This is a genomic window from Hymenobacter piscis (assembly GCF_018760735.1).
Taxonomy (GTDB): Bacteria; Bacteroidota; Bacteroidia; order Cytophagales; family Hymenobacteraceae; genus Hymenobacter; species Hymenobacter piscis.
Window position 1 is genome coordinate 1 of the sequence record NZ_JAHHZN010000005.1, and the last position, 54254, is coordinate 54254.

The window sequence follows — 54254 nt, forward strand, 5'->3', positions numbered from 1 at the left end:
GCACAGATAATGGTGGCTTTAGCCCGGGTGTTCACCTCTTCCCATTCCGAACAGAGTCGTTAAGCCCCGGAGCGCCTATGGTACTGCCTTCACCGGTGGGAGAGTCGGTCGCCGCCAACCTTATCTAACGAATCGCCCCGCAGCGTCCTGACAAGCCAGGATGCGCGGGGCGATTCCCGTTTAGGGCCCACCCGCCCAATGCCCCCTTGCGTGGCCCTCACCAAGGGCAAGCAGGCGGACATTTCACTTGTTGCACAACGAAACACCTTAATTGATAAACGAAAAGCCCGTTCCTGGATAGGAACGGGCTTTTCGCGTAGGATCAAACCGGCTGTATCTACTGAAGTGGGGTCGAGCCGATATCCGTTACCTGATCGTTGGTGACGGTAACACCGGTGCGTGTGGCCGGCTTATAGCTGGCTTGGTTGACCGGGGCCGTCGTGGTGGGGTAGAACTCCACGCGGTATACGCCCGAAGGAACAGAACTGAATTGAAATGCTCCCGAGGCATCGGCGCTGGTGCTGAACGTGTCGGCGGGCGTGATGGAGGAGTGGATAGCCAGAATCTGGGGCAGTGCGGCAGCCGGTGCTACTGTTCCGCGTAGCCCACCCTTAATGTCCTGAGCTAGTATCCGGATAACGGGTTTGAGCAGGTACCGCTCCTTCTTGTCGTTACCCGGCTTCCAGTTGCCACGCTCTACGATGGAACGAGCCACGTCGAAATCCAGCAGGAACTGGTAAGTACTACCGTCCTGCACCAACGACTCTTTGCTAAGCTTGAGTTTAACGCCGGAACTCTGCCCGCTGGGAGTCTTCAGGTCGTAGCGCTGACCGTCGCGGCCCACCACGTAGCTGTCGGAACCCAGCAACAGCCGAATTTCCTTCAGGGTACCCGGATCGAAGTCGCTGCTCACCAGCAGAGCCGAGCGGCCATTCACGTAATCGAGCACGTTGATGGGCTGGGCCTGGAAAGGTAGTAGCTGCCAGCCATCCGGATTGCGTTCCTCTTTAAGATGAATTTCGACCTGACGTACAATCCAGCACTACGGCTGCAAGGTTGCCAGGCGCATCCTGCAGGCGCACCTATATCTTCGCATCCGAGGTGTTGTTGTCATTGCTGCACGAGGCCAGGGCCAGGGGAAGTGCTACGAGCGCACTAAGCGCAGTTCGGGTTGACAGCATAAGAGAGTAGTTGTGGTGTAAAAACAAAAAGCGGCTGCCCCGGACTTACGCCGGAACAACCGCTTCGGTGGCGCAATAAACCGGCCGAAAATTGCACTTCTGCCGCAATATTGCCAAAAGGGTTAATTGCTCGTTTTCGTGGTATCAACTGGGGGCTTGGGAGTTGAGGGGGCGGGCTGGGCCGGCGTGGCTTTGGGTTTACCGAAGAGGCTGTTTAGCCCCTTCTTGGCCTGTTCCTTCAGCTTGGCTTCGGCTTCTAGGCGCTTCTTCTCAACCTCCTGCTGGGCGCGGGCCTGCAACTCTTCCTGTTTTTGGGCTGCCAGCTGCTTGAGGCTATCCTGGGCCAACTGGCCTTTGGCGGCCAGTTTGAGCTTGGAATCGTTGAGCTTACTTTGTACCACGCTCGTGACGAGGCTCTTGGCCACGTCCTTGGCTTGGTCTTTCACACTGCCGCTGCTGAGCTTCACCTGCGGGTTGGTGATGGTGCCCCCAATGGTCAGGCCCAGGGTCACGCGCTCGGTGCCCTTGATGTCCTGCACGCCGGTGAGGCGGGTAAGCTGCCCGTTGAGGGCGTTGCCAACCTTACCGGTGGGCACATCCAGGGCCGTGACGTATTCCAAGCCCCCGCTGCTGATGTTGTTGGAGCCGCCCACCGTCATCTTGATCTGGCCCACGTTCAGGTCGAAGGGCTTTACCACAAAGTTGCCGTTGATGATTTCGGCCGCCACATCCTTGTTATTTACCGCGAAGCTTTTCAGCTCCTGGAGTTGGGTGAGGCTGCTGATTTTAGTCAGAATGGGCGAACTGGTCACGGCCGCCCGGATGATATCAAACACGCCCTTGCCGGTGAGTGTGCTGTAGTTGGGCAGCATATTTGGGCCCATTTCGCCGGCCACGTTGAAGCTGGTAGAGAAGATGCCTTCCAGGTTGGCCGCCAGCGGAACCAAGGTTTTCACCGAGTTAAAGGCCGCGAAGGCGTTCTGAAAATTCAGGTTCTTGATGTTGAGCCCGAAATCGAACTTGGGGTGGGCCAGGTTCTGGCTGCTGTAGGAGCCGTTGGTGGCGAAGCTGCCGCCCAGCGTATTAAACGTGAGGCCACGCAGCGTAGCGGTTTGGTTGCGCACCACCACGGTGCCTTTCACGTCGCTGAGCTTGAGGTTGTCGTAAATCACCTGCCCCACGTTGGTGTTCATCGTCAGGTCGAACTCCTTCGGAATCTGGAGTACGCCGTCGGCCTGGGTGGCCGTGGCGGGGGCTTTGGTGGCGGCCGTAGCGCCGGCGGTGGGTTTCTCGCTCACCTCATCCACCATCCACTCGTTCACGTTGAAGCGGTTCGAATTTACCGTGAGGGTGCCACGCAGGGGCTGGCCGGGCACGAACATATAGCCCATGTAGTTGCTGATGGTGCCGGCTGCGGCAATATCCGAGGAGCCCACGAAGCCCTTCATGTCGCGGAGCACAATCTGGTCGTTGTTGAACGTGGCCGTGGCGGTGGTCACCTTCATGCCCTGGGGCAGGTCGGGGCTCTGGTACGTGATGTTGCGCGCGTTTACCGTGCCCGAGGCAACCACCGTTTGGTAGCGGCCGGCTTCGATGTCGGCCATATTGCCCTTGGCGGCAATGTTCCCGTTGAGGCGGCCGGTTACCGTCATGCCTTCCAGCGGGAAAATCTTGGTGAGCTTGGTCAGATCCACGGTGCCCTTCACGTCGGTGTCAAAGGCCAGCTTATCCACGCCCTGGGTGGCCACGCGGCCCTCCAGCGGCTCCCCGTCGAGCAGCATCCGGAACTGCGGAATGTTCACGCGGGTGTCGTTGAGCTGGCCCGTGGGGTTCGTGACGGTGCCGTTGAGGGTCAGGTTCTCGATGGGAGCCGGGAACTGCTTGCTCTTCACGTAGCCGTTGGTCAGGTTCATCCGGGCCTGAATCACGGGCATGCGGGTGGCCGAGTACACGCCTTTGGCGGTAGCATCCACGAACAGCTTGCCGCGCAGCAGCAGATCCTGCACCGGATACACCTTCATCATCTCGGCCAGGTCCACGTTGGCTTTCACGCGGCCGTCCACGTTCATGGGCTCCAGGCCGTCGATGGCCACGTTGCCATCAATCGGGTTTTTGCCCAAGTCAAGGTGGAACTGCTTCACGTTTACCTTCACGTTGTTGGTAAAGCCCGAGGGGTTATCCACCACCATATCCACGTTGATGTTGCGGGCCTGATCGGGTAGGGATGGGTACTTGAAGCTGCCGTCCTTGATTTGCAGGTTCAGGCCGTAGCCAGGCATCTGCACGTTGTTCTGTACTCCCTTGTAGTAACCCTCAAAGGCGACCTTACCTGTGGCCTTGATGTCCTTGAACTGCGCGTTGTACGCGCCGGGCACTAAGCTCAGGATGTTCTTGAAGTCGGTTTCGAGGGCCTTGAAAGTGAGGTCGTAGGTGATGTCGGTGGCGTTGGGCAGGCCGATAGTGCCCTGGAAGCTGGCCGGAAAATCGTTCAGCTTCACCTGGTTGTCCTTGAAGGTGAAGAGCATCTTCTCCAGGTTCATGGCCAGGGTCACGTCGGCGTCGAGGCGCTTGTTGGTCACGTACTCGGTGCCGTCGTAGCTGAGCGAGGCGCTTTCGGCCGTGGTCTGGCTCACCATGTCGAAGATGTTCTGTTCGAAGTCGCCGGAGCCGGAGTGATTCACGCCCTTCAGCTCCATGCCAAACGGAATGCTGCGGTCCTCGTAGCGCAGGTGGCCGTTGTTGATTTTCCAGCCCTGAATGGCCAGACGCACGGCCGTGGTATCCTGGCCCTTGGCGGCGGCTGCCGAGTCGGAAATATACACGTCCCAGTTGGCGCGCCCGCTTTTGAGCACCTTAATGTGGAAGTCGGGCTCCTCGAGCTCGATGTTCTTGATTTTAATCTGGTCGCCGCTGATGACGCTCATCAGGTTCAGGCCCACGCGTACTTCGGGCAGGTAGGCCAGCGTATCGCGGGAAAACGAATCCTGCCCGATGATGCGCAGCTGGTTGAGGCGCAGGGCCAGGTCGGGAAAGGTGCTCAGCAACGTTACGTCCACGTTGGCCGGGTCGTACTCCACGTTGGCCCGAACGCGCTGGGCCAGCTGCTGGTCGAATGCAGCCCGGATTTTATCTTTGAACAGAAACGGGGCCAGGGCCAGGCCTGCCAGCAGCACTACCAGGAAAATCCCCAGGCCAATCAGAAACTTGCGCATAACGGAAAACGGGAAAAGAGACGAAACGGAGCTGCACCGGAAAACGTGTGGCAGTCAGCGGACTAAATTACAAAGCAAAAGTAGCGGGAAACGCTGGGCGGTACCCACCGGCAGAGTAGCCGCACGGGGACCAAGGTTGCGTAGGAAAAGCCCAGGCGGCGAATGATAACGAAAATCAGGCAGGAAAATGCCACTTTAGAGGCCCGCCAGCCCAGACCGTGTACCAAAGCGCGGGGCCGGTACGTTAGCCCACCACGTATGCAGCGTTCAGGATTTCAGCAGGCATTAACGGTTCCGTTCCGCCCCCGGTGGTGGGCAGTGGCCGGCTTGTGCCTGGCCGCCGCTGGCAGCGCTGCGGCCCAGGATCTGTACTTCGCGCAGCCCTACGCCACCCGGATGCAAACCAATCCCGCCTACGCGGGCCTGCTCGACGACTATAGTATCACGCTCACCTACCGCAATCAGTTCCCCACCCTGGCCGGCACGTTCCAAACCAGCCAACTCGCGGCCGACTACCGCTTCCGCAACCAGCACAGCGCCGCCGGCCTGCTCCTGGACTATGACCGGACGGGTGGTTTGGGCTACACTCGCCTGCAGGTCGGCGGCGTATATGCCTATCACCTGCGCCTGAACGAGCAACTGAGCCTGAGCGGGGGCGCTTCGCTGAGCTACGGCCGGCAACGGGTCAGCTACGGCAATCTGGTCTTCGGCGACCAACTCTCCGATGACGGCGTGGTGCAGAATTTCAGCCTGGAGGTGGCCGATTTCCAGCCCGTGCACTACGTTACGGCCGGCGTGGGCGGACTATTATATACGGAGCAGTTCTGGCTGGGCGTGGCGGGCCAGCACCTCAACCAGCCCAACCTGGGCTTCGTGACTCAGACCCGGCTGCCCCTGCGCCTGAATCTGCAAACGGGCTACAAGCTCTATTTCGTGCGGGTGAATAATACGCGCGAGCAGCGCGAAGTCAGCCTGATGCCGGTGGCCGGCTACACCCGGCAGGGCGGTTCCCAGCGGGCGGAAGCGGGGTTGTACTTTACGGCGACGCCGCTTACCTTGGGGGCCGTGTACCGGGGCGTGCCGCTGCCTGGAGCGCCCCGGCCCCAGCAGGTACTCACGGCCATTGCCGGCGTCAGTGTAGGCAGCTTCCGGCTGGGGTATAGCTACGATATCAGCCTGAGTCAGTTTAGCGCCGATTTGGGCGGCGCGCACGAACTTTCGCTGACCCTGCGCGAGTTCGATTCGGTAGAAGCCGCCTGGCGCCGGCTGAAACGCCGGAATTACCCGTCAATTCCTTGCCCAGCCTTCTAATTTTTTGTATTATTGCAGCCGACTTGCCTTGTCTAAACGCTTTTCTAACAGGTAGTTTCAACTTGATCATGAATTTTTCCAAGTACTTGCGCTTTGCTGTAGTGGGAGCCTGCGCACTGGCCGCCTGTAAAGGCGGGCCGCCCACAGCTACCAAGCCCGGTAAGTACAGCTCGACCACGGGCATTGAGTACAACACCGAGGAAGGCATGAAGGTGTCTGATTATCAGGGTATCCCCGATGGTCCCGGTCTGGTATTTATCGAAGGCGGCCGTACCGTCCTGGGCTCGGCCGAGGAAGATATTGCCATGACCCACGATAACATCGAGCGGACCGTGACGCTGGCATCCTTCTACATGGACGAGGCCGAGGTGGCCAACATCCACTGGCTGGAATACCTCCACTACGTGCGCAAGGACTCGGCCGAAGAGTTCTACATGTCGGCCCTGCCCGATACCACGGTGTGGGCCCGTGAGCTGTCGTTCAACGACCCTTACGTGGATTACTACCTGCGTTACCCCGGCTTCCGCTACTTCCCCGTAGTGGGCGTGAGCTGGCTGCAGGCTAACGACTTCTGCACCTGGCGTACCGCCAAGGTAAACGAGCGTCTGGCTGGCGAGGGTGACGACGGCGGCGACGCCCCCAAGAAAAAAGGCGGCCTCTTCGGTCGGAAGAACAAGGGCGGCGACGCGGCCGAAGGAACTTCCGATGATGGTGGCGGCACCAAAATCGCCATTGAGAACGGCAACACGCTGCCCAACTACCGCCTGCCCACCGAGGCGGAGTGGGAGTACGCCGCGCAGGCCCTCATCGGCACCCAGGAAACCGGCAACGAAAACCAGGAGAACAAGCGGATTTATCCGTGGGATGGTCGTCAGGTGCGCAACCCCTATGGGGGCAAGCAGGGCCAGTTCCTGGCTAACTTCAAGCGCGGCCGTGGTGACTACGCTGGTATTGCCGGCTCGCTCAACGATGGCGCCATGATTACGGAGTACATCTACTCCTACCCACCAAACGATTACGGCCTCTACAACATGTCGGGCAACGTGAACGAGTGGGTGCAGGACATCTACCGTCCGCTTTCCTACGAGGACGTGGAAGATCTGAACCCCTTCCGTCGTAACGGCTTCCTCGACCCCTCGGAGAAGTACGACAAGAAAGGCTACCAGTCGCTCATCGATGACCACGTGCGCGTGTACAAAGGCGGCTCCTGGCGCGACGTAGCCTACTGGCTCTCGCCCGGTACGCGTCGCTTCATGGCCGAAGATTCGGCTACGGCAACCATCGGTTTCCGCTGCGCCATGATTAATGCCGGTTCTAACCGTTAATCACGGATTACCGTTAATTGACTTGATTACGCTGATTCGTTCAGCATATCTTCAGCGAAAAAACAGCCACCTTTTGCGGGGTGGCTGTTTTTTTATGCCGTGGCACCAACTTGCCCTTTGGTAACCGACCTCATTTACCGGTCGGCGGTGGCGATGGTGACGATGCTGACCTCCCGGGCACCGGCGGCGAGCAGCACAACAGCGCAGGCTTCCAGCGTGGCGCCGGTTGTCAGTACGTCGTCCACAACCAGCACGTGTCGGCCGTTGAGGAGGTCAGGTTGGGCCACCTCAAAAACGGTTGCCACGTTTTGCCAGCGTTGCAGGCGGTTTTTGCGGGTCTGGGAATCGGTGTAGGCAACGCGGCGCAGGGCGGCGGGCTCCCAGGGGCACTGCAGGCCCACGCTCAGGCCCGCCGCGAAGCTGTCGGCCTGGTTGTAGCCGCGCTTGGCGAGCTTGCGGGCGTGCAGCGGCACGGGCACGAGGAGGTCGAAGTTCGAGTAGCCGGCTTCGGCCAACTCCTGCCCGTACCAGCGGCCCAGCACCCGGCCCACGTCCTGCTGGCCGCGGTATTTGAGCTGGTGGAGCAGGTGCTGTACCCGGCCGTGTTTCTGAAAGCGCAGGTAACTCAGGGCGTGGGTCACGGGCACTTTCCCCCAGAAGCGGCGGCTGAGCGGGTTATCGGTTGGCGGCAGCTGGTGATAATCGGTGTAGGGAAGCTGGGCGCGGCAGTCGGTGCAGATGTGGTCTTCGCCCCGGGCCAGGGGCTGCTGGCAGGCCAGGCAGACGCGCGGAAATACGAGGCTGGCAAAATCGGAGAAGATAGCGGGCAGCGGCATCGGCTAGATTGAATCGGCGCGGGCGGCGCCCTGATAAACTTCTCCCTAATTTTAGGGTATATTTTCTAAATGTGCGGGAATGTGGCGAATGTGAAGAATGGGCCGGATAGCCGCTTAGCGGTAACTTCGCGGCCGACGAAAGCACCCTGCTCTGTTCCCCGCACATTCCTTCACATTCACGCACATTCCATACATGAGCCTCATTACCGAATTCAACGACTACCGCCAGCAGATGAACGAAAAAATCCTGGCGGCCGATAACAAGGTCATCAAGCGGTTTTTCAACCTCGATACCAACACCTACCAGGAAGGCGCGCTCAACGTGAAAACCAAGGAAATTGTGGGCTTAGCCTGCTCCATGGTGCTGCGCTGCGACGACTGCATCAAGTACCACCTGGGCAAATGCTACGAGGAGGGCGTGAACGAAGAGGAGATTTACGAGGTGTTTGCCATTGCTAACCTCATCGGGGGCAGCATCGTGATTCCGCACTTCCGGCGGGCCGTGGAATACTGGGAGGCCCTCAAGGCCGAAGCCGCCGCCCCGGCCCCCGAGCATTCCCACGACGCGTAACCATGCTCGATCCGCAGGAAACTGAAGCCCAGTTCGAACACCGCTGGTGGGAGCTGATGACCGAAATGCGCGTGCGCTTCGGCAAAAAGCCCGACCTGAATGCCCTGCTACTCCTTATTGGAGTGCAGGAGCTGGGCCAGGGCGCTGGTCCGTTTACCAAGGAGCAGAAGCAGGACCTGATGCACATTGCCACCTGCCGCCTGTTCAGCATCTCGGGCTACTACGAGCTGGAGCGCGTGGATCAGGAAGGCTGGCCCCACTACCGCCTGTTGCAGCAGTTGCCCTTCTCCAACCTCAAGGAACAGGAGCGCATGCTTAAGTGGCACGTGCTGGAATATTTCGACGAGCAGAACGCCGAGGAGTAGCGCCACCAGCAGTACTGAGCGTCATGCTGAGCGCAGCGCAGCGAAGTCGAAGCATCTTTACCGCTTCGTTGCGATTGTACTGACTAGTCAGAGGTAGAGATGCTTCGGCTGCGCTCAGCATGACGCGTCTGCTCCTTTATTACTACCAATGAACATCATCTCCTACAACCTCAACGGCCTGCGCTCGGCCCTGAGCAAGGGTCTGGCCGATTGGGTGCAGATGGCCCAGCCCGATGTACTGTGTGTGCAGGAAATCAAGGCCGGCCGGGAGCCGCTCGACGTGTCGGCGCTGACGGCGCTGGGCTACCACGCCTACCTGCATCCGGCCCAAAAACCGGGCTACAGCGGGGTGGCCATCTTCTCGAAGGAAAAGCCCCTGGCCGTCACGGAAGGCTGCGGGCAGGACCTCTACGACATCGAAGGGCGGGTGCTGCGCCTGGATTTTGCCCATTGCTCGGTGCTGAATACCTACATGCCTTCGGGCACCAGCGGACCGGAGCGGCAGGCCTTCAAAGTGGAGTGGCTGCACTTCTTCCGCCGCTACGTGCAGGCGCTCCGGGCCGCCGGAGGGCCGCCGCTGGTTATTGCCGGCGACTTCAACTGCTGCCAGACGGAAGTGGATCTGCACAATCCCAAGGCCAACCAGAAAAGCCCCGGCTTCACGCCCGAGGAGCGGCAGTGGTTCCGGGAGTTTCTGGCCGATGGCTTCACCGATTCCTTCCGCCACCTCCATCCCGAAACGCCCCACCGCTACTCCTGGTGGACCTACCGGGCCGGGGCCCGCGCCCGCAACGTGGGCTGGCGCCTCGACCACCTGCTGGTAGACAACCGCCTGGTTCCCCACATCCGCCACGCCGACCTGCTGCACGACGTCGTGCACTCCGACCACTGCCCGGCCCAGGTGGAGCTGACGTTTTAGTTATCAGTTGTTGGTTGTCAGTTGTTAGCAAACAGCGTCATCCTGACGAAGGAAGGATCTTATCACGCTAAAACGGTTCGTTGTAACGCTTACCGTACTGCCGTGATAAAGTCCTTCCTTCGTCAGGATGACGTTCTGTTTGCTAACAACTGACAACCAACAACTGATAACCAACAACTACGCACTCAATAGCATATCCGCTACCTCGCGGCCGGAGGCCAGGGCGGCGTTGAGGGAAGGGTAGGCAGCGTAGTCGCCGCAGCGGTAGAGGTGGGGAGTGAGCTTGAGCGACTGGCGGGCGGGCTGACCGGCGGGGTATTCGGGCAGGGCGTGCGGGAGATCGTAGGTACGCAGGTGGCGCCAGGTGGCCGCTTCCGCCCCGAACCAGGCCACCAGTTCCTGCTGGAGGCGGGCCGTGAGGTCGGCTTCCGACAGGCCATGCTCGCCGTGAGTGCTCACCGAAACCAGCCGCTGTCCGGCCGGCGCGTATTCCGGGGCCACATCGGAAGGGAAGGCCACGTTGTGGGCCAGACCGGTGAGCGAGGCATTCAGGCGCAGCAGCTTATCGGGGCGCCCGGCAAGGGCCGGGGCAGCAAAATAGGTACAGGTGGTGCGGCGCCAGCGCAGGGCCGGCGCTGCCCCGGCGGCCGGCAGCAGGCGGGCGGCAGCCTCCCCATCCACGGCCACCACTACCGCGGCGGCCTCAACGGTTGTCCCGTTGGCGAGGCGGACGGTGGTGCCGTTGAGGTGGGTGACGGGCGCGTGCAGGCGTACGGCGCCGGCGGGCAGGCGGGTGGCCAGCTGCTCGGCAATCTGCTGCATACCCAGGGCCGGTACTGCGGCTTCGCCCTCCACAAACTGCTTGAACACGAACTCAAAGAAGTTGGCCGCCGTGCTCAGGCTGCGGTCCAGGAACACGCCCCCGAAAAACGGCCGGAAGAAGTTCTGAATCATCGACTCACTCCAGCCGTAGTGGCGCAGAAAGTCGAGGGTAGTTTGTCCGGTAGTGGAGTTACGGCTCAGCAGCTGCCCGCTGGTGTAGTTGCGCACGTGCCGCACGAGGCTCAGAATCCGTAGCTTATCGGAGAAGGTGCCAATAGGGGAGGCAAGGGCCGAAAAGGCTGCCGTGGGCTTTTGCAACGGGTTTTGCAGGGTCGTCTGCTGCCCGTCGGGGAGGCGGATAACGGCGCCTGAGCGGAACGCCTGGAGCCGGAGGGCGCCGTAGTCGATAAGACGCTCCACTTCGGGGTAGCGGGTGAGCAGCACCTGGAAGCCCCGGTCGAGGCGGAAGCCGTCGGGGGTGAGGTCGGTGCGCACGCGGCCGCCCACGGCGTCGGAGGCTTCGAGGACCAGCACGGAGCGGCCGGCCCGGTGCAGGTAGTTGGCGCAGGCCAGCCCGGCCATGCCGGCCCCGATTATGACGACGGGAAGTTGAGCGGAAGAGTCAGGTGCTATCATAGTCAAGGCAAACTCAAAACGCGGCCGGAAGGTTGGCCGCCGGGCAATGGTGGCACGGACTTTAGTCTGTGCCACATTCGCATGTCGGCCCCTAAAACAGCGGCTTGCGGGGCTTCATCACTTTGCGCGTTTTCATGGTCCAGAGCCTGGCTACGCCGTAGCGCTTCAGGTTCACGCGCCACACGCCCATCGGCTGGCCCAGCTGATAGCCGGTAGCCTGATCCCGGGGAAATTTCTGTTGGATGAGCTGGTAATCGGCCGCCGAAATATCCATGCCCACGGTGCCGTGGCAGCGCAGGCAGAGCTGGTCGGTGAGCACGAGGGGGCGCTGGTAGGTGAATTCGTTCTGCTCGGTGCGGGCCACCTGGCGAGTAGTATCGGCGGCGTTGAGGTCGGCGGCACTGAGCCGGGCCAGGTGCACGGGATTGCGGGGGCGGGCGCTGAACCGGTTGAGGGAGGCCTGCAGGGTTTTAGCCAGCGAATCGGTGGCGGGCAGGGCCTCGGGGTGGCAGTAGGGCAGGGCCGCGGCCACGCCGCCCTCGGCCAGCTTGCGGGTCAGCACCTGGCGCAGTTCCCGCTCGGCGGTACGGGTGAGCGAGTCGCCGGCCCAGGCGGCGGCCCGCAGCAACTGCTGGGGCATGATGCGCTTCACTTCCCAGTTGGCCGATTCCACGGCCAGTTCCTTGGTATTGCTGAGGTGCTCCACCTGATCGGGACGGCAGGCGGGTAACAGCAGCAGGAGCAGGGCGGCGCGGAGCAGAGGACGCATGGCGGTAGAATGAGGTATCGGTGGATAGTTGTCGGTTGTCAGACCAGAAGCTGCACCGGTTGTACGGCTTCCCCGCCTATAGCGGCTGACAACGGTCAACCAACAACTGACAACTCGTTTACTCCCACAAATATGCCCGCAAAGCGTCGTATTCCGGCGCCAGCAGGGTGCTTTGTTTGGGCTGACGCATGAGGTCGGCCAGCTCGGCGGGTACGGGCACGGGCTGGCCGGTAGCATCTTCCACGGCCGCAGGAAACTTCACGGGGTGGGCCGTTTCGAGCAGCAGGCCCCGCTGCGCCGGGTGGTGACGCAGGTAGTCCGCCAGTGCGAAGTAGGCCACGGCCCCGTGCGGGTCGAGGACGTAGCCCGTTTCCCGGAACACCCGGGCAATGGTAGCCGTGGTGTCGGCGTCCGAAACGGTATAGCCGCTCAGCAGCTCGCGCAGCACCGGGTACTGGTGCCCGAACAGCTCCAGCATGCGGCCGAAGTTGCTCGGGTCGCCCACGTCCATGGCGTTGGAAAGGGTGGCCACGGCCGGCTGGGCGGCGTACTGGCCCGACTGCAGGTAGCGGGGCACGGCGTCGTTCTGGTTGCAGGCGGCCACGAAGTGGGCCACCGGCAGCCCCGAGGCATAGGCCAGCAGCCCGGCGCACAGGTTGCCGAAGTTGCCGCTGGGCACGGCCACCACCGGCGGCTGCGCGTGGGGCCACTGGGCCAGCGCCGCCACGTAGTACACCTGCTGGGGCAGCCAGCGGGCCACGTTGATGGAATTGGCCGACGTAAGCTGCCGCCGCTGCCGCAGCGCCTCGTCGCGGAAGGCCTGCTTCACCAGCCGCTGGCAGTCGTCGAAGTTGCCGCGCACCTCCAGGGCCCGGATGTTCTGGCCCAGGGCCGTGAGCTGCTGCTCCTGCACCGGACTCACCCGGCCCTGCGGATACAGAATGACCACCTCCACGCCCGGCACGCCCAGAAACCCGCTGGCCACGGCCCCGCCGGTGTCGCCGGAGGTAGCCACCAGCACCGTAACGGGCCGGGTTTCGTGGCGGGAAAAGTAGCCCAGGCAGCGACTCATGAACCGCGCCCCCACATCTTTGAACGCCAGCGTAGGCCCGTGAAACAGCTCCAGCGCGCTGATGCGGTCCGTTACGGGCACCACCGGTAGCGGGAAGTCCACGGTTTCGGCGCAGATGCGGGCCAGCTCCGGCTCCGGAATAGACGTGCCCACGTAGGGCCGCAGCACCGTCAGGGCTATTTCGGCCGACGTCAGGTGGGGTAGCTGGGCCAGGAAGTCGGCCGGGAAGCGCGGAATGGTTTCGGGGAAGTACAGGCCCCCGTCCGGGGCCTGCCCCGCCACGGCTGCCGTCCGAAAATCAACGGGCTCCGATTGGCGGTTGAGGCTATAGTAGTGCATAGTGGTTGAGTTGTGAAGGCCGATGTAGAGACGCGACACTTCGCGTCTGCTCATTGCTGATGTTGGTTGGTTGGCGCAAGTCCGGGTTGTTCAACGATGAGACGCGAAGTGTCGCGTCTCTACATCAGGCGGGCAGAATCCGGCAGCCGGTTGTATTGATGGTCGTTTGGTACACGAAATGGGCCAGGCCCAGCTGCTCGTAGTTGGTGCGCATTACCTCGGCCACGGCTTGGGCGGTGGCTTCGTGCTGGCTGAGCATGAACAGGGAGGGGCCCGAGCCGGAAATGCCGCCGCCCAGCGCCCCGGCGGCGCGGCTGCCGCTTTTCACCTGCTCAAACCCCGGAATTAGAATGCTGCGCACGGGCTCCACAATCACGTCTTCCAGGGCCCGGCCAATGAGGGCGTAATCGTGCTTGAGCAGGCCGGCCACCAGCGCGCCCACGTTGCCCCACTGCCGCACGGCGTCGCGCAGGGGCACCTGTTGCTTGAGAATCTGGCGAGCGTCGGAGGTTTTCACTTCAATCTGGGGGTGCACCACCGTTACGAACAGGGGCGGAGCATCCAGCGGCACCACGTCGGGGGCGGGCGTGGTGGAGCGGATGAGCGTGACGCCGCCGTAGATGGCCGGGGCAATGTTGTCGGCGTGGCGCACGCCGGAGGCCACTTCCTCGCCGTACATGGCAAATTCCACCAGCTCGGCCTTGGTGAATCGGCCAGCCAGCAGGTGGTTCAGCCCCACCACGGCCCCCGCCGCGCTGGCCGCGCTACTCCCGATGCCGCTGCCCGGCCGGATGTGCTTGCGGATGCGCACCTGCACGCCGGCCACCTCGGGCACCGTCCGCAGCATGGCCAGCAGGGCCGCGCCCGCCACGTTGCGGGTCGGCTCGGTGGGCAGGCCAAAGTCGTCGTCATTGCGGATGTGTACGCCCGGCTCGTCGGTCAGGCGCAGGTGCATTTCGTCGTTGGGCTCGTGCAGGGCGAACCCCAGCACATCAAACCCGCACACCACATTGGCCACGGTAGCCGGCGCGAGGATGGTGACAGTATCGTTGGAAAAGGACATCGGGGAAAGAAGCAGGGGACGGAGGAAATCAGGATTAACAAGAACGGGTCATGCTGAGCGCAGCGGAGCGAAGTCGAAGCATCTCGCGTGCAATGGTAATCTTGACGTTGAGTTAGTTGTTGCAGTGTCAGCACGCGAGATGCTTCGACTACGGCTCCGCCTTCGCTCAGCATGACACCGTTCTCAATTTACTCAGCTAATGCGCGGCCCGTAGCACGTCGGCAAACACACCGGAGGCGGTTACTTCGGCCCCGGCACCAGCGCCTTTAACGACCAGGGGCTGCTCTACGTAGCGGTTGGTGTAGAAGAGCACGGCGTTGTCCTTGCCCTGCAACGAGTACAGGTCGTGGCCGGGGGCGACGCTTTGCAGGCCCACGCGGGCCTGGCCGTCTTCAAAACTAGCCACGAAGCGGAGCTTCTTGCCCTGGCTGGCCGCCGCGTCGTAGAGGCCTTTGAAGTGGGCTTCGTGGGCGGCGAGCTGCTCGTAGAAGGCCGGCACGTCGCCTTGGAGGCAGGCGGCGGGCAGGAAGGAGTCGTTCTGCACGTCGGGCATTTCCAGCGGGTGGCCGGCTTCCCGGGCCAGAATCAGGATTTTGCGGGCCACGTCCACCCCGGTCAGGTCGAGGCGCGGGTCGGGCTCGGTGTAGCCCTCCTGCTGGGCCTGGCGCACCACCTCGGCAAAGGGCCGGGTGCCGTCGTAGTGGTTGAACACGAAGTTGAGCGTGCCCGACAGCACCGCCTGCATGCGCTGCACCTCGTCGCCGCTGCGCAGCAGGTCGCCCAGCGTGCCGATGATGGGCAGGCCCGCGCCCACGTTGGTTTCAAACAGAAACTGGGTGTTGAACTCCTGGGCCAGGCTTTTGAGGCGGGCGTACCGCGCGTACTCGGCCGAGGCCGCCACCTTGTTGCAGGCCACCACCGCCACCGAGCGGGCCAGCAGCTGCTCGTACACCTGGGCCACGTCGGCGCTGGCCGTCACGTCCACGAACACCGTGTTGCGTAGGTTCAGGGCCAGCAGCTCGTCGGTGAGGCGGGTCAGGTCCAGAGCCGGGCCGGCGGCCAGAGCGGCTTCCCAGTCGGCCAGGTCGAGGCCGTCCTCCTGCAGCACAAACTGCCGGCTGTTGGCCAGACCCACCACCCGCAGGTGCAGGCGCAGCTTCTCACGTAGCCAGGGCTGCTGGCGCTGCAGCTGCTCCAGCAGCTTGCGGCCCACGTTGCCCACGCCCGCCACCACCACGTTCACCTGCCGGGTAGTGGCTTCGAAGAAGGTTTCGTGCAGCACGTTGATGGCCTTGCGCACGTCCTGCTGCCGGATTACCGTCGAAATATTCTTCTCCGATGAGCCCTGGGCAATGGCCCGGATGTTCACCCCGTTCTGGCCCAGCGCCCCAAACAGCCGCCCGCTGATGCCCGGGTGGTTTTTCATCTGCTCACCCACCAGCGCCACCACGGCCAGCTCGTCTTCCCGGTCGAGCGGGTCGAGCAGGCCGCGGCCGATTTCGGCGGCAAACTCCTGGTCGGCGGCCTGCTGGGCCCGGTCGGCATCGGGGGTGCTCACGGCCACGCAAATGGAGTGCTCGGAGGAGCTTTGGGTGATGAGCACCACGTTTACCTGCTCCTGGGCCAGGGCCGCAAACAGCCGCCGCGAAAAGCCCGGCACACCCACCATGCCACTGCCTTCCAGCCGCAGCAACGAAATGGGCCCGATGCTGGAAATGCCTCGCACGAAGGCGTGGTTGGCCGGCGGGGCCACCTCCACCAGCGTGCCGGCGTCGGTAGGGGCGAAGGTGTTCTTGATCCAGAGCGGAATACCGGCCCGCATCACCGGCTGAATGGTGGGCGGGTACAGCACCTTGGCCCCGAAGTGCGAGAGTTCCATGGCCTCCTGGTAGCTGATGCGCGGAATGGGCCGGGCCGCCCGTACCAGCCGCGGGTCGGCCGTCATCATGCCGCTCACGTCGGTCCAGATTTCCAGCGTGGACGCGCCCAGCGCCCCGGCAAAGATGGCCGCCGTGTAGTCGGAGCCGCCGCGGCCCAGGGTGGTGGTGCTGCCATCGGGGGCGGCGGCCACGAAACCGGGGGCCACGTACAGCGGCACCTCGCCCGTCACGGCCGCCTGAATGAGCGGGTTGGTAGTGGCGAAATCCACGGCGGCGTGGCCGTAGCGGGCATCGGTGCGGATAAGCTGGCGGCTGTCCAGCCGCTGGTGGGCCGCCCCCCGGGCCGCCAGTCCCGCCGCCACCAGCCTCGACGACAGCAGCTCCCCGTAGCTCACCAGCCGGTCCAAGGTGCGGGCCGACAGCTCGCCCAGGGCAAAAATTCCGTCGCAGAGGCTTTCCAGCTCGTTGCAGCTGGTTTTCACCTGGCTCAGCACGGCGCTCTGGCCGGCAATGGGCAGCAGACCGCGGGCGGCCTCCAGGTGGCGCTGCTCCAGCTCGCGCAGCAGGGGGCGGTAGGAGTCGTCGTGAGCAGCGGCGCGGCGGCCGGCCGTAATCAGCTGGTCGGTTACGCCGCCCAGGGCCGATACCACCACCACGGTGGGAGCCTGGCGGGCGGCGGCCTGGGCCAGGTCGAGTACCCGTTGGATGTTGTCGGCCGTGGCGACGGAGGAGCCGCCGAATTTCAGTACCTGCATACAAGTGGTTGCGTGATGGGCGTAAAAAAACCCGCTTTCGGCCCGGGGCCTCCTGGGCGGGAGGCGAACCGGCGAAGCGGGCGGCGAATCAGAAGGGTAAGGAGTTCCGCAGCCCGCTTTAGCGGGTTGTGGTAATAGTTGTGCCGGTACCCATCAAAGTGAGGGGCGAAGCGGGGTAAAAAGCAGGAGCAGCACCGGGCCGGACCATATACCTGAAGTGGTTAACGCTGGCCAAAGTAGGAATTATTTGAAACGACCCGCATTCCCGAAAAAGAATTATTTACGATTTCTACCGGGTGATACGAACCTCGAAACGCGTGTAGAGACGCGATACTTCGCGTCTCTTCGTCTGCGCCGTCTTACCGATTGTCGTTCAATGAGGAGACGCGAAGTGTCGCGTCTCTACACCAGTTCTGCCGGTTCCGCACGCATCGTCCCCGTCAGCTGCTTCCGGCTTATTTGCCAACGACTTCGTTTCCGTACCTTTGCACTCCCATACATTTTCTGAAGGCAAGATGCTAGATAAACTGGAGGCCATCCAACGGCGCTTTGAGGACGTGAGCGAGCAGCTTACGCAACCCGAAGCCATGAGCGACATGAAACGCTTCAAGGCCCTCAATAAGGAATACAAGGACCTCGGCAAAATCGTGACCGAGTACAAGGCCTACCAGAACGTGCTGGCCAACATCGAAGGCGCCAAAGAGGTGATTTCGACCGAGAAGGACGAGGATTTCCGCCAGATGGCCAAGGACGAGCTGGAACTGCTCTACCCCGAGCAGGAGCGCCTGGAAGTGTACATCAAGGAGCTGCTCATCCCCAAAGACCCGAATGATAGCAAGGACGTTATCATGGAAATCCGGGCCGGGGCGGGCGGCGACGAGGCGGCCATCTTTGCCGGCGACCTGCAGCGTATGTACATGCGCTACGCCGAAAAGAACAACCTGCGCATGGACCTCATTGATGCCACCGAAGGCACTTCGGGCGGCTACAAGGAGATTATTCTGGCCGTGAAGGGCGAGGACGTGTACGGCAAGCTCAAGTTCGAGTCGGGGGTGCACCGCGTACAGCGGGTGCCGGCCACCGAAACCCAGGGCCGCATTCACACCTCCGTGGCGTCCATCGTGGTGATGCCCGAGGCCGAGGAACTGGACGTGCAGATCGACATGAACGACGTGCGCAAGGACCTGTTCATGTCGTCGGGCCCCGGTGGGCAGTCGGTAAACACCACCTACTCGGCCGTGCGCCTCACCCACTTGCCCACCGGCCTGGTGGCCCAGTGCCAGGACCAGAAGTCGCAGCTCAAGAACTTCGATAAGGCCCTGCAGGTACTTCGCTCGCGCATCTACGAAATTGAGCTGGCCAAAAAGAACGAAGCTGAAGGCGCGGCCCGCAAGAACATGATTGGCGGGGGCGACCGGTCGGATAAAATTCGCACCTACAATTACCCCCAGGGCCGGGTAACCGACCACCGCATTGGCTTCACGGTGTACAACCTGGCCTCGGTGATGGACGGTAACATCGACGAATTTGTGGAGCAGCTGCGCCTGGCCGAAAGCGCCGAGCGTCTGCAGGAAGGTGTGGGGTAATTTTATTTACTCGCTGAGCGTTTGTCATCCTGAGCGCAGCGAAGGACCTTATCACGTTTGGGATTACCCCAAACGAACTCGTAGTAACGTGATAAGGTCCTTCGCTGCGCTCAGGATGACCGTTTTATAGAGCTTCCAATCACTAAAAACCAGTTATGCGCTTTCTGCTCCCGCTGCTGCTCGTTCTCTCGGCCTTGGTCACGGTGCTGCTGCCGGGCTGTGAGCCCAAGGAAGACCTGCTGACCACGGACAGCAGCGCCCGGCTGGAGTTCTCGCTCGACACGGTGAAGTTCGATACCGTGTTCGTGTCGGTGGGCACCGTGAGCAAGCGGCTGTGGGTGTACAACCGCAACGCCCGGGCCGTGCGGGTGTCGGAAATCAGCCTGCAAAGCCAGCCCGGCGTAACGTACAGCCTGCTGGTAAACGGCGACGCCGGCCTGACCCTGCGCGACGTGGAAATCCGGGGCCGGGACAGCCTGCTGGTGCTAGTGCGCGCCACCATCGACCCCACGCCCACCGACACGAAACCGTTTCTGGTGGTGGATGACTTGCGGTTCCGTACTAACGGCAACGACCAGGCCGTGAAAGTGCTCAGCTACGGCCAGAATGCCTACTTCCACAACGCGGAGCGCATCGAGCGTAACACCACTTGGAAGGCCGACAAACCCCACGTGGTGTACAACTCCGTCGTGGTGGACTCGGCCGTGACGCTGACCATTGAGGCCGGAGCCCGGATTTACTCCCACGCGGGCTCGTTTCTGGTGGTGCGCGGCCAGCTGCTGTGCAACCCCACCTACCAGCCCACCGGCGAAATCAAGCCTGACGACCGCAACATTGTGCGCTTCCTGGGCGACCGGCGCGAGGCGTTCTACCGCGAAATTCCGGGCCAGTGGGGCGGGCTGGAGTTCGATGCCAGCAGCCACGACAACGTGGTGCGCTTCACCGAAATCAAGAACAGCGCTTTTGGGCTGCTCATCTTCAACCCCTTCAACCGCCAGCCCCACCCCGGCGTGCGGGTTGAAAACACGGAGTTCCGGAACGTCTCCAGCCTCAACGGCGGCTACTTTCTGGAAGGAGCGGCTCTGTTGGGTATTTCCGGCGACTTTCGGGTGCAGAATACGCTCATAACCAACTGCGAGCAGTACGCCGTATTCGGAGTGCAGGGCAGCCAGCTGCAGCTCGATTACTGCACCATTGCGAATTACACCCAGAGCAACCGCGACAAACCGTCAGTGCTGCTGGCGGCAGCCATTGAAATCAACGGTGAGCAGCAACCCCCGGTCGCGCCGGCACTGACCCTGCGCAACTCCATTGTGTGGGGCAACATGCGCGAGGGAGAGGAGTTGAAGTTTGTGGACGGCGAGCAGTACGCGGCCGCCATCAACATCCGCAACAGCGTGCTCCGCACCAAAGAGTACGAGCGCCCCGGCCCTTTAAATCAGCAGCGCAACGGCAACCTGCTCAACCCGGCGGAAGGTCCCAATTACCTGTTTAAAAGTACACCTGGCCGCTTTCGGGGCAAAGCCCTGGACTTTCAGCTCGATACCCTCTCGCCGGCCAGCAACCAGGCCCTGCCCCTGCCCGCCATCACCACCGACCTGCTCAACCGCCCCCGCAACCCCACCACCCCCGACATCGGCGCCTACGAACGGGTGAATCAGTGAGTGAGTGAGTGAGTGAGTGAGTGAGTGAGTGAGAAGTAGGAAAACAGAACGTCATGCTGAGCGAAGGCGGAGCCGAAGTCGAAGCATCTCGCGTGCTGGCGTTGGAATGGTGACGCAACGAAGCACGCGAGATGCTTCGACTTCGGCTCCGCCTTCGCTCAGCATGACGTTTACTCACTTCCTCGCCTCCTCACTTCCTCGCCTCCTCACTTCCTCGCCTCCTCACCCCATCACCTTCTCACTTCCAAAAAATGCGCTTCTTCCAGAAAAGACTACGGCTGCCGGCGGTGAGCCGGGGTTTTCATCTGATTACCGATCTGCTGGTGGCTGAGCTGCCGGAGCTGGAGCAGCTGCAGGTAGGTACGGCCCAGTTCTTCATTCAACACACCTCCGCCAGCCTGAGCATCAACGAAAACGCCGACCCCACCGTGCGCCACGATTTCGAGCAGTTCTTCCAGCGGCTGGTACCGGAAAACGCGCCCTACTTCCGCCACACCCAGGAAGGTCCCGACGACATGCCGGCCCACCTCAAAGCCAGTCTGCTGGGCCACGCCGTGAGCGTGCCCATCAGCCGGGGAGAGCTGGCGCTGGGCACCTGGCAGGGCATTTACCTGGGTGAGCACCGCACCCACGGGGGACGCCGCTGGGTGTTGGCCACGCTCATGGGGCAATAGGCTCAGCTGACCGGCAACCACCTCTCACTGGGCGCGGGTCGGGCTGGCGCCGCCGACCAAACCCAACCCGTTCGCGTATAGGTAGGCAAATACCCGCTTATGCTCGTTGCCTTTCTGCTTTCCTTTCTTGAAGTAGCCGGTCCCGCGCTACCGTTGGCCGAAGCGCCGGCCCCTACGCGGCCAGCCCCGGCCACCCGGGCACCACGGACCCGCCAGACTTCTCCACGGGGGCAGCGGGCGCCTGGGCCCACGCTCGTGCGCCTGACCAACGATTCGGTGGCCGGACGGCCGTTCGGGCCGGAGCCCACGGTACGGGAACTGCTGACTGCGGGCGGGCGGGTAGTGTCGCGCCGGCCCTGCCGCAACCTCTACGAAGCCAACCAGACCGATACTCTGCTGCTGGTGCGCCACCAGGGCAACGTATTCGAGTTTTACCGCGCGCCGGAAAAGGACCTGCTGCGGGATGCCAGAGTTATTAATTTCCAGACTGCTTACGGCCGCCGCCTGCGTCACCGGCTGGCGGCCGCCCACCGCCCCAAGCCGGGGGCTACGGCCAACGTCCGCATCGGCGACACGGAGCGCATCAATTACGTGTCAGTTATTTACCGAAGCGGTCAGCTCCGCGCCGTACACGTGCAGCCCTACGCCGAGTAAGTCTCTGGTCTCAGCAGATTTCCAGTCCCAGCCTCGGCCCCGCTACAAAAAGCGCCCCGGCAGCAGTTGTTGCCGGGGCGCTTTTAGGAATATGGTGCCACGCTACTGTACTGTGCCCCGCACGGCGTAATGCACCGAATCAAAGAGAATCAGCTTTTGCACGCCCGTGACGCGGTAGGTGGCGAGCAGGCCGTTCTGGTAGTGCATTTCCAGTTGCTTGGCCGAATACACCAGCGGGTTGTCCTGGGCCACAGTAGCGGTGAGCTCCTGCACCTGCGCCCCCTGGCTGAGTACCGAAAGCTGCTCCACAGGATGGTCGGTGCCGGGGCGGCGGCGGTAGGTGCGCCGGAGGGTGCCCCCGGGCAGCGCTACGGAATCAACGGCGTAGAGGCCGCGCAGGGCCGGTTTGTTGATGTCAGCCTGCTGGAAAATCTGGAGTTCCTTGGTCCAGTCCGTTTGCGCTACCCGCGTGGTTTCGAGCTGGCCGTCGCGCAGCAGCACCTGCTTTTCCACCACCGGCCGGCGCTGGTCGAGCCGGCTGCTCTGGGCTTTGAGCAGACCCGGCACATCAAAGTACGCCGTGCGGCGGGCCGCCGGATCGGGGGCCGGCTCGCCGGGGCCACAGGCGGCCAGCAGGCTCAGGGCGGCCAGCCCGCCGAAGGACGCCTTACGCATTCGGGGCGGTGGCGGGCTGGAGCAGGCTCTGGCCGGTCATGGCTCCGGGCTGCGGCACGCCCATAAGCTGAAGCACGGTAGGAGCAATGTCGCCGAGTTTGCCGTCGGTGAGCGTGCCCAGATACGCGTTACTGGCCAGAATGCAGGGCACCAGGTTAGTAGTATGGGCCGTGTTGGGCGTGCCGTCGGGGTTGATCATCATGTCGGCGTTGCCGTGGTCGGCAATGACGAGGCAGGCGTAGTCGGCGGCCAGGGCGGCTTCTATCACGCCCCGGGCGCATTCGTCCACCGCTTCGGCGGCGCGCACGGCCGCCCCGAATACGCCGGTGTGGCCCACCATATCGGCATTGGCAAAGTTGAGGACCACGAAATCGGCCGAGCGCTGCGCAAGTTCCGGTACCAGGGCGTCGCGCAGCTCGTAGGCGCTCATCTCGGGTTGCAGGTCGTAGGTGGCTACCTTGGGCGAGTTGCGCATGATGCGCTTTTCGCCCTCGAACTCCACCTCGCGCCCGCCCGAGAAAAAGAACGTCACGTGCGGATACTTCTCCGTTTCGGCCATCCGGATCTGGGTTTTGCCGTGGGCGGCCAGCACTTCGCCCAGTGTCTGCTCCAGGTTATCCTTCTCAAAAATGGCCCTGACGCCGCTGAAGGTGGCGTCGTAGTTGGTCATGGTAAGGTAGTGCAGGTTCAGCCGGTGCATGTGGAAGGCATGAAAATCCTGCTGGGTCAGGGCCTCGGTTATCTGCCGGCCCCGGTCGGTGCGGAAGTTGAAGCAGATGACCACGTCGCCCTCCTGGATGGTGGCCAGGGGCGTGCCGTCGTCGCCTACTTTCACAATCGGCTTGAGAAACTCATCGGTCACGCCCTCCTTGTAGGAGTCGAGCATGCTCTGAATCAGGTTCTGCGACGGCGTACCCTGGCCGTTTACCAGCAGGTCGTAGGCAATTTTCACCCGTTCCCAGCGGCTGTCGCGGTCCATGGCGTAGTAGCGCCCCACGATGGAAGCAATCTTGCCGCTGGCACCGCGCTGCAGGTGCTGCTCCAGCTCGTTCACGTAGCTCACGCCCCCCTTGGGGTCGGTGTCGCGGCCGTCGGTGAAGGCGTGGATGAACACGTTGTGCACGTCCTGGTCGTGGGCAATGGTGCAGAGTGCCTTCAGGTGCTCGAGGTGGGAGTGCACGCCGCCGTCGGAGAGCAGGCCCATCAGGTGCACGGGTTTGTTATTGAGGCGGGCGTACTCCAGGGCCTGGGTCAGGGCCGGAACGGTGCCCAGCTTCCGCTCCCGGATGGCCTTGTTGACGCGCACCAGATCCTGGTACACCACGCGGCCGGCCCCAATGTTCATGTGGCCGACTTCGGAGTTGCCCATCTGCCCGTCGGGCAGGCCCACGGCTTCGCCGGAGGCGTGCAGGCGGCTGTGCGGAAAGCGCTGAAAGAGAGAATCGACAAACGGCGTGCGTGCCTGATCAATGGCCGATACCTCCTTGTTCTGCGCCAGACCCCAGCCGTCCAGAATTACCAACAATACCTGTTTGTTCATGTGGGCAAAGATAGGCCAGATGGGGCAAAACGCCCGCGTTTTTCCCTAACTTGGCTGCCAGTACCCCGGGCCGATGACCGGCTCTGGCAGCAAGCTACAGCTTGGCACCATTTTAGCACACCGCATGCCGAACTCTTTACGCTAGTATGAAACGTACTTTCTTTTTGGCTTTCGCCCTGGTTTGCAGCCTGCTGCTGTCGGTGGGTGCGCTGGCGCAGGGGGAAGCCTTCGGCCCCGTCCGGACGGCCATCCGCAACAGCAGCTCCCGCGAGCTGGCCCAGTTCTTCGCCCCGGCCGTGGAGCTGAGCTTCGATGGCGATAAGCAGAGCTACAGCGCCACCCAGGCCGAGTTTGTGATGAAGGACTTCTTCGCCAAACATTCGCCCGCTTCCTTCGACTTCATTCACTACGGCGGCAGCAATGAAGGCACGCCCTACGCCGTGGGTAAGTACACCGGTAAAAGCGGTTCTTACCGCATGTTCGTGAAAATGAAACAGGCGGGCGGCAGCCTCAAAATTGCCACCATTGATTTTACGAAGGAAGACTAACCGTCGCCTTCCGAAGCTACCTCAACCAGTACCGCGGCACCTCTCCGCGGTACTTTTTTTGTGCCCTGCGGCCCCGGGGGCGCGCTTTGTGAATAAGAAGCCGGGGAACGGCCCGTTTTTGCTATTTTTGCCCCGTGCAAACGCCCTCCTACCTCACCCCGGAAGCTCTGTCCACCTTCATTCGCACGGCCCTGGCCGAAGATGTCGGCGACGGAGACCATTCGGCGCTGTCGGCCATTCCGGCCGAGGCGCGCAACCGTGCCCACCTGCTCGTGAAGGATGCCGGCGTACTGGCCGGCGTGGAGCTGGCCCGCCACATCTTCCGGTTCGTGGATGCTGACCTGACGGTGGAGGTCCGCCTTGAGGACGGGGCCCGGGTGCAGTACGGCGACGTGGCCTTTGTAGTGGAAGGCCGGGCCCGCAGCATCCTCACGGCCGAGCGCCTGGTGCTCAACTGCATGCAGCGCATGAGCGGCATTGCCACCCGCACGGCCCACCTGGTGAGCCTGCTGGCCGGCACCGAGGCCCGCCTGCTCGATACCCGCAAAACCACCCCCAACTTCCGCCTGCCCGAAAAATGGGCCGTGCTTATCGGGGGCGGCGTAAATCACCGCTACGGCCTCTTCGATATGATTATCCTCAAGGATAACCACGTGGATTATGCCGGGGGCATCCGGCAGGCCATTGAGGCCTCGCAGGCCTACCTGGCGCAAACCGGCCGCCAACTGCCCATTGAAGTGGAAACCCGCACCCTGGCCGAGGTGCAGCAGGTGCTCGATACCGGCGGCGTCAGCCGCATCATGCTCGACAACATGCCGCCCGCCCAGCTGCGCGAGGCCGTGGCCCTGGTAGCCGGCCGCTTCCCGCTGGAAGCCAGCGGCGGCATCACGGAGGAAACCATTGCCGACGTGGCCGCTACCGGCGTCGATTACATTTCCGTCGGGGCCCTGACCCACTCCATCCGGAGCCTCGACCTGAGTCTGAAAGCGTTTTAAATGAGTTGTCAGTTATCAGTTGCCGGTTGTTAGTCATGAAATAAACTGACGACTGGCAACTGATAACTGGCAACTGACAACTGATAACTAATGCAACTTCCCAACCAACGCGGCGGGGGCTACCGGCAGCAGCAGCAAGGTGCTTCGCCCATGGCCATCCGCACCAAAAAACACCAGCTCGACACCGACACCTACACCCGCCTGGCCATGGCCCGGGTATGGCGCCGCGAGTGGTGGTACGCCCTGATTCCCTTCGCGGTGGGCCTGCTGCCGGCTCTCATCTGGCCCTCGTGGTGGTGGCTGGCCTCGGCCCTGGTGCTCACCCTGGTGTACGTGCTCTTCCGCTCGGCCCAGGTGACGGGCGTCACGCAGGTAGAGCAAACCAAGCCACTCTTCGAGAAGCTGGCCTACGAGTTCGACAACAAGCAGATTGTGCTCCGCCGCAACGAAAAGGAAGGCATGCGCCTGACCTGGGACATGATTGGCACCGCCAAGCGCGAAGCCGACGGCTATCTGCTCTCGTTGCAGACGCCCGAGTTGCCGGCCGAGTTGGTGGGCTGGAAGCGCTGGATGGCCAAAACCTTCGACACGCCCATCTTTATTCAGGTGCCCGACCGTATCTTCAACTCCGGGACCGATCAGAAGCTGTTCGATGCCATGCTGCGCCGCAAGAACCTGCTGCCCGGCGGGGCGGCCACGGCCTAGGTGCTCCGGCTCCCGTCTTACCTCTCGTTTACTTCACGAATCACCGTTTTTTCTTCCCATGACCAAGCAACTCGCCCTTTCCGCCCTGGCCCTGGCTACCCTGGCCCTGAACGCGTGCAGCAGCGAACCATCGGACTGGCGTCCCGACAAGAAAGTATCCGTTGATATGGTAGAGCCCGGCAGCCGCTCCTCCGATAGCTTCGATCAGGGCACGGCTGAAGCTGCCCATCAGGCGAAAGGCGGCGCCATTGCCGAGCCCATCAACTCCGGCGTGACCCTCGACGAGACCGACCACAGCCAGGGCGTTTCGGCCGAGGAAGTGCGCACGGCTGATGCCGCTGATGCCGCCCAGACCAACAACGCCGAAGCCATCCGGAGCGTGCGCAAGCCTTCCGACACGACGGCCACCAAGGCGCCTAACGGGCTGAAAAAGTAGGCTATGTCCACTATCTCCTGGAAGCGGGCCGTCCTGGTCCTGCTGCTGCCGGCCCTGGCCGGGCTGGCCAGCTGCGAATCGAAGCCCGCGGCCACTGAAGCCGCCGCCGTTGATGCGGCCGCTCCGGCCGACAGCACCGCCACGCCGGCTGTAACGGCCGCCTACGTGTGCCCCATGGCCTGCGAGGGCAGCGCCAGCGACAAGCCAGGCAAATGCCCCGTGTGCGAAATGGAGCTGGAGCCCAACCCGGCCGCCAAATCTGCTCCCACCCTTTGATTTAAGCGCAAGGGCTCCCATATTTGCAACATTATTGCAGATATGGGAGCCCTTGTTTGCTGTCCGAAACGACCCGGGGCGTGCCAACGCCCTTTTTCGTTTTCTAGCCCGCCCCTATGTCGTCTGTTGCTGAGTGGTTTAGTGCCTGGTTTGATTCGCCGTATTATCATCGGCTGTACCAGAACCGGGATTATGCGGAAGCGCGGGAATTTCTGAGCCGGCTGCTGGCGCATCTGCACCCCAAGCCCACCGACCACCTCCTGGATCTGGCCTGCGGTAAGGGGCGGCACGCGCGCTACCTGAGCGAGCAGGGCTTCCACGTGACGGGCGTCGACCTGTCGGCCCGCAGCATTGCTGCCGCCCGGCAGTTTGCCCACGAGCACCTGCACTTCCACGTGCACGACATGCGGGCGCCGCTGCCCTACGGCCCGTTCGATCTGGTGCTGAATCTGTTTACCAGCTTTGGCTACTTCGAGGAAGAAGCCCAGAACGTGGTGGCGTTGCGCAACGCCGCCGCCGCCCTGCGCCCGGGCGGCAAGCTGGTCATTGATTTTCTCAATACTGACCGCGCCATCCGGGAACTGGTAGCCCACGAAACCAAAACCGTGGATGGCCTCGATTTCCACCTGCACCGCCACCTCCACCACGATTTTATTGTGAAGGAAATTCGCTTTACCGATGAGCAGGGGCAGGAGCAGCACTTCGAGGAGCGCGTACGGGCCCTGGACGCGGCTCGGTTTGCCGAGTACTTCCGCATGGCCGACCTGCGGCTGGCTGAAACGCTGGGCGACTACCACCTGGGCCCCTTCGACCCCGCCACCAGCCCCCGGATGATTTTCGTGCTTAAAAAGTAAATGGCGCGGCGGGCTGAGTTGTAGCGGTGGGCTGGGGAGGCTGCGGGCTGGGGTTGCCCTGGTGCTCCGAGGCCCTCAAGCCGCCGACTCAAACACCGCGCTGCTGGCTCGGGCGCCGCCGGTTTGCCCTTCATTTCTTCACTGTTTGCCCTATGTGGTTTGCCGTTTTTGCCCTTTTTCTGACGGTGTTGGGAGCCGGCTGGCTTACGCGTCTGGTGCCCACGGCCCGCACCGTCTGGATGAAGCCGCTGCTGGCTTTCAGCGGGGCTTACCTGTTTACGCTCACCGTGACGCACCTGCTGCCCGAGGCCCTGCAGATGCTGCCCGGGCACCGGGTGGGCTACTTTGTGCTGGCCGGCTTCTTCGGGCAGATGGTGCTGGAAGTATTTTCCCAGGGCGTGGAGCATGGCCACGTGCACCAGCATACCGAGCACGCCGGCCGGGTGCCCTTTCTGCTCCTGTTCTCCCTGGTGCTGCACTCTTTTCTGGAAGGCAGCATTCTGGTGAAAACCCCGGCCGCCGGCGACGTGAGCCAGAATTTCTACGCCATTCTGACCGGCGTGGCCCTGCACCACATTCCCGCCGCCTTCGCCCTGGTGGCTGCGCTGCTACTGCGCCTGGGCTCTTTCCGCCGGGCCTTGCCCTACCTGCTGCTGTTTGCGGTGGCCGGCCCGGCGGGCATCATCGTCAGCAACTTTGTGGTGCTGGAGCAGCTCCTGACGGGCGGTTTCTACGCCGCTCTGCTGGGCTTGGTGGCGGGTAACTTTCTGCACGTGTCCACCACCATCCTCTTCGAAACCAGCCCCGACCACAGCCTGAACACGCGTAAGCTGCTGGCCACGCTGGCCGGGCTGCTACTGGCGCTGGCCGTGGGATAAGAAGTGCGTGCGTGAGTGATGGGATCAGGCAATAAAAAAGCGGCCCGCTCCAATGAGCGGGCCGCTTTGGCACTGGGCGGGGCCGGAATTACTTCCGCTTACCCGTTACTTTCCGGGGAGCTACTTTGCGCACCGGCTGCTTGGGAGCCTCGGGAGCCTGGGCCGGAATTTCCGGGGCCGGGCCGTATTTCACTTCGGCGGGGTTCGGGTCGCCGGGCAGGTACACGTCGAACTCTACGCGGCGGTTGATGGCGCGGCCGGCGTCGGTGTCGTTGGTGGCAATCGGCTTGGATTCGCCGTAACCGTGCGATACAATACGGTCAGCCGAAACCCCTTTGCGGAGCATATACTCGCGGGCCGAGGCCGCACGATCATCCGACAGACGCAGGTTGTAGGCGTTGTCGCCCTTGCTGTCGGCGTGGGCCGAGATGCCCAGGTAATAGTCCGGGTAGTCGTTCATGATTTTCACCAGCAGGTCCAGAGTGGGGAACGAGGACGGCTTCAGCGCGGCCTTGTTGAACTCGAACTGAATGTACTTGGTGGCTTCCTGCAGGCGTTGCTTTTCTTCCAGCTTCATCTCGGGGCAGCCTTTGTTCGAGGCCGGGCCGGGCCGGTTGGGGCAGCGGTCCTGGAAATCCGGCACGCCGTCGCCGTCGCCGTCCAGCGGGCAGCCATTGGCGTCCACTTTTACGCCGCCGGGCGTGTCAGGGCACTTATCGGCGCTGTCAATCACGCCGTCGTTGTCGGCATCAGGGCAGCCCTGGAGTTCGGCTTTTCCGGGGGTATCGGGGCACTGGTCTTCGCTGTCGCGGATGCCGTCACCGTCGCGGTCGGGGCAGCCTTCAAGGTTAGCCAGTCCTTTTTCGGTGGGGCACTTGTCGAGATAATCCGGAACGCCGTCGCCGTCCCCATCCAGGGGGCAGCCATTCAGGTCTACCGCCACGCCGGCCGGCGTGCCGGGGCACTTGTCCTTCTTGTCAGATACGCCGTCGCCGTCCTCGTCCTTGGCTTTGCCCAGGGCAATGTTCAGACCCACGGTGTGCTGCAGGAACCGGTCGTCGCCTTTATTGTCGTCGCGGGCCGGGTCGCCGTCGATGTTGGCGTTGAGCGGCACGTGCTGGCCGGTCTGCACGAACAGGGTCACGGCATCACCCAAACGGAAGTCGATACCAGCGGCCCCGAACAGGTCGAAGTGGTTCTTGTCCTCGTCGGTGTTAATCGTCTGATTGTTGCGGAAGATGGTGCCCTCGCGGCTGGTGTAGGTGAGGCCGGGGGCCGCCAGCAGGTAGGGCCGGATGGGCGAGTCGTCGTTGAAGAGCTTGAATTTCAGGCCCAGGTTCACGTTCACCACGTTGGTAGCGAAGCGGCTGCCGAAGTAGGGTGCGCCGTTAGGGGCGTCCTTCTTGAACTCCACGTAGTTCCCGCTCAGCTGCACATCCAGCCCTTTGGAAAGGTAGCGGCTGAAGGTGATGCCGGGCGCGTACTTGTTCTCGCTGAAGTCCCAGTAGTCGGAGCCGAAGTTGCCCTTGTACTGCATGGCACTCACATTGAGGCCAATGGCCGTCTTGCGGTCGGCGGTTTGGGCCTGGGAAAGCTGGGGTGCCAGGGTGCAGGCAGTTACCCCCAGCGCCAGCACCCTGGAAAAGGGAATGCGTGGTAGCATACAAAAATGAAAAAGGTGGCAGAGAAAGAATATCCGGCAAAGCAGATGTGGCTATCTATACTGCCTAATGCAAAAAGGGTTGTACCAAACCCCTAGGCAGTATAATTACCCAAGGATTATTTGCAGCTTGTGTGGCCGGTAAAACCTGGTTGGCGAGCTGGTTGGCGGAGAAGTCAGCTGGGTCAGTGAAAGTCGGCATCGCGCAGCGGAGCGGAGCCCCGCAGAAACACCTCCAGCTGCTGCACCCGGGCCCGTTGCCGGCGTACTTCCTGCTGGAGCTGGTCGAGTTGCTGGCGCAGGTGCAGGATCACGGCCAGTTCTTCTTTTCCCAGATCCAGATCGTGGTGCAGCCGGGCGAGGCGGGCGAGGTGGTCGGGGGCCTCGTGCAGGGCATTCGGTACGTCGGGAGCCGCGTGCAGCAGGCCCAGTTCCACAAACTCGCGCACATCGGCCTCACTCAGGCCGTAGCGCGTACCACAATCGTGGAAGGTGATGGTGATGATGGAAGCTTCCATAGAAATGAGCGGGTGCAGGTGACGAAAAAGACGGTTCTGGTGGGCTGAACATCGGTCACCGGCGCAGTGCGGCCAGCTGGCGCAACAGGCTTTTTTCCTCGTCGGTGAGGTTTTGGGGCAGCGTGAGCGAGAGGCGCAGGTACAGGTCGCCGAACTGCCCGGCCTGCCGGTACACCGGGAAGCCTTTGCCGCGCAGGCGCAGGCGGGTGCCGTTCGGAGTTTCGGGCCTGATGGTGATTTTCACGGTGCCCGATAACGTTTCCACGGTTTGCTCGCCGCCCAGCAGGGCCGTATACACATCAACGGGCACGTCCATGGTCAGGTCGTTGCCGGTGCGGGAGTAGCGGGCATCGGGGCGGAGGCGCAGGGTGATGTAGAGCGAGCCGGCGGGGCCGCCGTTGCGACCGGGGCCACCCTGGTCGCGCAGCCGGATTACCTGCCCGTCTTCCACGCCGGGCTGAATGGTGAGGCGCAGGTTTTTGCCGTTCACGGTAAGGGTGCGCGGCCCGCCCTGGTAGGCATCTTCCAGCGAGAGTTCCAGTTCGGCCTGGTAATCCTGCCCGGCGCGGGGCCGCCCGCCGCCCTGGCCGCCCATGCCCCCGAACATGGAGCTGAAAAAGTCAGAGAAATCGGCCCCGCCGAAAGGGTCTTCGCCGCCAAAGCCACCCCCCTGACCACCGCCCTGGGCATACTGCGACCAGTCGAAGCCGCCGCCCGGGTTCTGGCCGCCGCGGCCAGCCTGCTGGTAGCGCTGCCAGTCGGCCCCGAGCTGGTCGTACTTGCGGCGTTTTTCCTCGTCGCTGAGCACTTCGTGGGCCTCGTTGGCCTCCTTGAACTTGCGCTCCGCCTCCGGATTGTCGGGGTTGACATCGGGGTGATACTGGCGGGCCAGCTTGCGGTAAGCCTTCTTGATCTGGTCCTGGCTGGCCGTTTTGTCAACGCCCAGCACCTGGTAGTAGTCTTTGTAATCCACAGTTGTCGTCGGGCGAAAAAGCGGGAGAAAGAACCCGGCCGGCCGGCAAAGCGGGTTCGGGTCATGGGTTTTGAAACGAAACCGGGTCGGGTGGGGTTACTGCGCTGTTCGTCGGCCAAGGCATCCCGGGAAAACCTGTATTTTCAGGCCCCGATTCTCTCCCGACACCCAGTATCTCCCACTTCAATTCCTGTTTGTATGAATGTTCGTTCTACGCTGATGGCCACGTTGCTGCTGGTGGCCGCCTCTGCTCTGCAGGCCCAGGCCCAGACGAAAGCACCCGCGCGCCGGGGCGGTGTGCAACCCAAAGCCCGCATGGTGGCCAAAGGCGTCACGATGAAGGATGGCTACCTGATGAAAGAGGGCAAGGTGCTCGAAACGCGCGACGCGCACACGGGCAACCTGAGCACGGATGTGACGCTGGTGAACGGCACCAAAGTGGCGGCCGACGGCACCGTGACGATGGCCGACGGCACCACTACCACGCTCCAGGAAGGCGATTATATGTCGCTGACGGGCCGCCTGACTACCCGGGCTATGAAGATGGAGCAGGATAGCCTGCGGAACCTGCAGGTGGAAAAACTGAAAGTAAAGCGGAAAAAATAAGGGCCGGCCGTATGGTTCCCTAACACAGCGCCCCCGCCCCGGTAACTCCGGAGCGGGGGCGCTGTGGCGTCTGGCATAATCCAGGTCAGCGGCGCGGGTGCTGGGTGTAATCCTGAAAAATAAGGGCGACTTCGGCCTCGTCCCGGGCTTCCACCACCTCATCCATCACGAACTGAATTTCGGCCTCGGACCACGCCTGGGCTTCGGCCGCCCGAATGAAGGCGCTGAGCTGGGTAAACCGGTCGGCCTCGGCGGGCAGGGTCCACTGAACTTTTTTGCGAATACGCATGGCAGGGAAATGAGGGCAGGAAAGGAAGTTGGGGTAGTCAGAAGTCCCGTTAACGGGGCTGGCGGATAACTTTCAGCTCCACCGGCGCCACGCCGGCGTCGATGATATCAATTTTGCGGGCCGCCTTCTTCGAGAGGTCGATGATGCGGCCCTTGGCGTGCGGCCCCCGGTCGGTGACGACGACTTTGACGGAGCGGTGGTTACGCGGATTGGTGACGCGCACGGTGGTGCCAAAGGGCAGGGTGTTGTGGGCCGCCGTAAGCTTGCCGGGCCGGTAAACGGTGCCGCTGGCCGTCTGGCGGCCATTGAATTTGTCGGCATAGTAAGAGGCTTTGCCGGTTTGGGTGAACGTGCCGCTACCCGCGCAACCGGCCAGCAACGCACCCGTCAGCAGGCCCGCAGGGGCCCCGCCCAGCAGTCGGGGAAGAGAAAAGAACATAGGAAGCAGAAACGATGGCCGGGGCAGAAGGTTGGCGGCGGCAGCCGGGCGGCGGCGCATCAGTTGGGCGCAGATTTGGCGTTCCGGGCCGGAATCCGCAGGGCCGTGAGCCGCTGGAAACTGCCCTGGAACACGTTGAAATCAACCGTGCCCCGGATACCGGGCACGTAGGCCTCGTCAGAGTGCTGCCAGATGAGCCACTTGGTCGGGGGCAGCCGGGGCCGGTCGACCTCGTAATGAGCCAGCCAGAGCGGATATTTATCGAAGTGGCCGGCCAGGTGGCGCTGGTAGAAGCTGTAGTTGGAGTAGAGAATGGGCCGCACGCCGTAGTGCCGCTCCACCAGCCGCAGCCAGGTAGCTACGCCCCGGCGCATCTGGGCCACATCGTGAAACCGGGCGTGCTCCACATCCAGCACGGGCGGCAGGTCGCCGGCGCTCAGGGGCACGGTGCGCGTGAACAGGTTGGCCTGCCGGGTGGCGTCGTAGTTGGGGTGGAAGTAGTGGTAGGCCCCGCGGTAGATGCCGGCAGCGCGGGCCCCGCGCCAGTTGCGCTGGAACCGACTGTCGCGCAGGGTCACACCCTCGGTAGCCTTGATGAAGGCAAACCGCACCCGGTGGCCGGCCACCAAGGGCCAGTCGATGCGCCCCTGGTAGGCCGATACGTCGATGCCGTGCACGGAATACCCGGCCAGCAGGGGTGTTTTTTCGCGGCCCGTGAGGTAGTGGCTACGGAAGCTGGCGTAGGCGCGGCGGGCGTAGCGGTTGACCTGCCGTTGGTAGCGGACGTAGCATACGGCTCCCGTCAGCAGGAACACCAGCAGCGCCAGGGGCAGCAACCGGCGCCATACGGAACGGGAAGCACGGCGGGAACGGGGGGCGGAACGCATGCAGCAGGTTGGTAAGTGCCAAAGGTAACGCCGCTACCCGGCTTGCTGGTGCCCGGGTGGGCCACAAAACGGGGCATCCGGCACGGAATGCCCCCGCTTTTTTGCAAGTTTACAGCCGAAATCCACTTGCCGTATGCCCGACTCTGCCCAGCCCTCCGCTAACGAAGCCCGTGACGAATCGGGCCACCTGATCCGGGAACTGCACGGCATCAAGCTGGCCCAGATTCTGGAGTACCTGGTGGCGGCCTACGGCTGGCCGGAACTGGACCGCCGCATCCGCATCAACTGTTTCGCAGTTGATCCAAGCATCAAATCCAGCCTCACCTTTCTGCGCCGCACGCCCTGGGCCCGCACCAAAGTAGAGCAGCTCTACATCGACACCCGCACCGCCGAAATACTGGGCAAGCGGTGATTGGCTGACCGTTCCCCCACTCAACAGTCCACCCATTCACCTAGCTAACCATCACACCCATGGCGGATGTGCGCGAGAAAACAGAGCCGTGGGCCGTGCTGGTAGGAGCGGGGCTGTTCCTGCTTTTCGAAACGGGCGCCTACTACCTGCTGCGGTTTGCCACCTCGGGCCTGGGCATGGCTGATCAAATGCAGCCTGAGAACACCATTGTGAGCAACTGGGTGAAAACGGTGGTGTTCCTGCTGCTGCATCTCACACTCATCGTGGTGGCGGTGCTGGTGCTCAGCAACCGGCTGCCCCGCCGGTTTCGGGGGCAGCTGATGGGCTGGTTCTACCTGGCCCTGCTGACCGGCTTTGCCCTGCTCTGGCCGCTGTTTGCCTGATGGACGGGGCATAAAAAAGCCACTGCGGCAAGGCAGTGGCGGGTGAAACATGGGCCGGTCGGTCCCGGCGTTATGGGGGTGCAGCGGCTAGCGCTGCCGGATGTCAATTTCGCGGGATTCGCCGTTGGCTGCGTACGGAATGCGCACCAGCAGCTCGTTGCCCTCAAACACGGCATCAATGCGGGCCACATTCAGGCCGGCGGGCAGCTTGAGCGTGCGGGTGAAGAGCGGCGCCGCAGGGCCCTCCTCGGGGGAGTGCCGGAACTCGGCGAAAATGGTAAGCTGGTCCTCGTTGAGCACCACGTGCAGATTTTCGGGCGAAACGGCGGGAGCGGACACGCGGACAATCACGCCTTTCTCACGCTTGTCGATCTGCAGCCGGGCCTGCGCGATGCCTCCCCCCAGCGTATTGAGCAGGTTGAGTTGCGGAGCGATGGTGCGGATGAATTCTTTGCTGATCAGGTTCATGCGATGGGTCCTTTCTAAAGGTAAGGTGTGAGCCATATTTCAAAAGCCATACCAGAACACTTTCCAGACGTCCAGAGTGTTTATTGTGTCATAAAGTCATGATTTAAGAGAGCTTAGTTTCCTGGTTAAGACATAACGTCTGGAATACAGGGCTGGTTAGCCTGGGCGGAAGGTTGTCGGCTGGAAATCCGAAATACTCGTATAGGCGGATATTCGCTCACTTTCTCCCGTTGCTCTTATGGTGCCTAGCTCTTTCCACACTACCCGCACGGCCCGCTACATCAGTCTCGGGGAGCCCGGCACCGATATTCAGCACGTGTGGTTCTGTCTGCACGGCGAGGGGCAGCCCCTGGCCGATTTCGCCGCCCAACTCGTCAACTTCGACACGCCCGAGCGCCTGCTGATTCTGCCCGAAGGGCTTTCCCGCTACGCCCTGCCCGCCGCGGCCGGCGCCACGCCCACTACGGCCGCCACCTGGTTCGCCCCGGATTCTCTGCTGGCCGACCTCTCGGACCTGACTACCTACCTCGATGAGCTGGCGGCCCAGATACTGGCCCAGTGCCCCGAGGGGGTGCCCGTAACGGTGCTCGGCTACGGCCACGGGGCCGCCGCGGCCTGCCGCTGGCTTTCCAGTGGCCGCACCCGCTACGACCGGCTGCTGCTCTACGCGTCCATCTTCCCGCCCACCATTGACCGCCGGGCTACCCTGGTGAGTCTGCCGGAGCGGCCGGTGACGCTGATTTCCACTACCACGGAGGCGTTTACGCCTGAAGCCACCGGCGAGGCCCTGCTCCAGGACATGCAGGATGCCGGCCTCAAAGCCCAGCTCCGGTATGTGTCGGAGGGCCCGCTGACGCTGGCGGCCCTGGGCACGGTGGGCAAATAAGCAGCAAGCAGCTCACCACGGCCGGCAACGGTTCCGCCGCTGCTTGTCCGCCGGCTTCCGGAGTGCAACCCTCTATGGGCGTTTGTTCGCCTTCTTTCCTTCGAATCCCATGTCTGATTTCGACCTGACCCAGCTACCCAGCCGCGCACCCAAGGAGTTCCACAAAGCCAACATCAAGCGTGAGCTCAAGAAGCTGCGTCAGGAGCTGATTGAGCTCCAGAACCGCCTCTACGCCGAAAACCGCCGCAGCGTCCTCATCATTTTGCAGGGCATGGACGCCAGCGGTAAAGACGGCCTGATCCGGCGCGTGTTCAGCGGCATTAATCCGCAGGGGGTGCGGGTGTACTCCTTTAAAGAGCCTACGGAACAGGAGCTGGCCCACGATTTTCTCTGGCGGGTGCACCTGCAGACCCCGGCCAGGGGCATGATGCAGGTGTTCAACCGCTCCCACTACGAGGACGTGCTCATCACCCGCGTGGAGGGAATAATCGACGATAAAACGGCTAAGCACCGCTTCAAATCCATTAACGCCTTCGAGGAGCTGTTGCAGCAGGCCGGCACCACGGTACTCAAATTCTACCTCCACGTTTCGGAAGAGGAGCAGCGGCAGCGGCTGGATGAGCGCGTGACCGATCCGGCCAAGCAGTGGAAATACGAAGCCGGCGACGAGAAGAAAGCCGGCAAGTGGCCCGCCTACCGCGAGGTGTACGAGGACGTATTCCGCCATTGCAGCCCCACCAGCTGCCCCTGGCACATCGTGCCCGCCGACCAGAACTGGTACAAGGCCTACGTAGTAGCCAAAGCCCTCCGCGACGCCCTGGTTGCCCTCAATCCCCGGTATCCTAAGGGTGAAAAGTGATGAGGTGATGGGGTGAGGAGGTGATGGGGTGATGAGGTGAGGAAGGAACGCTCAGCATGATAGGCCTTCCTCACCCCATCACCCCATTACCTCCTCACTTCCTCACTTCCTCACCTCCTCACTTCCTCACCTCCTCACTTCCTCACCTCCTCACTTCCTCACCTCCTCACTTCCTCACCTCCTCACTTCCTCACCTCCTCACTTCCTCACTTCCTCACTTCTTCTCGCTCTTCTCGCTCTTGTCGGCTTCCGTGATGTCGCGGCCGAAGAGCTGGCGGCCTTCGGCGTCGAGGGCTTCACTGATCTGGCGGAAGCCGTTGCGCTCCAGCACCCGGCGGGCCGTGGCGTTGGTGGGCGTGGTGCGGGCCGTGAGGTAGCGTACCATCTCCGTATCGGCGGCGTGGCGCACCAGGCCGCCCACCAGCTCGGTGCCCAGGCCGCGGCCGTGCCAGTCGTCGGCCACCGAAAACCCGATTTCGGCCGTGTCATCCACGGGGGGACCGTGGAAGCCGCCGGCCCCGATGAGCGTATTGGTCGGCACTTCGGCTCCGGCCCGCAGCAGGGCGTACCAGCCGTACCAGCCCGCCGCCTCGCGGCCGCCGGCCGTGAGCTGTTCCAGGAAGTACTGCTGGGCGGCGGCATCGTACTCGCCGGGCGGCCAGTGGGCGGGTAGTTGAGCGCCCAGCAGTACCGGAAAATACTGAGGCTTCGAGGTTTCGGCAATGAGCAGGGCCCGGCTGGCGGCAATCAGCGTGAGCCGGGGCGTGAAGGCAATCAGTGGAATCATGGAAAAAGATACGCAGTTGGTCGGATGTATGGCCATTCCAGTCGAGGAAGACCGTTGCGGTTGCCCGGGAGCGGCTACCTTTACTCCCGTTCCGTTTTAGCCAGTACCCATGCCTGCCGCCGCCCCTGCTCCCGATTTTCTGACCGTCACGTATCGTCCCGATCTGGAAGTGCTGCTGGTACGCTGGATGCGGGTGGTGACGCTGGCCGAGCTGCAGCAGGGCTACCAGCACCTGCTCGATGTGGCCCTCCGGCACCAGTGCCGGCAGTGGCTGCTCGATGCCCGCCGCCGCTTCAACACCGACCGGGAAGGGGCCCGCTGGATGGTGGAGTCATTTCTGCCTGGCCTGCACGCCCGCCTGGGCGGCCGTACCTACCTGGCCTACCTGCTGGTGCCCGCCATCATGCGCGACACGGCCGCCGACGCGGCTTTCCCGCCGCCCGAATTTTTCGCGGGCAAACCCTTTATCGGGCAGCGGTTTGAGGAGGAAAACACGGCCATTGCCTGGCTGCAGGAGGGCCGCCGCCACAACCAGCCCCTGGCCAGCCGGTAAGCAGCCCGCGCGGCGCGGGGCCTAGCGGGACGCCAGCGGTTGGGTTTCCAGCAGGCTCAGGTGGTAATCAACGCACATCAGCACATCTTCGACGGTGCGCAGGGCCTCCATTTCGGCGTCGGTGATTTCGATGTGGAAGCGGTGTTCCAGGTTGATGGCCAGCTCCACGAGGTCAATGGAATCGACGCCGATATCCTCCTGCAGGCGGGTGGCCGGGGTGATGATAACGGCGGGGTTGCGGCGTTTGCGGTGGAGCATGCGTTCAACCTGGTAGCGAATGAGCTGTTCCATAGGTCTGAGAAAAAAGGCAAAAACAAGGGGAAAAATCGGGCTGCTACGGGCCGGGCTACTCAACGCTGGTCAGCAGCAGGGTAGTATCCGCGGGGGCGTCCGTTACCAGCGTGGCCACCGGCGTCTGGGCCGTGAGCAGGTCGCCGGGGTGGGCGCTGGGCCGCTTGATGAGGCCCTCGGCCGGGGCCGTCACGTACACAAAGCTGAGCATGGGTACCAGCCGGGCCAGCTGCCGGCGGGTTTCAGTGAGCTGCCGGTGGGCGGTACGCAGCACCGGGGCCGGCGCCGCCGGTTGGGCCACCTGCAGGGCCGCGTAGGCCTGCTCCTGACGGACCAGCCGGGCCCGCAGCTGCTGCTGGGGCACGCTGGGGAGCTTCTCCAAAAGCTTATAGAGAAGTTGACCCTTCCGCACGCGCTGACCTTCGTGGGTGTACACTTCGTGCACCCGGCCCGCCTGCCCGGCCAGCAGGGGCTGCCCGGGCAGGGAAGCGGCGGCAAATCCCTGGGCAACGGGCCGGAACTGCAGCAGCGGGGTCGGCACCGGGGCGGCAGCCGGGGAAGTCAGCCAAAAGCGCAGCAGCAGGCTGCCGAGTGCGACGAAAACGACGAGCGTTACGCCAACTGATTTTTTCATGCGAGGAAAACCGGCTGATCCGGTCGGGCGGGCGGCTCCGCAAAAGGGGCCGCGGGCAACTGGTTTCCGGGGCAGCCAAAGCAGATGGGCCGGAAAGTGGTGAAACAAAGGAAGTAACCGCAGTGGTTACATTTCGGGGGAAATAAAAAGCTTAGCCGGAGTTTCCGGGACAGTCGGCCAGGCGCTGACGCAGCTCCTGGGCCACCTGGGCCACTGAAACGGCCGCCAGAGCCGCGCGCATGGCATCAAGCGCCGGGCCGAACAGGCCTTCCAGCGTTTCCTGCATCACCCGGCCCAGCTGGCAGTGGGCGTTGGGGTTGGTGCTGCCCACCTGGAACAGGTCGGGCTCGGCATCCTGCATGGTCCGGAACACGTCGAGCAGGGAGATGTCGGTGGCCGGCCGGGCCAGCAGCGTACCGCCGCCCGCGCCCCGCTGGCTCTGCACCAGGCCGGCTTCGCGCAGCATGCTCACCAGGCGGCGCACCACCACCGGGTGCGTACCCGCACTGCTGGCCAGCACATCCGACGAAACCGGCTGCCCCTGGGCGTGGGCCAGGTAGGCCAGAATGTGGGTGGCAACGGCGAAGCGGGTATTCATGAGCAGGTAAGTAACAGAAACGGTTACAAATGTACGACCTATAAAGGTTGTGGGCAACCGTTTTGTTTAAGTCAATTCGAAAACCAGAGCAGGCGGGGGACATACGCAAAGGGGCGCGGCGCTACTACCGCCCCCCCGACTGACGCACCAGCTCCCGAAATACCTCAATCCGGGGCGGCGCGCTACTCCTGCCAGGTGCCGAACTTGCCGGCCTGGTAGTCGGCGTACGACTGGCGGATTTCAGCTTCGGAATTCATCACGAAGGGGCCGTACGCCACGATGGGCTCCTGGAAGGGCTCGGCGTGGCCCAGCAGCAGCACCGCGTCGTCAGTCAGGGCTTCGGCCTGAAATTCGTCGCCGTCGGGGTTAAACTCCAGCAGGCGGCGCATCTCCGTTTCCTGGCCGTTGATGCGGAAGCGGCCCCGGATGACGTAGCAGAAAATGGTGCGCGCGGCCGGAATGGTCTGCTCCAGGCGGCCGCCCTGGCGGAAGTCGATAGTGGCCAGACTCATATCGGTAAGCGGCTGCACGGCCCCGGCGGTGCCGCCCCACTCACCCGAAACGGCGTGGACGGTAACGCGGCCCTCATCCAAAGGCACGGCCGGAATAGCATCCTCCTGCACCCCGATGTAGCGGGGCTCGGTCATTTTCAGGCGGGCGGGCAGGTTCACCCAGAGCTGCAGAATTTCCAGCGGCCCGCCGGTTTGCTTGAATGCATCGGAGGATATTTCGGAGTGAATCAGGCCTCGGCCGGCCGTCATCCACTGAATGCCGCCCGGCCCGATGATGCTCTGGTGTCCGCCCGAATCCTGGTGCATAATGTCGCCTTCCAGAATAAACGTAACGGTTTCGAAGCCGCGGTGGGGGTGGGGGCCGAAGGGCAGGCCGCGGTTGCGGGCCGGGTACACCTGGGGGCCGTGGTGGTTGAGAAACAGAAACGGGTCGAGGTGCTCTACTGAGTTGGTGGGCAGGGCCCGGAAAGTCGTCAGGTCGGCAATGGGCGCGCTCTGGGCGCGGTGCTGGGCTTTGATGGTCCGCATAGGGGGGGTAGTTGTCAGTTTTTGGTTGTCAGTTGTCAGTCGAACGTAGCGTGAGTTTGTCCGAAAGCATAACGGGGTAACTAAAACATTGGCCGTCGCTTTTGTTATGAACCCTTCCGGTTCGATACCGTCACGTAAGACGACTCCTAACCGACAACCAGTAACCAACAACTGACAACTCATTCCAGAATGACGCATCTTTTTCAGCCGCTTACCCAGCGCGGCGTTACGCTCAAAAACCGCATCGTTATTTCGCCCATGTGCCAGTACAGCAGCCAGGACGGCTTCAGCTCCGACTGGCACCTGGTGCACCTGGGTTCCCGGGCCGTGGGCGGGGCGGGCCTGATTCTGCTGGAGGCCACCGCCGTGGCGCCCGAAGGCCGCATCACCCCCGACGACCTGGGCATCTGGCAGGACGAGCACGTGGCCGGCCTGCGTCGCATCACCGAATTTCTGAAGTCCCAGAACTGCGTGCCCGGCATTCAGCTGGCCCACGCCGGTCGCAAAGCCAGCCACAGCAGCCCCTGGAAGGGCGGTGAGGCCCTGACCCCGGCCCACGGCGGCTGGACCACCGTAGCCCCCAGCGCCCTGCCCTTCACCCCCGACGAGCCCACGCCCCAGGCCCTGGACCAGGCCGGCATTGCGCAGGTCGTTGAGGACTTCCGCCAGGCCACCCGGCGGGCCGTGGCGGCCGGTTTCGAGGTAATTGAGCTGCACGCGGCCCACGGCTACCTGCTCCACGAGTTTATGTCGCCGCTCAGCAACGAGCGTACCGATGCGTATGGCGGCTCCTTCGAGAACCGGGTGCGCCTGCTGCTGGACGTAACGGCCGCCACCCGAGCCGAGCTGCCCGACCACCTGCCGTTGTGGGTGCGCATTTCGGCCACCGACTGGACCGAAGGCGGCTGGACCGCCGAGGACTCGGTGCGGCTGGCTGCCCTGCTCAAAGAGCAGGGCGTGGATCTGCTCGACTGCTCCACCGGCGGCAACGTGGCGCAGGCCGATATTCCCGTCGGGCCCGGCTACCAGGTGCGCTTTGCCGAGCAGGTGCGCCGCGAAACCGGCCTGGCTACCGGGGCGGTGGGCATTATCACGGAAGCCCGGCAGGCCGAGGAAATCCTGGCCGCCGGCCACGCCGATGTGGTGCTGCTGGGCCGCGAATCCCTGCGCGATGCCTACTTCCCCCTGCACGCCGCCCAGGAGCTGGGCGTTGACGTGGAGTGGCCCAACCAGTACGCCCGCGCCAAACGCAAGTAAGTCCGCAGTATGGCTGAGGCACGACCTTCAGTCCGTAGCTCGCTTTACAGGCTGATGTCTGTGGGGGCTACGGACTAAAGGACGTGCCACAGCCAACTTTAGCCCGTAGCATCAGGAAGCCAGCCGCTACGCCTCCGGTGGGGGACGCGCAACCTTTGGAAAGGGGAAGTCGACTTTACCCAAGTCGACTTCCCCTTTTTGCATGACCCACCTCTCCCTTCCTCCCCGCGCCGGCGCGGCGGCCCTGCTGCTGGCGTTGGCCGGCTGCGCCACCACCCAGGCCCCGGTAACTACCACCACCACCACGCCTACTGCCGCTCCCGTGGCAGTGCAGGACCTGGGGCCCGGCCGTAGTATCAACCCCCGGGACGTGGACCGCTCGGTGTCGCCGTGCGAGGACTTCTTCCGGTTTTCGGGCGGCAACTGGCTGAAGAATAACCCGATTCCGGCCTACGCCAGCAGCTGGGCCCCGCGCAACGAACTCAACGACCGGACCCAGGCCACCCTGCGCCGCATCCTGGAAGATGCCGCCGCCGACCGCGCCGCTACCCCCGGCTCGAACCGCCAGAAAGTGGGTGACTACTACGCCGCCGGCATGGACTCGGTGGGGCTGGAAAAAGCCGGCCTGACCTACCTCAGGCCCGAGCTGGCCCGCATTGCCGCCGTGAAAGACCGGCCCGGCCTGCTCTCGGAAATTGCCCGCCAGCAGACGCTGGGCACCGGCGCGTTCTTCCGGACCGGCGTATCGCCCGACCGCAAAAACAGCTCGGTGTATGCCGTGAACATGAGCCAGGGCGGCCTGGGCATGCCCGACCGGAACTACTACCTCAAGGACGACGCCCGCTCCAAAACCGTGCGCACGGCCTACCTCACCTACCTCACCAACACCTTCAAGCTGCTCGGCGACGCGGAGGCTACGGCCGCCGCCAAAGCCGCCACGGTAGTGCGCGTGGAAACTCGCCTGGCCCGCGCCAGCAAAGACCGGGTTTCGCTGCGCGACCCGTACGCCAGCTACAATAAGATGACGGTGGCCGAGGCCGACAAGCAATTCCCGAACCTGCAGCCCTCGGCTTTGCTGAAGCGCAACGGCCTGGGTGCGGCCCAGGAGGTGATTGTGGGCCAGCCGGACTTCTTCCGGGAAGTCAGTGCGGTGCTGAAAGAGGAGCCGCTGCAGGACCTGAAAACCTACCTGAGCTGGCAGCTGGTATCGTCGGTGCCTTCGGCTCTGCCCCAGGCGTTCAGTGATGAGGCCTTCCGGTTTGCGCAGGTGCAGAGTGGGGCCAAGCAGCAGCACACCCGCTGGAAACGCATGCTTTCGGCCACTGATGGCACCCTGGGCGAAGCCTTCGGGCAGCTGTACGTGGATCAGGCGTTTTCGCCCGCCGCCAAGCAGAAGGCCCTCGATATGCTGGCCAATATCCGCGAGTCGATGGCCGAGCACATCCGCACCAATACCTGGATGAGCGAGGCCACCAAGCAGGAAGCCCTCAAGAAGCTCAGCGCCCTGCGCGTGAAAATCGGCTACCCCGACAAGTGGAAGGACTATTCGGCGCTGAACATCTCGCGCGAGTCGTACCTGAAAAACGTGCTGGCGGCCCGCCAGTGGGGCTACCAGCAGAACGTGAAGAAGTTCGGCGGGCCCATTGACCGCACCGAGTGGAGCATGACGCCGCCCACCATCAACGCCTACTACAGCCCGCCGATGAACGAAATCGTGTTTCCGGCCGGCTACCTGCAGCCCCCGTTCTTCGACCCCGAAGCCGACGACGCGGTGAACTACGGGGCCATCGGCGGGGTGATGGGCCACGAAATGACCCACGGCTTCGACGACTCCGGCCGGCAGTACGACTCGGAAGGCAACCTGCGCGACTGGTGGACGCCCGCCGACGCGGCCGAATTCACGAAGCGCGCCGCCGTGGTAGGCACCCAGTATTCGGCCTTCTCGCCCCTGGATTCGGTGTACGTGAACGGTAAGCTGACCATGGGCGAAAACCTGGCCGATTTCGCCGGCCTCACCATCGTGTACGCCGCCCTCCAGAAGCAGCTCGACAAGCAGTACGGCAAAGGCAACCGCCCGCTTATCGACGGCTTCACGCCCGAGCAGCGCTTCTTCCTGAGCTGGGCCCAGCTGCGCCGCCAGAACATCCGCCCCGAAGCCCTGCGCCAGCAAATCCTCACCGACCCCCACTCGCCCGGCCAGTACCGCACCATCGGCCCCCTCATGAACATGCCCGAGTTCTACCAGGCCTTCGGCTGCACGCCCGGCCAGAAAATGGTCCGCCCCGATGCCGAGCGGGCAGTGATTTGGTAAGCTAAAGCCCAGCCAAAAAGAACGTCATTCCGAGCAGCGTGAGGAATCTCGCGTGCTGACATTATCAAATCGTCGGACGACACCCGCTCCGTAGCCCAGGGTTTAAACCCTGGGCTAGTAAGGCAACGTCAGCACGCGAGATGCTTCGGCAAGCTCAGCATGACGTTCTTTCTTCTCCCAACTTCAACTTCTTCCACAACCTCCAATTTTCCACCAATGACCCCACAACGCACCTTCCTGCTCACGCTGGGCACGGCGGCCGGCCTGGCCCTGGCCGGCTGCGCGGCCAGCACGCCCGCTACCACCGCCACCACGCCACCCGCCGCTGCCCCGGCCTCAACTGATGCTTCGGCTACGGCCCAGCTCGGCCCGGTGCTGCCCGGCGTTGGGATTGACCCGGCTAATATTGATAAGTCGGTAAACCCCTGCGACGACTTCTTTCAGTACGCTTCCGGCACCTGGCTGAAGAACAACCCGATTCCGGCCGCGGAGTCGCGCTGGAGCTCCTGGAACGGGCTCATCAACCAGAACGAGGCCGTGATGCGCCAGATTCTGGAAACCTCGGCCGCCAACAAAACTGCCGCCAAGGGCACCAACCTCCAGAAGGTGGGCGACTACTACGCCACGGCCATGGACTCGGTGGCCATCGACAAAGCCGGCCTGAAGTACTTGCAGCCCGAGCTGAACCGCATCAACGCGGTGAAGGACCTGCGCGGGCTGCAAACCGAGCTGGTGCGGGCCCAGCGCCTGCAAACCCGCTCGGTGTTCGGGCTGGGCGTGAACCAGGACCGCAAGAAGAGCGACGAGTACGCTCTCTACCTCAGCCAGGGCGGCCTGAGCCTGCCCGACCGGGACTACTACCTCAAGGACGACGCCCGCTCGAAAGCCATCCGCACGGCCTACATCACCTACCTCACCAACACCTTCAAGATGCTGGGCGAGAGCCCGGCCGTGGCCGCCAAAAGCGCCGCTACGGTGCTGCGCCTCGAAACCCGGCTCGCCAAAGCCAGCAAGGACCGCGTAGCCCTGCGCGACCCGTACGCCAACTACAACAAGATGACGGTGGCCGAGGCCGCCCAGAAATACCCCAACCTGGGTCTGCCCGTGATGCTGCCCGCCCTGGGCCTCAGCTCGGCCAAAGAGGTGATTGTAGGGCAGCCGGAATTCCTGCAGGAAGCCAGCACGGCCCTGAAGCAGGAGCCGCTTGGCGACTGGAAAACCTACCTGCGCTGGCACCTCACCTCGTCGCTGATGTCGGCCTTGCCGCAGTCGTTTGGCGATGAGTCGTTCCGGTTTCAGCAGGTGCTAAGTGGGGCCAAGCAGCAGCAGCCCCGCTGGAAGCGCATGCTCCGCGCTACCGACGGCGCCCTGGGCGAAGCCTTCGGCCAGCTGTACGTGGACAAGGCCTTCGCGCCCGAAACCAAGGTGAAGGCCCAGCAGATGGTGGCCAACATCAAGGAAGCCATGGGCGAGCATATCCGCGGGCTGGAGTGGATGAGCGCCGCCACCAAGGAGGAAGCCCTCAAGAAGCTCAACGCCTTCACCGTCAAAATCGGCTACCCCGATAAGTGGAAGGACTATTCGGCCCTCTCGATGAGCCGCGAGTCGTACCTGAAAAACGTGCTGGCCGCCCGCGAATGGGAGTCGAAGGACAACCTGAGCCGCTACGGCAAGCCGATTGACCGCGAAGTGTGGGGCATGACGCCGCCCACGGTGAATGCCTACTACAACTCCTCGCTCAACGAAATCGTGTTTCCGGCCGGCATCATGCAGCCCCCGTTCTTCGACCCCAAGGCCGACGACGCGGTAAACTACGGCGGCATGGGCGCGGTCATCGGCCACGAAATCACCCACGGCTTCGACGACCGGGGCCGGCAGTCGGACGCCCAGGGCAACCTGCGCGACTGGTGGACCAAGGAAGACGCGGCCGAATTCACGAAGCGCGCCGACATGGTAGGCGCCCAGTACTCGGCCTTCCAGCCCCTGGATTCGGTGTTCGTGAACGGCAAGCTGACCATGGGCGAAAACCTGGCCGACTTCGGCGGGCTGGCCCTGGCCTACTCGGCCCTGCAGAAAGAGCTGCAGCAGAAGTACGGCAGCAATCCGCGCCCCCGCTACGACGGCTTCACGCCCGAGCAGCGCTTCTTCCTGGGCTGGGCGCAGGTGTGGCGCACCAACGCCCGCCCCGAGTACATCCGCCAGCAGGTGCTCACCGACCCGCACTCCCCGGCCCAGTACCGCACCAACGGCCCCCTCATGAACATGCCTGAGTTCTACGAGGCCTTCGGCTGCAAGGAAGACGCCAAGATGGTGCGCGCCCAGAACCAGCGCGCCAACATCTGGTAATGGCTGCCTGGTAGATAAAACGGTGTCATGCTGAGCGAAGGCGCAGCATCTCTGCCACAGGCATAATGCTGCTGATTGGTTGGTAGCACAGCGAAGTGGTAGAGGTGCTTCGGCAAGCTCAGCATGACGTTCTCAGGTAAAGCAAAAGGCCGCCTACCCCGCGTAGGTGGCCTTTTTGCGTGCGGCCAAAAAATAAATACATCCCGGTGTAACCACTAATTACGAATTATTCGTAGTATTACGAAACTATCATAGAAACTCATATGGAACGACTTACCCAACCCGAGGAAGATGCCATGCGCGTGTTCTGGGAGCTCGACGGGGGCTTTATCAAGGACGTGCTGGAACGGCTGCCCGAGCCCCGGCCGCCCTACACCACGCTGGCCTCCACGGTGCGCAACCTGGAGCGCAAGGGCTACCTGAGCGCCGAGAAGCTGGGCAACACCTTCCGCTTCACGCCCGCCCTGGCTGCCGAGGACTACCGCAAGCGGTTCCTGGGTACCTTCGTGGGCGACTATTTCCGCAACTCCTACAAAGAACTGGTTTCCTTTTTCGCCAAGGAGCAGAAAATCAGTGCCGAGGAGCTGAAGGAAATTGTGCGCCTGATCGAAAACGGGCCGGAGCAGCCCCCGCAGCCATGATACCGGCCCCGCTGCTCTACCTGCTCCAGATGCAGGGTGCTCTGCTGCTGTTACTGGCGGTGTACTATGGCCTGCTGCGCCGGCTCACCTTCCACCAGCTCAACCGGGCCTACCTGCTGGCGGCGCTGGTCCTTGCTGCTCTGTACCCGGTCCTCGACCTGAGCCGCCTGCTGCCGGCCCCGGCGGCCCGCGTGGCCGCGCCGCTGGCCCTGGAGCTGCCCACCTGGCCCAGCAGCGGCCCCGCCGCGGCCGTTGCCGCCGGCCCCGACTACGGCGCCTGGCTGCTGGGCCTGTACGCGGTAGGGGCGGGGCTGATGCTGCTGCACTTCCTGAGTCAGGCGGCCTCGCTCTGGCGGCTGCATCAGGCCTCCCGGCCCGCTCAGGTGGATGGCGTGGCGTTCCGGGCGGTAGCCGAGGTGGTGAGTCCGTTTTCTTTTGGGCGAACCATCTACCTCAACCCCGCCCACCACGCTCCGGCCGAGCTGCCGGTGGTGGTACTGCACGAGCAGGTACACGTGCGTCAGCTGCATTCCCTCGATGTGCTGCTGGGCCACCTGCACCGGGCCCTGGCCTGGGCCAGCCCCGCCGCCTGGCTGTGGCTGCGCGCCGTGCAGGAAAACCTCGAGTTCATTGCCGATGCCGCCGTGCTGCGCGAAAGTCAGTTGCCGGCCCGGCAGTATCAGTATAGCCTGGTTCGGCTCAGCACGCTGGCCGCCGGCCCGGCTTTGGTTACTCCTTTCTCTTTTATCATTCTCAAAAACCGTATTACCATGATGAACGCCCGTCCTTCCTCTCCCCGGCAGCTGCTGCGCTACGCGGCCGGCCTTTCTTTGCTGGCCACGCTGGCCGTGAGCTGCGCCACGCCCAAAGCCGGGGAGACGCCCCAGCCCTTGGGTCAGCAGAAAGCCACCAACTCCTTCATCGACGAAGCATTGTTCTTTGTAAACGGTCTGCCTTCAACCAAAGAGGCTGCTTTTCAGGCGACCGATAAGGATCCAGAGAACAAGGTGAACAGCGTCCATGTCTTCAAAAGCAATCAGGCTGAGCAATCGGCTGATATGGCAGCGTTGCGTCGGGATTTCGGTGACCGGGTTGATAAAGGAGTCGCTCTTGTCATAACGGAAAAAGGCCAGAACGACCCGGCTCTGCGCGACTTCGTCGCCAAATACAGTATCAAACTGAGCAAAGACGGGGAGCAGGCCGGTACCAGCACCATTAACCGCGACTACTATCGCAAACTGGTAGATGGCCAGGGGTTGACGGATGCGGAAATAGGCGGCCGGCTGATCATGATCAATAAGATGGAAGCTACCCCGGAGCAGCTTCGGGCTCTACCAGCCGGGGCGGTAGCCGCTTTTGCCCTGTCTAATGATGCGCTGCCCAAATTCGGGGAGCGGGGCAAAAAGGGCGTCATCATGATCAAGACGAAGGACAGCCAGTAAAAAAGTTCCGATTTAGGGTAAAAAGGGCCGGAAGCCGGGGGCGACCGGCCCTTTTTGGCGGGTTACGGCACAAACTTTGCACGCCGCCGGGGCCATGCGCTACCTCTCTTCCTTCCGTCATACCGCCTTCGGTACCAGCCTGCTGCTGCTATTGGGGCTGGCTGCACCCGCGGCCAAGGCCCAGTCGGTGCCCGCCGAGCCCACCCGCCAGACGACTGGCCCCAGCCTATACTTCCTCGACGGGCAACCCTCCGACCAGCAGACCATCAACCAGCTCAACCGCCGCACCATTGCCTCTGTGAATGTGGTGAAAGGTCCGGAAGCCGTCCGTATTTTTGGGGCCGCCGCCGCCGAGGGCGTCATGATCGTGGTCACCAAGCGCAACGTGGGCTCCGAGGCCGTGGCCGAGTTCAACCGCCGCTACGACATCCGCCCGGTGGAAACGCCCCTCCCGCCTGCTCCCCCGGCCCGGCCCTGACGCTTACCCGGCGCAGCCGAAGCCAGATATAGATAATTATCGATACGAAAAGAAGCTGGCTATCAGCTGGTAATGAGCGGTGCCTGAGTGGGCCATCCAACGCAACGATACTTTCCCCGTAAGGGGTAGACGCTCCGCCCGCGTTCTGCCGGAGTTATTTAGCGCTGCTTGCATGACCTCAACCACGCTTGCCGATTTTCTCCACCTCACTCACCGCCCCGATCTGGGCATCGTGACGGCCCGCTGGCTGCGGCCCACTGCCTCCCACGAGCTGCGCGCCGGCTACCAGGAACTGCTGCGCTACGCCGGTACCTGCAACACCTGCTGCCGCTGGCTGATAGACTCCCGGCGCCGGGTAGAGGTAGACGCGCGGGATGTACATTGGCTGACTGAAGAGTTCTACCCCACGCTGCGCCAGCAGCTGGAGGGACATGTGTACCTGGCGTTTCTGGTGGCGCCCTACCAGCTCGACGATGTGCAGGATGAGAGTCTGCCCGCCCTGCCCCATACCCACGGCAACTACTGCTCCCTGAACCAGTTTACCGATGAGGGAGAAGCCGTGCGCTGGCTTTGTTCGCGGCCGTAACTGGTTAAGCCGCTACCCTTTGCCATCCTTTGCTGCTCCCGGCGGCAAAGGATTTTTTTATGTCCGGCCCGCCGCCGTGTTTCAGGATAAGTATCGAGCTAACAATATGTTAGACTATTCCAATAAATATAAAGTAGCTACATGGAATAGTATAGGAATAGATCAATTCTTTGTTTTAAATATTCGATGTGCAAAATATTCTGGGAAAGTTCAATTTTTATCTTTCCTTGCCGGGCTATATCTTCATTAATAGTTAAATACTGCCAAGCAGGCATTGGCGGCTTAACGGCCCTGCTCTCACTTCCTTCCCCCTAACTTCCTTTCTTATGTTCAAAACGCTACTTCTGTTGTTTTTGGCTTTTGCGATGCTGCTGGAACCGGAGGCGGTGCTGGCCGGCAGCTTCCGCACTGCCACGGCCCCGGCAGGTACCGACATGGTAACTGCGGCCAACATCTTCCGGCGCGGGGCCAAGCGCGGCCGGCCCAACTACAAGTCCTACCGCGGCAACAGCCGCCACAAACTCAAGAAACTGGGCCCCGTGCGCCGGTGGAAGCTCTACCTCAAGGCCAAGAAGCGCCGGGGTAACCGGGTGCCAAGCGTGAAGGTGGGTACTCCGGTGCGGAGCACCAAAAAATAACGGCTTGTCCGTATGGCGGCAAGAGCCGCTCCCGTATCCGGGGGCGGCTCTTGCCGTTTCCGGGGGAGGGGTGGCCAACCAACCAAACGGCCCTGCCCGCGTTATACCAGGGAGCGTCGCCGCGTTGGCGACCCATCCGGTTCCGGTGGTGAGGGAGTATCCCCGATGCCGGCTGCTGTCCGTCAGCGGCCGGGTTTGGCGCGTCTGGCGGGTTGCCGGACCAGGCCGCTGCCGGAACGGAGCCGAACCTTATTCCCCCTACGTATGCACGAAATCATCGAAATCCGCCACCTGCGCCAGGAAGACTACGAAGCCATGAAAGCCGCCATGCTGCGGGCCTATCCCGGGATGGACTCGTACTGGCGGCAGGAGTCGATTGCCCGGCTGCTGACGTTGTTTCCGGAGGGCCAGCTGGTGGTAACGGTGAACGAGCAGGTGGTGGCCGCCGCCCTGGCCATTACGGTGAATCGGAGCAAGTACTCCGATGAGCACACCTACGAGCAGATTACGGGCAACTACAGCTTCAGCACCCACGACCCCGCCGGCGACACGCTCTATGGCATCGAGGTGTTCGTGGACCCCGCCTACCAGGGCCGGCGCCTGGCCCGCCGCCTCTACGAGGCCCGCAAGGAGCTCTGCGAGCGGCTCAACCTGCGCTCCATCGTGTTCGGGGCCCGCATTGCCGGCTACCACGCCTACCAGGATTCGCTCACGCCCAAGGAGTACGTGCAGAAGGTGAAAAACCGCGAAATCGTGGATCAGGCCCTGAATTTTCAGCTGGCCAACGACTTCCACCCGGTGCGCGTGATTCGCAACTACCTGCCCGGCGATGAAGCCTCTGGCAGCTACGCCCTGCTCATGGAGTGGGACAACATGCTCTACCACGACCGGCCGGCCAGCGCCCCCACCCCCAAAACCCAGGTGCGCCTGGGCCTGGTGCAGTGGCAGATGCGCCTTTACGACGGCCTCGACGACCTGTTTCAGCAGGTGGAATACTTTGTGGATGCCCTGGCCGCCTACCGCGCCGACTTCGCCCTGTTCCCGGAGCTGTTCCACGGCCCGTTGATGGCCGAAACCAACGAGCTGGCCGAAATCGACGCCATCCGCAAGCTCAGCCAGTTCTCGCCCGAAATCCTGCGCCGCTTCACCCAGCTGGCCGTTAAGTACCACATCAACATCATCACGGGCTCCATGCCCGAGCTGGCGCCCGATGGCAAGCTCATGAACGTGGGCTACCTCTGCCGCCGCAACGGCTCCACGGAGCGCTACGAGAAAATCCACGTGACGCCTAACGAGGCCAAATACTGGGCCCTGCACGGCGGCTCCCGCCTCCAGACCTTCGATACCGACAGCGGCCGGGTGGGCGTGCTCATCTGCTACGACTCGGAGTTTCCGGAGCTGGCCCGCCTGCTGGCCGACCAGGGCATGGACATCCTCTTCGTGCCCTTTCTCACCGATACCCAGACGGCCTACTCCCGGGTGCGGCACTGCGCCCAGGCCCGGGCCATTGAAAACGAGTGCTACGTGGCCATTGCCGGCTCGGTGGGCAACCTGCCCCGGGTGAAAAACATGGACATCCAGTACGCCCAGTCGGCCGTGCTCACGCCCTGCGACTTCGCCTTCCCCAACACCGGCGTGAAGAGCGAGGCCACGCCCAACACCGAAATGATTCTGGTCACCGACGTAGACCTGTCCATCCTCGACAAGCTCCGCCAGCAGGGCAGCGTGCAAAACCTGCGCAACCGCCGCCACGACGTCTACACCCTCAGCTCCGCCGAGCTCATGCCCAAGCATTAAGGAGGTGAGGAGGTGATGCAGGGGTGAACGTCATTCTGAGCGAAGGCGGAGCCGTAGTCGAAGAATCTCGCGTGCTGATGTTGCCATAGTATCTCAACGTCAGCACGCGAGATTCTTCGACTACGGCTCCGCCTTCGCTCAGAATGACGTTCCCTTTCTCACTACACCACCCCCATCACCTCCTCACCCAAAAAAACTATCCCGCCCGGCCAGTCGTACCAGGTAGTACGGCTGGCCGGGGTGCGTTTGGGCACCCGGGGCCGGCTTTGCTTTCCACCCTGACTCCCTGCCCCATGTTCCGATTCCTCTCCCTTGCTCTGTTGCTGACCGGCCTGAGTGCCGGCGCGGCCCAGGCCCAGAACCGCGCCCCCGTTACGCCCACCCGCCACCATCCCACGGAGCGCATCAGCCCGGTACCGGGGGTGGTGCTGCCCACGGGCGCCAGCCAGGCCAAGGCCGAACCCCTGCCGGTGCCCACCGTGCAGCCCAATGCCCAGCTGCCCATGCCCTACATGCCCTCGGGCCAGGTAAGCGTCGATTCGGTGCAGGTGCAGCCGCCCGCGCCGGCCTCCCGCCCCCTGCGCAAGCGCGGACGCAGCAACCGCCAGTAACCAGTACCTGCGCCTAACCGCGCACCGGCTCCGCTGGCTAGGTCATTGCCTTGCTGCGCCCGGCTTCCCCTCCCTAAAAACCGCCGCCTCTGCGCTAGTGCGCTCAGGCGGCGGTTTTTTGGCGTTTTGGGCCGAGGAGGAGGGGCTGCCGGCCCAGGGGAAGCGGTGGAACCGGAACGGGCCGGGCGGCGTTTGGCGCAGTCTTTGACCAGGCTCGGGCCCGGCCGGTGGGCTCGTCCTGAGCCAGCGGCGGCGGATGGTTTCTTTTCTCACCCGTTACGTTGTTTTCTATGCTGAAAGCGCTTCCCTTCGCCGCCTTCCTGCTGTTCATGGCCCTGCTGCTGGGGGCCGCCCCGGCCCGGGCCCAGGTCATCATCAACGTGGGCCGCCCGGCCCCGCCGCCGGTAGTGGTGGTGCGGGAGGCGCACTACCCTAAAAAGTACAAGGGCCACAAGCACCGCTATTACCGGCCTCAGCCGGTGGTGGTAGTGCCCGCCCGCCGCGCGTACTACGCCCCCGCCCCGGTGTACTACGCCCCCCGCGGCAAGGGCCACGGGCACGGCGGAGGCCACGGCCACGGCCGCCACTAGGCGCTGGGCTTGTATCCACAGAAAAAGGCTCCCGCCAGCGCGGGAGCCTTTTTTGCGGGGCGGTTGGGCTTAGTTGGTGTAAGCGCCCGAGGAGTAGGTCAGCTCGTAGCTGTGGGTGTAAATCTCGAAGACGATGCCGAACGGGTCCTCCACGTAGCACATGCGGTAGGGCTTCTCGTTGGGGTAGTACGCCCGGATGGGCATGCGCTGCTTGCCGCCCGCGGCCACCACTTTGGCTACCAGGCCCTCAATGTCGGGGTCCTGCACGCAGAAGTGGAACAGGCCGGTGTTGAACGGCTGGAAGGCCGGGGCTTCCTTCACCCCCTGATCGAAGGAGAACAGCTCGATGCCGATGCCGTCGGAGGTGGCGAGGTGGGCGATGCGGAACTGACCCCAGCCCCGGCCAAACACGTCGAGGCACATCTGGCCGATGGCCGTGTCCGTTTCCTCGGTCACGATGCTGGGGGCCATGACGAGGTACCAGCCCATAACGTCGGTATAGAAGGCCACGGCCGCGTCGATATCAGGAACGGTAATGCCGATGTGGGAAAACGATTTGGGGTATGGCTGCATGGCGAAAAGGCGTACGTGTGGGGGCAAAATTGCCGTATCTTACTTCCCGGCGCAAGTACGCACCCGCAGGTTTCATAGGAGCCGAAAGGAGTAAAATGCTGATTGCCAGCGTTAAAAATTTGAGTTGATGCCGTCCGTTTCCTGCCCCCTGCACCGCACC

57 protein-coding genes and 1 rRNA gene (1 of these 58 running past the window's edge) are annotated in these 54254 nt (G+C 63.1%); 35 read left to right on the top strand and 23 right to left on the bottom strand.

Translation table 11 applies throughout. The annotated features are described in order from the left end of the window. Nucleotides 1-8 precede the first annotated feature (8 nt). A 5S ribosomal RNA gene (gene rrf / locus KLP40_RS07000) occupies nt 9-120 on the top strand. Between the two features lie 217 nt (nt 121-337). Here the strand turns inward: rrf and KLP40_RS07005 are convergent. Together KLP40_RS07005 and KLP40_RS07010 are read right to left on the bottom strand one after the other, a co-directional pair. After that, nucleotides 338-1036: a DUF4382 domain-containing protein gene (locus KLP40_RS07005; protein WP_215593277.1), complete on the bottom strand. Its 699-nt coding sequence runs from the start codon at nt 1034-1036 to the stop codon at nt 338-340. 267 nt (nt 1037-1303) lie between these two features. Beyond that, nucleotides 1304-4393, bottom strand: coding sequence for an AsmA family protein (locus KLP40_RS07010; protein WP_215593057.1), 3090 nt, complete (start codon nt 4391-4393; stop codon nt 1304-1306). A 258-nt stretch (nt 4394-4651) separates the two neighbouring features. Between KLP40_RS07010 and KLP40_RS07015 the strand changes: the two genes are divergently transcribed. Further along, nucleotides 4652-5704: a PorP/SprF family type IX secretion system membrane protein gene (locus KLP40_RS07015; RefSeq protein ID WP_215593058.1), complete on the top strand. Its 1053-nt coding sequence runs from the start codon at nt 4652-4654 to the stop codon at nt 5702-5704. Between the two features lie 68 nt (nt 5705-5772). Beyond that, nucleotides 5773-7029: an SUMF1/EgtB/PvdO family nonheme iron enzyme gene (locus KLP40_RS07020; protein ID WP_215593059.1), complete on the top strand. Its 1257-nt coding sequence runs from the start codon at nt 5773-5775 to the stop codon at nt 7027-7029. Nucleotides 7030-7163: 134 nt separating this feature from the next. On the opposite strand, the gene KLP40_RS07025 is transcribed toward KLP40_RS07020, so the two are convergent. Then, the gene (locus tag KLP40_RS07025) at nt 7164-7865 is read right to left on the bottom strand and encodes a ComF family protein (RefSeq protein WP_215593060.1); all 702 of its coding nucleotides are present in this window, start codon (nt 7863-7865) and stop codon (nt 7164-7166) included. Nucleotides 7866-8058: 193 nt separating this feature from the next. Here KLP40_RS07025 and KLP40_RS07030 point away from each other — a divergent pair, with 193 nt between their 5' ends. The 3 genes from KLP40_RS07030 to KLP40_RS07040 all read left to right on the top strand — a co-directional run bounded on the left by KLP40_RS07030 (nt 8059) and on the right by KLP40_RS07040 (nt 9720). Then, entirely contained in the window at nt 8059-8436 is a 378-nt protein-coding gene (locus tag KLP40_RS07030) for a carboxymuconolactone decarboxylase family protein (RefSeq protein ID WP_215593061.1), read from the top strand. 2 nt (nt 8437-8438) lie between these two features. Further along, entirely contained in the window at nt 8439-8801 is a 363-nt protein-coding gene (locus KLP40_RS07035) for a hypothetical protein (protein ID WP_215593062.1), read from the top strand. Between the two features lie 148 nt (nt 8802-8949). Then, complete coding sequence (locus KLP40_RS07040) at nt 8950-9720, top strand: exodeoxyribonuclease III (RefSeq protein ID WP_215593063.1); 771 nt, start codon at nt 8950-8952, stop codon at nt 9718-9720. 177 nt (nt 9721-9897) lie between these two features. Here KLP40_RS07040 and KLP40_RS07045 read toward each other — a convergent pair whose 3' ends face one another. The 5 genes from KLP40_RS07045 to thrA all read right to left on the bottom strand — a co-directional run bounded on the left by KLP40_RS07045 (nt 9898) and on the right by thrA (nt 17056). Further along, nucleotides 9898-11178 carry a protoporphyrinogen/coproporphyrinogen oxidase gene (locus KLP40_RS07045; RefSeq protein ID WP_215593064.1) on the bottom strand — a complete coding sequence of 427 codons (1281 nt, stop codon included), beginning with the start codon at nt 11176-11178 and terminating at the stop codon, nt 9898-9900. 91 nt (nt 11179-11269) lie between these two features. Continuing rightward, nucleotides 11270-11947 (bottom strand): c-type heme family protein, encoded by a 678-nt coding sequence (locus tag KLP40_RS07050; RefSeq protein ID WP_215593065.1) that lies wholly within the window; start codon nt 11945-11947, stop codon nt 11270-11272. A gap of 118 nt (nt 11948-12065) precedes the next feature. Next, a complete protein-coding gene (gene thrC, locus KLP40_RS07055) occupies nt 12066-13358 on the bottom strand; it encodes a threonine synthase (protein WP_215593066.1) in 1293 nt (430 codons plus the stop codon). Between the two features lie 124 nt (nt 13359-13482). Beyond that, nucleotides 13483-14421, bottom strand: a complete 939-nt coding sequence (locus KLP40_RS07060) for a homoserine kinase (protein ID WP_215593067.1) — start codon at nt 14419-14421, stop codon at nt 13483-13485. Between the two features lie 196 nt (nt 14422-14617). Further along, nucleotides 14618-17056: a bifunctional aspartate kinase/homoserine dehydrogenase I gene (gene thrA, locus KLP40_RS07065; protein ID WP_215593068.1), complete on the bottom strand. Its 2439-nt coding sequence runs from the start codon at nt 17054-17056 to the stop codon at nt 14618-14620. Nucleotides 17057-17571: 515 nt separating this feature from the next. Here thrA and prfA point away from each other — a divergent pair. The 4 genes from prfA to KLP40_RS07085 all read left to right on the top strand — a co-directional run bounded on the left by prfA (nt 17572) and on the right by KLP40_RS07085 (nt 21634). Next, nucleotides 17572-18642 carry a peptide chain release factor 1 gene (gene prfA, locus KLP40_RS07070; protein ID WP_215593069.1) on the top strand — a complete coding sequence of 357 codons (1071 nt, stop codon included), beginning with the start codon at nt 17572-17574 and terminating at the stop codon, nt 18640-18642. 155 nt (nt 18643-18797) lie between these two features. After that, nucleotides 18798-20306 (top strand): hypothetical protein, encoded by a 1509-nt coding sequence (locus KLP40_RS07075; protein WP_215593070.1) that lies wholly within the window; start codon nt 18798-18800, stop codon nt 20304-20306. A 251-nt stretch (nt 20307-20557) separates the two neighbouring features. Further along, complete coding sequence (locus KLP40_RS07080) at nt 20558-20980, top strand: secondary thiamine-phosphate synthase enzyme YjbQ (protein ID WP_215593071.1); 423 nt, start codon at nt 20558-20560, stop codon at nt 20978-20980. Between the two features lie 99 nt (nt 20981-21079). Further along, on the top strand, nt 21080-21634 hold the full coding sequence (locus KLP40_RS07085; RefSeq protein WP_215593072.1) for a hypothetical protein: 555 nt from the start codon (nt 21080-21082) through the stop codon (nt 21632-21634). A gap of 102 nt (nt 21635-21736) precedes the next feature. Here KLP40_RS07085 and KLP40_RS07090 read toward each other — a convergent pair whose 3' ends face one another. Then, nucleotides 21737-22309, bottom strand: coding sequence for a hypothetical protein (locus KLP40_RS07090; RefSeq protein WP_215593073.1), 573 nt, complete (start codon nt 22307-22309; stop codon nt 21737-21739). After that, nucleotides 22302-23849, bottom strand: coding sequence for a 2,3-bisphosphoglycerate-independent phosphoglycerate mutase (gpmI, locus tag KLP40_RS07095; RefSeq protein WP_215593074.1), 1548 nt, complete (start codon nt 23847-23849; stop codon nt 22302-22304). The genes KLP40_RS07090 and gpmI overlap by 8 nt, the downstream gene beginning before the upstream one ends. A gap of 146 nt (nt 23850-23995) precedes the next feature. Here gpmI and KLP40_RS07100 point away from each other — a divergent pair, with 146 nt between their 5' ends. The 7 genes from KLP40_RS07100 to KLP40_RS07130 all read left to right on the top strand — a co-directional run bounded on the left by KLP40_RS07100 (nt 23996) and on the right by KLP40_RS07130 (nt 28541). Continuing rightward, nucleotides 23996-24397 carry a DUF4783 domain-containing protein gene (locus tag KLP40_RS07100; RefSeq protein ID WP_215593075.1) on the top strand — a complete coding sequence of 134 codons (402 nt, stop codon included), beginning with the start codon at nt 23996-23998 and terminating at the stop codon, nt 24395-24397. 134 nt (nt 24398-24531) lie between these two features. Then, nucleotides 24532-25392: a carboxylating nicotinate-nucleotide diphosphorylase gene (nadC, locus tag KLP40_RS07105; protein ID WP_215593076.1), complete on the top strand. Its 861-nt coding sequence runs from the start codon at nt 24532-24534 to the stop codon at nt 25390-25392. A gap of 90 nt (nt 25393-25482) precedes the next feature. Further along, nucleotides 25483-26097 (top strand): hypothetical protein, encoded by a 615-nt coding sequence (locus tag KLP40_RS07110; protein WP_215593077.1) that lies wholly within the window; start codon nt 25483-25485, stop codon nt 26095-26097. A gap of 58 nt (nt 26098-26155) precedes the next feature. Continuing rightward, a complete protein-coding gene (locus tag KLP40_RS07115; protein ID WP_215593078.1) occupies nt 26156-26533 on the top strand; it encodes a hypothetical protein in 378 nt (125 codons plus the stop codon). A 3-nt stretch (nt 26534-26536) separates the two neighbouring features. Further along, complete coding sequence (locus KLP40_RS07120; RefSeq protein ID WP_215593079.1) at nt 26537-26809, top strand: heavy metal-binding domain-containing protein; 273 nt, start codon at nt 26537-26539, stop codon at nt 26807-26809. 116 nt (nt 26810-26925) lie between these two features. After that, the gene (locus KLP40_RS07125) at nt 26926-27663 is read left to right on the top strand and encodes an SAM-dependent methyltransferase (RefSeq protein WP_215593080.1); all 738 of its coding nucleotides are present in this window, start codon (nt 26926-26928) and stop codon (nt 27661-27663) included. A 152-nt stretch (nt 27664-27815) separates the two neighbouring features. Then, on the top strand, nt 27816-28541 hold the full coding sequence (locus tag KLP40_RS07130; RefSeq protein WP_215593081.1) for a ZIP family metal transporter: 726 nt from the start codon (nt 27816-27818) through the stop codon (nt 28539-28541). 88 nt (nt 28542-28629) lie between these two features. Here the strand turns inward: KLP40_RS07130 and KLP40_RS07135 are convergent, their stop codons facing one another. The 3 genes from KLP40_RS07135 to KLP40_RS07145 form a co-directional block, all read right to left on the bottom strand. Continuing rightward, entirely contained in the window at nt 28630-30204 is a 1575-nt protein-coding gene (locus KLP40_RS07135; protein WP_215593082.1) for an OmpA family protein, read from the bottom strand. Nucleotides 30205-30386: 182 nt separating this feature from the next. Continuing rightward, on the bottom strand, nt 30387-30719 hold the full coding sequence (locus KLP40_RS07140) for a chaperone modulator CbpM (RefSeq protein ID WP_215593083.1): 333 nt from the start codon (nt 30717-30719) through the stop codon (nt 30387-30389). A gap of 55 nt (nt 30720-30774) precedes the next feature. Further along, a complete protein-coding gene (locus KLP40_RS07145) occupies nt 30775-31692 on the bottom strand; it encodes a DnaJ C-terminal domain-containing protein (protein ID WP_215593084.1) in 918 nt (305 codons plus the stop codon). A 198-nt stretch (nt 31693-31890) separates the two neighbouring features. Between KLP40_RS07145 and KLP40_RS07150 the strand changes: the two genes are divergently transcribed. Continuing rightward, complete coding sequence (locus KLP40_RS07150) at nt 31891-32298, top strand: DUF6799 domain-containing protein (protein WP_215593085.1); 408 nt, start codon at nt 31891-31893, stop codon at nt 32296-32298. A gap of 85 nt (nt 32299-32383) precedes the next feature. Here KLP40_RS07150 and KLP40_RS07155 read toward each other — a convergent pair whose 3' ends face one another. Genes KLP40_RS07155 through KLP40_RS07165 form a run of 3 tightly spaced genes read right to left on the bottom strand, consistent with a single transcriptional unit; the run spans nt 32384 to nt 33913 of the window. Beyond that, complete coding sequence (locus KLP40_RS07155; RefSeq protein ID WP_215593086.1) at nt 32384-32587, bottom strand: hypothetical protein; 204 nt, start codon at nt 32585-32587, stop codon at nt 32384-32386. A gap of 49 nt (nt 32588-32636) precedes the next feature. Continuing rightward, nucleotides 32637-33026 (bottom strand): septal ring lytic transglycosylase RlpA family protein, encoded by a 390-nt coding sequence (locus tag KLP40_RS07160; RefSeq protein ID WP_215593087.1) that lies wholly within the window; start codon nt 33024-33026, stop codon nt 32637-32639. Between the two features lie 59 nt (nt 33027-33085). Next, a complete protein-coding gene (locus KLP40_RS07165) occupies nt 33086-33913 on the bottom strand; it encodes a glycoside hydrolase family 25 protein (RefSeq protein ID WP_215593088.1) in 828 nt (275 codons plus the stop codon). 133 nt (nt 33914-34046) lie between these two features. Between KLP40_RS07165 and KLP40_RS07170 the strand changes: the two genes are divergently transcribed. Then, a complete protein-coding gene (locus KLP40_RS07170) occupies nt 34047-34325 on the top strand; it encodes a VF530 family protein (protein WP_215593089.1) in 279 nt (92 codons plus the stop codon). 59 nt (nt 34326-34384) lie between these two features. Next, nucleotides 34385-34708 carry a hypothetical protein gene (locus KLP40_RS07175; RefSeq protein ID WP_215593090.1) on the top strand — a complete coding sequence of 108 codons (324 nt, stop codon included), beginning with the start codon at nt 34385-34387 and terminating at the stop codon, nt 34706-34708. Nucleotides 34709-34795: 87 nt separating this feature from the next. Here the strand turns inward: KLP40_RS07175 and KLP40_RS07180 are convergent, their stop codons facing one another. After that, nucleotides 34796-35176: an Hsp20/alpha crystallin family protein gene (locus tag KLP40_RS07180; protein WP_215593091.1), complete on the bottom strand. Its 381-nt coding sequence runs from the start codon at nt 35174-35176 to the stop codon at nt 34796-34798. A 238-nt stretch (nt 35177-35414) separates the two neighbouring features. Here KLP40_RS07180 and KLP40_RS07185 point away from each other — a divergent pair, with 238 nt between their 5' ends. Next, a complete protein-coding gene (locus KLP40_RS07185; protein WP_215593092.1) occupies nt 35415-36062 on the top strand; it encodes a phospholipase in 648 nt (215 codons plus the stop codon). A gap of 109 nt (nt 36063-36171) precedes the next feature. Next, nucleotides 36172-36921 carry a PPK2 family polyphosphate kinase gene (locus tag KLP40_RS07190; RefSeq protein ID WP_215593093.1) on the top strand — a complete coding sequence of 250 codons (750 nt, stop codon included), beginning with the start codon at nt 36172-36174 and terminating at the stop codon, nt 36919-36921. A 214-nt stretch (nt 36922-37135) separates the two neighbouring features. Here the strand turns inward: KLP40_RS07190 and KLP40_RS07195 are convergent, their stop codons facing one another. Then, the gene (locus tag KLP40_RS07195; protein ID WP_215593094.1) at nt 37136-37708 is read right to left on the bottom strand and encodes a GNAT family N-acetyltransferase; all 573 of its coding nucleotides are present in this window, start codon (nt 37706-37708) and stop codon (nt 37136-37138) included. A 109-nt stretch (nt 37709-37817) separates the two neighbouring features. Between KLP40_RS07195 and KLP40_RS07200 the strand changes: the two genes are divergently transcribed. After that, a complete protein-coding gene (locus KLP40_RS07200) occupies nt 37818-38261 on the top strand; it encodes a hypothetical protein (protein WP_215593095.1) in 444 nt (147 codons plus the stop codon). A 21-nt stretch (nt 38262-38282) separates the two neighbouring features. Here the strand turns inward: KLP40_RS07200 and KLP40_RS07205 are convergent, their stop codons facing one another. The 4 genes from KLP40_RS07205 to KLP40_RS07220 form a co-directional block, all read right to left on the bottom strand. Continuing rightward, nucleotides 38283-38552, bottom strand: a complete 270-nt coding sequence (locus KLP40_RS07205; protein WP_215593096.1) for a phosphopantetheine-binding protein — start codon at nt 38550-38552, stop codon at nt 38283-38285. Nucleotides 38553-38607: 55 nt separating this feature from the next. Further along, the gene (locus KLP40_RS07210; protein WP_215593097.1) at nt 38608-39186 is read right to left on the bottom strand and encodes an efflux RND transporter periplasmic adaptor subunit; all 579 of its coding nucleotides are present in this window, start codon (nt 39184-39186) and stop codon (nt 38608-38610) included. A 151-nt stretch (nt 39187-39337) separates the two neighbouring features. After that, entirely contained in the window at nt 39338-39784 is a 447-nt protein-coding gene (locus tag KLP40_RS07215; protein ID WP_215593098.1) for an Rrf2 family transcriptional regulator, read from the bottom strand. 182 nt (nt 39785-39966) lie between these two features. Then, complete coding sequence (locus KLP40_RS07220) at nt 39967-40824, bottom strand: pirin family protein (RefSeq protein ID WP_215593099.1); 858 nt, start codon at nt 40822-40824, stop codon at nt 39967-39969. 189 nt (nt 40825-41013) lie between these two features. On the opposite strand from KLP40_RS07220, the gene KLP40_RS07225 reads away from it, so the two are divergent. The 11 genes from KLP40_RS07225 to KLP40_RS07275 all read left to right on the top strand — a co-directional run bounded on the left by KLP40_RS07225 (nt 41014) and on the right by KLP40_RS07275 (nt 53521). Beyond that, on the top strand, nt 41014-42081 hold the full coding sequence (locus KLP40_RS07225; RefSeq protein WP_215593100.1) for an NADH:flavin oxidoreductase/NADH oxidase: 1068 nt from the start codon (nt 41014-41016) through the stop codon (nt 42079-42081). Between the two features lie 202 nt (nt 42082-42283). Then, nucleotides 42284-44392, top strand: a complete 2109-nt coding sequence (locus tag KLP40_RS07230) for a M13 family metallopeptidase (RefSeq protein ID WP_215593101.1) — start codon at nt 42284-42286, stop codon at nt 44390-44392. 216 nt (nt 44393-44608) lie between these two features. Continuing rightward, nucleotides 44609-46738, top strand: coding sequence for a M13 family metallopeptidase (locus KLP40_RS07235; protein ID WP_215593102.1), 2130 nt, complete (start codon nt 44609-44611; stop codon nt 46736-46738). 263 nt (nt 46739-47001) lie between these two features. Next, nucleotides 47002-47379: a BlaI/MecI/CopY family transcriptional regulator gene (locus KLP40_RS07240; RefSeq protein WP_215593103.1), complete on the top strand. Its 378-nt coding sequence runs from the start codon at nt 47002-47004 to the stop codon at nt 47377-47379. Beyond that, the gene (locus KLP40_RS07245; protein ID WP_215593104.1) at nt 47376-48821 is read left to right on the top strand and encodes a M56 family metallopeptidase; all 1446 of its coding nucleotides are present in this window, start codon (nt 47376-47378) and stop codon (nt 48819-48821) included. The genes KLP40_RS07240 and KLP40_RS07245 overlap by 4 nt, the downstream gene beginning before the upstream one ends. Nucleotides 48822-48915: 94 nt before the next feature. Continuing rightward, the gene (locus KLP40_RS07250) at nt 48916-49299 is read left to right on the top strand and encodes a hypothetical protein (RefSeq protein WP_215593105.1); all 384 of its coding nucleotides are present in this window, start codon (nt 48916-48918) and stop codon (nt 49297-49299) included. Between the two features lie 172 nt (nt 49300-49471). After that, complete coding sequence (locus KLP40_RS07255) at nt 49472-49885, top strand: hypothetical protein (protein WP_215593106.1); 414 nt, start codon at nt 49472-49474, stop codon at nt 49883-49885. Nucleotides 49886-50211: 326 nt separating this feature from the next. Beyond that, a complete protein-coding gene (locus KLP40_RS07260; RefSeq protein ID WP_215593107.1) occupies nt 50212-50523 on the top strand; it encodes a hypothetical protein in 312 nt (103 codons plus the stop codon). Between the two features lie 264 nt (nt 50524-50787). Then, complete coding sequence (locus KLP40_RS07265) at nt 50788-52320, top strand: bifunctional GNAT family N-acetyltransferase/carbon-nitrogen hydrolase family protein (protein ID WP_215593108.1); 1533 nt, start codon at nt 50788-50790, stop codon at nt 52318-52320. 293 nt (nt 52321-52613) lie between these two features. Continuing rightward, nucleotides 52614-52931 (top strand): hypothetical protein, encoded by a 318-nt coding sequence (locus KLP40_RS07270; protein ID WP_215593109.1) that lies wholly within the window; start codon nt 52614-52616, stop codon nt 52929-52931. Between the two features lie 290 nt (nt 52932-53221). Further along, the gene (locus KLP40_RS07275) at nt 53222-53521 is read left to right on the top strand and encodes a hypothetical protein (protein ID WP_215593110.1); all 300 of its coding nucleotides are present in this window, start codon (nt 53222-53224) and stop codon (nt 53519-53521) included. 69 nt (nt 53522-53590) lie between these two features. Here KLP40_RS07275 and KLP40_RS07280 read toward each other — a convergent pair whose 3' ends face one another. Then, nucleotides 53591-54094 carry a lactoylglutathione lyase family protein gene (locus tag KLP40_RS07280; RefSeq protein ID WP_215593111.1) on the bottom strand — a complete coding sequence of 168 codons (504 nt, stop codon included), beginning with the start codon at nt 54092-54094 and terminating at the stop codon, nt 53591-53593. A 127-nt stretch (nt 54095-54221) separates the two neighbouring features. On the opposite strand from KLP40_RS07280, the gene KLP40_RS07285 reads away from it, so the two are divergent. Beyond that, on the top strand, nt 54222-54254 hold the beginning of the coding sequence (locus tag KLP40_RS07285) for a winged helix-turn-helix transcriptional regulator (protein ID WP_215593112.1). Its footprint extends 273 nt past the window's final position; 33 of the gene's 306 nt are visible here — the first part of the coding sequence; its start codon is at nt 54222-54224; its stop codon lies beyond the right edge, outside the window.

Bases quoted from the DNA above. Each gene is read 5' to 3' on its own strand.
- KLP40_RS07270 (WP_215593109.1), top strand. From the start codon at position 52,614: ATGTTCCGATTCCTCTCCCTTGCTCTGTTGCTGACCGGCCTGAGTGCC.
- KLP40_RS07190 (WP_215593093.1), top strand. From the start codon at position 36,172: ATGTCTGATTTCGACCTGACCCAGCTACCCAGCCGCGCACCCAAGGAG.
- KLP40_RS07080 (WP_215593071.1), top strand. From the start codon at position 20,558: ATGCGCTTCTTCCAGAAAAGACTACGGCTGCCGGCGGTGAGCCGGGGT.
- KLP40_RS07050 (WP_215593065.1), bottom strand. From the start codon at position 11,947: ATGCGTCCTCTGCTCCGCGCCGCCCTGCTCCTGCTGCTGTTACCCGCC.
- KLP40_RS07110 (WP_215593077.1), top strand. From the start codon at position 25,483: ATGCAACTTCCCAACCAACGCGGCGGGGGCTACCGGCAGCAGCAGCAA.
- KLP40_RS07180 (WP_215593091.1), bottom strand. From the start codon at position 35,176: ATGAACCTGATCAGCAAAGAATTCATCCGCACCATCGCTCCGCAACTC.
- KLP40_RS07275 (WP_215593110.1), top strand. From the start codon at position 53,222: ATGCTGAAAGCGCTTCCCTTCGCCGCCTTCCTGCTGTTCATGGCCCTG.
- prfA (WP_215593069.1), top strand. From the start codon at position 17,572: ATGCTAGATAAACTGGAGGCCATCCAACGGCGCTTTGAGGACGTGAGC.
- KLP40_RS07090 (WP_215593073.1), bottom strand. From the start codon at position 22,309: ATGCGTAAGGCGTCCTTCGGCGGGCTGGCCGCCCTGAGCCTGCTGGCC.
- KLP40_RS07085 (WP_215593072.1), top strand. From the start codon at position 21,080: ATGCTCGTTGCCTTTCTGCTTTCCTTTCTTGAAGTAGCCGGTCCCGCG.
- KLP40_RS07040 (WP_215593063.1), top strand. From the start codon at position 8,950: ATGAACATCATCTCCTACAACCTCAACGGCCTGCGCTCGGCCCTGAGC.
- KLP40_RS07150 (WP_215593085.1), top strand. From the start codon at position 31,891: ATGAATGTTCGTTCTACGCTGATGGCCACGTTGCTGCTGGTGGCCGCC.
- KLP40_RS07230 (WP_215593101.1), top strand. From the start codon at position 42,284: ATGACCCACCTCTCCCTTCCTCCCCGCGCCGGCGCGGCGGCCCTGCTG.
- KLP40_RS07220 (WP_215593099.1), bottom strand. From the start codon at position 40,824: ATGCGGACCATCAAAGCCCAGCACCGCGCCCAGAGCGCGCCCATTGCC.
- KLP40_RS07020 (WP_215593059.1), top strand. From the start codon at position 5,773: ATGAATTTTTCCAAGTACTTGCGCTTTGCTGTAGTGGGAGCCTGCGCA.
- KLP40_RS07260 (WP_215593107.1), top strand. From the start codon at position 50,212: ATGTTCAAAACGCTACTTCTGTTGTTTTTGGCTTTTGCGATGCTGCTG.
- KLP40_RS07060 (WP_215593067.1), bottom strand. From the start codon at position 14,421: ATGTCCTTTTCCAACGATACTGTCACCATCCTCGCGCCGGCTACCGTG.
- KLP40_RS07075 (WP_215593070.1), top strand. From the start codon at position 18,798: ATGCGCTTTCTGCTCCCGCTGCTGCTCGTTCTCTCGGCCTTGGTCACG.
- thrA (WP_215593068.1), bottom strand. From the start codon at position 17,056: ATGCAGGTACTGAAATTCGGCGGCTCCTCCGTCGCCACGGCCGACAAC.
- KLP40_RS07225 (WP_215593100.1), top strand. From the start codon at position 41,014: ATGACGCATCTTTTTCAGCCGCTTACCCAGCGCGGCGTTACGCTCAAA.
- KLP40_RS07010 (WP_215593057.1), bottom strand. From the start codon at position 4,393: ATGCGCAAGTTTCTGATTGGCCTGGGGATTTTCCTGGTAGTGCTGCTG.
- KLP40_RS07130 (WP_215593081.1), top strand. From the start codon at position 27,816: ATGTGGTTTGCCGTTTTTGCCCTTTTTCTGACGGTGTTGGGAGCCGGC.
- KLP40_RS07160 (WP_215593087.1), bottom strand. From the start codon at position 33,026: ATGTTCTTTTCTCTTCCCCGACTGCTGGGCGGGGCCCCTGCGGGCCTG.
- KLP40_RS07165 (WP_215593088.1), bottom strand. From the start codon at position 33,913: ATGCGTTCCGCCCCCCGTTCCCGCCGTGCTTCCCGTTCCGTATGGCGC.
- KLP40_RS07175 (WP_215593090.1), top strand. From the start codon at position 34,385: ATGGCGGATGTGCGCGAGAAAACAGAGCCGTGGGCCGTGCTGGTAGGA.
- KLP40_RS07025 (WP_215593060.1), bottom strand. From the start codon at position 7,865: ATGCCGCTGCCCGCTATCTTCTCCGATTTTGCCAGCCTCGTATTTCCG.
- KLP40_RS07135 (WP_215593082.1), bottom strand. From the start codon at position 30,204: ATGCTACCACGCATTCCCTTTTCCAGGGTGCTGGCGCTGGGGGTAACT.
- KLP40_RS07200 (WP_215593095.1), top strand. From the start codon at position 37,818: ATGCCTGCCGCCGCCCCTGCTCCCGATTTTCTGACCGTCACGTATCGT.
- KLP40_RS07250 (WP_215593105.1), top strand. From the start codon at position 48,916: ATGCGCTACCTCTCTTCCTTCCGTCATACCGCCTTCGGTACCAGCCTG.
- KLP40_RS07210 (WP_215593097.1), bottom strand. From the start codon at position 39,186: ATGAAAAAATCAGTTGGCGTAACGCTCGTCGTTTTCGTCGCACTCGGC.
- thrC (WP_215593066.1), bottom strand. From the start codon at position 13,358: ATGCACTACTATAGCCTCAACCGCCAATCGGAGCCCGTTGATTTTCGG.
- KLP40_RS07245 (WP_215593104.1), top strand. From the start codon at position 47,376: ATGATACCGGCCCCGCTGCTCTACCTGCTCCAGATGCAGGGTGCTCTG.
- KLP40_RS07215 (WP_215593098.1), bottom strand. From the start codon at position 39,784: ATGAATACCCGCTTCGCCGTTGCCACCCACATTCTGGCCTACCTGGCC.
- KLP40_RS07185 (WP_215593092.1), top strand. From the start codon at position 35,415: ATGGTGCCTAGCTCTTTCCACACTACCCGCACGGCCCGCTACATCAGT.
- KLP40_RS07120 (WP_215593079.1), top strand. From the start codon at position 26,537: ATGTCCACTATCTCCTGGAAGCGGGCCGTCCTGGTCCTGCTGCTGCCG.
- KLP40_RS07255 (WP_215593106.1), top strand. From the start codon at position 49,472: ATGACCTCAACCACGCTTGCCGATTTTCTCCACCTCACTCACCGCCCC.
- KLP40_RS07240 (WP_215593103.1), top strand. From the start codon at position 47,002: ATGGAACGACTTACCCAACCCGAGGAAGATGCCATGCGCGTGTTCTGG.
- KLP40_RS07015 (WP_215593058.1), top strand. From the start codon at position 4,652: ATGCAGCGTTCAGGATTTCAGCAGGCATTAACGGTTCCGTTCCGCCCC.
- KLP40_RS07155 (WP_215593086.1), bottom strand. From the start codon at position 32,587: ATGCGTATTCGCAAAAAAGTTCAGTGGACCCTGCCCGCCGAGGCCGAC.
- KLP40_RS07045 (WP_215593064.1), bottom strand. From the start codon at position 11,178: ATGATAGCACCTGACTCTTCCGCTCAACTTCCCGTCGTCATAATCGGG.
- KLP40_RS07205 (WP_215593096.1), bottom strand. From the start codon at position 38,552: ATGGAACAGCTCATTCGCTACCAGGTTGAACGCATGCTCCACCGCAAA.
- KLP40_RS07170 (WP_215593089.1), top strand. From the start codon at position 34,047: ATGCCCGACTCTGCCCAGCCCTCCGCTAACGAAGCCCGTGACGAATCG.
- KLP40_RS07035 (WP_215593062.1), top strand. From the start codon at position 8,439: ATGCTCGATCCGCAGGAAACTGAAGCCCAGTTCGAACACCGCTGGTGG.
- KLP40_RS07140 (WP_215593083.1), bottom strand. From the start codon at position 30,719: ATGGAAGCTTCCATCATCACCATCACCTTCCACGATTGTGGTACGCGC.
- gpmI (WP_215593074.1), bottom strand. From the start codon at position 23,849: ATGAACAAACAGGTATTGTTGGTAATTCTGGACGGCTGGGGTCTGGCG.
- KLP40_RS07125 (WP_215593080.1), top strand. From the start codon at position 26,926: ATGTCGTCTGTTGCTGAGTGGTTTAGTGCCTGGTTTGATTCGCCGTAT.
- KLP40_RS07030 (WP_215593061.1), top strand. From the start codon at position 8,059: ATGAGCCTCATTACCGAATTCAACGACTACCGCCAGCAGATGAACGAA.
- KLP40_RS07195 (WP_215593094.1), bottom strand. From the start codon at position 37,708: ATGATTCCACTGATTGCCTTCACGCCCCGGCTCACGCTGATTGCCGCC.
- KLP40_RS07100 (WP_215593075.1), top strand. From the start codon at position 23,996: ATGAAACGTACTTTCTTTTTGGCTTTCGCCCTGGTTTGCAGCCTGCTG.
- KLP40_RS07280 (WP_215593111.1), bottom strand. From the start codon at position 54,094: ATGCAGCCATACCCCAAATCGTTTTCCCACATCGGCATTACCGTTCCT.
- KLP40_RS07265 (WP_215593108.1), top strand. From the start codon at position 50,788: ATGCACGAAATCATCGAAATCCGCCACCTGCGCCAGGAAGACTACGAA.
- KLP40_RS07235 (WP_215593102.1), top strand. From the start codon at position 44,609: ATGACCCCACAACGCACCTTCCTGCTCACGCTGGGCACGGCGGCCGGC.
- KLP40_RS07115 (WP_215593078.1), top strand. From the start codon at position 26,156: ATGACCAAGCAACTCGCCCTTTCCGCCCTGGCCCTGGCTACCCTGGCC.